The organism is Azospirillum sp. (assembly GCF_035628975.1).
GTDB lineage: Bacteria > Pseudomonadota > Alphaproteobacteria > Azospirillales > Azospirillaceae > Azospirillum.
In genome coordinates, this window is sequence record NZ_DASPIS010000049.1 from 1 (window position 1) to 56996 (window position 56996).

Here is a 56996-nt window from a genome sequence, read left to right on the forward strand (position 1 = left end):
CCTCGCCACACTGCGCAAGATCGCCCTCAACGTCTTAAACCGAGCACGCCCAGACGTCTCCATCCGACGCAAGCGCAAACGCTCAGGATGGTCCGACGATTTCGCCAGATCAATCCTCGGCCAAATGCGATGACCCTGGGGGACTGCCGCCGCTCCATTGCAAAAATGCTCCCGCAAAGCTCCTACCCCCTCTCCCGCGAAGCGGGGGAGGGATGGGGAGGGGGCACGTGTGTTGGATGGGGCCACCCGCGCGAGCACCTTCCCACCCTCCCAAATTGTCGGTAGGCTGAACCGTCCCACCTGACCGGGCGGTTCCGTGCTCCGCATCCTGCCGCTGTTGTGCCTCGTCCTGCTGGTGCTCACCGGGTGCGGCATCGATGCCGACCAGGATATCCTGTGCCGGAAACTGATCCCGGCCTTCGAACCCGGTCCCGTCACCGAACTGTCCACCCGCTCTTACGCCGAGGACCGGCGGGTTCTGCGCATCGATTACCGCAGCGGCGACCAGCGCCACTGGATCGCCTGCCGCTTCGCCGGAACCGGCATGGAGGAGGGGCGGCGGACGCTCGTTTCTGTGGCGACCGACCGCACCGGCTGGCTGACCGACATGCGCTTCGCCATGCTGCAGCAGTGGCTGCGCATCAAGCCGCCGCGCGATGCCGGAGGGGCAGGCGCGGCGGTGGAGCGTGCGCCGCCGACCCGTTGGACGCCCGTCCTGTTCCTGATCCAGCAGATCGTCAACGCCGCCACCGTCGCCTGCGTCTACGGGCTGCTGGCGCTGGGCTACACGCTGGTCTACGCCATTCTCGGCCAGATCAATCTGGCGATGGGGGAACTGACGATGCTCGGCGCCATGCTGACGGCGATGGCGGCGGCCGGGCTGGGCATGGCCGGCTGGGCGACATGGCCGCCGGCTTTGCTGGGCGTGCTGGTGCTGGCGATGGGCTTCACCGCGGTGCAGGGCTGGACGATGGACCGGCTGGTGTTCCGCCGCCTGCGCGGGGTGCGCAGCCACACGCCGCTGATCGTCGCGGTCGGGTTGTCCATCGCCTATCAGGAGGGGGTGCGGCTGCTGCATGGCGCCCGCGACTGGTGGCCGGCGCCGGTACTGACCGGCCGCCACGACCTGCTGAGCGACGGCGCCTTCACCGTCACCGCGCTGACGGCGCAGTTGGCGATCCTGGCGCTGACCGGCGGGCTCTATGCCCTGTTGTGGGGGATCATGCAGCGCACCGCCTTCGGCCGGGCGCATCGCGCCTGCACCGATGACATCGCGGCGGCGGAATTGGTGGGGGTGGACGTCAACCGCACGGTGGCGGCGACCTTCGCCATCGGTGGCGGATTGGCCGCGGCAGCGGGGGCGGTGATCGCGCTGTATTACGGTGGGGTGAACTTCTTCACCGGCTACCTGATCGGCTTCAAGGCGCTGGCCGCGGCGGTGGTCGGCGGCATCGGCTCGGTGCCGGGGGCGATGCTCGGCGGTGCCCTGCTGGGGCTGGTGGAGACCTTCTGGTCAGCGTACTTCGCCATCGCCTACAAGGACATCGTGGCGTTCGGGCTGCTGACGCTGTTCCTGATCTATCGGCCGCAGGGGCTGTTGGGGCAGGCGCGGGGGAGGGGGGATTAGGGGGGTTCGCTGTGGGTGCCCCCTCCCTCCCGCTTCGCGGGTCCCTCCCTCCCCCGCCTTCGGCGGGAGAGGGGGAGTTTGCAGCGCGGCGGCAGTCCCCTCTCCCGCGAGAGCGGGGGAGGGTTAGGGAGGGGGCAAACAGCCCCTTACAGCGCGCGCACGTCCGCCAGATGCCCCGTCACCGCCGCCGCCACGGCCATCGCCGGGCTGACGAGATGGGTGCGGCCGCCGCGGCCCTGACGGCCTTCGAAGTTGCGGTTGGAGGTCGAGGCGCTGCGCTCGCCGGGAGACAGACGATCGGCGTTCATCGCCAGGCACATGGAGCAGCCCGGCTCCCGCCACTCGAAGCCGGCCTCGGTGAAGATCTTGTCCAGGCCCTCTTCCTCGGCCTGCTCCTTGACCAGACCCGAACCGGGGACCACCAGGGCGCGGACGCCCTCGGCGACCTTGCGGCCCTTGGCGACCTCGGCGGCGGCGCGCAGGTCTTCGATGCGGCCGTTGGTGCAGGAGCCGATGAAGACGGTGTCCACCTTCACCTCGGTCAGCGGCTGGCCGGGGGTCAGGCCCATGTAGGCGAGCGAGCGCTCGACGGCGGCACGCTTGCCGGCGTCGGCGATCTCGGCCGGGTTCGGCACGGTCGCGGTGATCGGCAGCACGTCTTCCGGGCTGGTGCCCCAGGTGACCTGCGGAACGATGTCGGCGGCGTTCAGCACGACGGTGGCGTCATAAACCGCGCCCTCGTCCGACGGCAGCGTCTTCCAGTACTGGACGGCCTGCTCCCAGGCGCCGGCTTTCGGGGCCAGGGCGCGGCCCTGGACATAGGCGAAGGTCTTCTCGTCCGGGGCGATCAGGCCGGCGCGGGCGCCGCCTTCGATCGCCATGTTGCAGACGGTCATGCGGCCTTCCATCGACAGGTCGCGGATGGCTTCGCCCGCGAATTCGATGACGTAGCCGGTGCCGCCGGCGGTGCCGATCCGGCCGATGATGGCCAGCACGATGTCCTTGGCGGTGACGCCCGGGTTCACCTTGCCGTCCACGCGGATCAGCATGTTCTTTGCCGGCTTCTGCAGCAGGGTCTGGGTGGCCAGCACATGCTCCACCTCCGACGTGCCGATGCCGAAGGCCAGGGCGCCGAAGGCACCATGCGTGGCGGTGTGGCTGTCGCCGCAGACGATGGTGGCGCCGGGCAGGGTGAAGCCCTGTTCCGGGCCGACGATGTGCACGATGCCCTGGCGGACGTCGTCCATCGGGAAGTAACGAACGCCGAAGTCGCGGGCGTTCTTGTCCAGCGTCTCCACCTGGATCCGGCTTTCCTCCTCCACGATGCCCTTGGAGCGGTCGGTGGTGGGGACGTTGTGGTCGGGGACGGCGAGAGTGGCTTCCGGACGCCGCACCTTGCGGCCGGCGACGCGCAGTCCTTCGAACGCCTGCGGACTGGTCACTTCATGGACCAGATGGCGGTCGATGTAGAGGATGCAGGTGCCGTCGTCCTGGCGATGCACGACGTGGCTGTCCCAAATCTTGTCGAACAGAGTGCGCGGCTTGGACATCGGAAAAACTCTCTCTCGCGGTACGACAGGCGCAGAACAATCGGAGGCCGCACCATAGCCTTGTGTCGCGCCGGGGACAAGCGCGGCCATACGTCTTTCGCCGCAAGCCTGTCCCCCGCAACATTCTATCGCGCTAAGCCCTTACGGCAGCATCTTGCCGGGGTTCAGCAGGCCCTTGGGATCGAGCGTCGCCTTGATGGCGCGCAACATGTCGAACTCCACCGGCCCCTTGATCACCGGCATCTCGTCCTTCTTGAAGCGGCCGACGCCATGTTCGGCGGAGATGGAGCCGTCGAGCTTGAAGATCACCTCGTTCACGACGTGGCAAATCTCGTCCCAGCGGTCGAGATAGGCCTTGGTGTCGGCACCCTCGGGCTGGCTGAGGTTGAAGTGGATGTTTCCATCGCCGACATGGCCGAAGGGGGTCGGGCGAATGCCGGGGCAGGCCTGCGCCACCGCCGCTTCGGCCAGTTCGAGGAACTCGGCGACGCGGGAAACCGGGATCGACACGTCGTTCTTGATCGAGCCGCCTTCGAACTTCTGCGCTTCGACGATGGCTTCGCGGATGAACCACAGCTGCTTGGCCTGGGCGTCCGACTGGGCCAGCGTGGCGTCGGTCGCCAGTTCCGCCTCGAACGCCTCGCCCAGCGCGGTCTCCACCGTCTCCTGGAAGGCGTCGGACTGGGTGCCGGCGGTCAGCTCGGTCAGGACATACCAGGGCGACGGCTCCGACAGCGGGTCGATGGTGCCGGCGACATGGCGAAGGGCGAAGTCCAGGCAGCGGCGCGACATCAGCTCGAAGGCCGACACGGCGTCGCCCGAGGCGGCGCGCAGGCGGGCCAGCAGCTCGATGGCGGCGGCGGGGCTGGGCACGGCGACGAAGGCGGTGATCGACTGGCGCGGGCGCGGGAACAGCTTCAGCACCGCGGCGGTGACGATGCCCAGCGTGCCCTCGGCGCCGACGAACAGGTTCTTCAGGTCGTAGCCGGTGTTGTTCTTGCGCAGCCGGCGCATGCCGTCCCAGACGCGGCCGTCGGCCAGCACCACCTCGAGCCCCAGAACGAGGTCGCGGGTGTTGCCGTAGCGCAGGACGTTGATGCCGCCGGCATTGGTGGAGATCAGGCCGCCGATCTGCGCCGTGCCCTCCGCCCCCAGGCTGAGCGGGAACAGGCGGTCGGCGTCGGCCGCGGCCTCCTGGATGCTGGTCAGCACCACGCCGGCCTCCACCGTCATGGTGTAGTTCAGCGTGTCGATGTCGCGGATGCGGTTCATGCGCGACAGGCTGAGCACGATCTCGCGCCCCTCCTCATAGGGGATCGAGCCACCGACGAGGCTGGTGTTGCCGCCCTGGGGCACGATGGGGATGCCGGCCTCGGCGCAGACCTTGACGACCGCCGCGACTTCCTCGGTGCTGGCCGGGCGGACCACCGCCGGGCTGTTGCCCTTGAAGCGCCCGCGCCATTCCGACAGGTAGGGCGCCATGTCGGCGGCGTCGGTGAGAATGCCGGACGGGCCGACGATGGCGCGGATCTGGTCGAGGGCGGCGGCGATGTTGGTCATGGCGCGGGGTCCGGCAGGTGGAAAGGCCAATGGCCCCCTCCCCAACCCTCCCCCGCTTCGCGGGAGAGGGGGCCTGCTCCCTCCACTGCCGACAGGCGGGGGAGGGTTGGGGAGGGGGCCAAACGCGACACTTCTACAATCTAGCCGCCCCCATTTCCATGCAACTGTTGCGCAGACCAGCCGCCACGCGGCTCGTCAGCTCCGCGGCGCGGCGGCGCGGCGCAGGCGGTCGTTGATCGCCATGCCCAGACCGACCTCCGGGATCGGCATCACGGCGATGCGGCGGGCGCCGCTCTGGTCCAGGCTGCGCAGGTGGGAGAACAGGTTGGCCGCGGCCTCGTTCAGGTCGCCTTCCAGGCTCAGGTTCAGGCGGGTGGTGCCGCCGAAGACGAAACGGTCGGGGCCGAAGGTCAGGAAGGCCTCGTCCTCTTCCGCCGAGGAGGCGTTGAGGCGCACCGCGGCGTTGGGCGCGTAGTGGCTTTCCAGCTGGCCGGGCGACTTGGGCGCCATCGGATCGCCGGCCGACAGGCGGACCGGGCCGATCAGCCGCTCCATCTCGTCGGGCAGCACGGCGCCGGGGCGCAGCAGCACGGCCTCCGGGCCGGTCAGGTCGATGACGGTGGACTCCAGCCCGACCATGCATTTGCCGCCGGTGACGATGGCGTCGACCCGGTCGCCCAAGCTTTCCAGCACATGGTGCGGCGTGGTCGGGCTGACGGCGCCGGAGCGGTTGGCGCTGGGCGCTGCGATCGGCTTGCCGGCGGCGCGCAGGATGGCCTGGGCCACCGGGTGGTTGGGCACGCGGATGGCGATGCTGTCCAGCCCGGCGCTGACCAGCAGCGACAGCGCGGAGTTGGCCGGGCGCGGCACGACCATGGTCAGCGGGCCTGGCCAGAACTGCGTCGCCAGATCGTGGGCGCGGTCGTCGAACAGGCCCCAGGAGTGGGCGGCGGCCAGATCGGGGACATGGACGATCAGCGGATTGAACTGCGGCCGGCCCTTGGCGGCGAAGATGGCGGCCACGGCGCGGTCGTCGGTGGCGTCGGCGCCCAGGCCATAGACCGTCTCGGTCGGGAAGGCGACCAGACGGCCGGCGCGCAGCAGCTCGGCCGCGCGGGCAATGCCGGCGGGGGTGGCCGGGATCAGCGCCGGGCGCTTTTCACCGGTATCGGGTGCGGAATGGTCGGTCACGGCGTCTTTCTAGCCCGTGCGGCAAACCTGTCAATCATGATGGGGGTCAATTCGCGCGGTTGCACCGGTGCCATGCCCAAGGTTATGAGGGGAGTGCGCAATCACCGAACACAACATGATGGGTGCGGGCATGACGGGCAAGGTCTTCACCGTGGCGCAGCAGAAAGGCGGCGCCGGCAAGACCACGCTGGCCGCACACCTCGCCATCGCCTGGGCGCAGCTTGGATACAAGGTCGCCACCGTCGACATCGACCCGCAGGGCAGCCTGACCCGCTGGCACGCCGTCCGGGCCGAGGCCACCGGTGGTCAGCCCGGCTTCACCCATGTACAGATCACCGGCTGGCGCACCCAGGCGGAGGTGGAGAAGCTGGCGAGAAGCCATGACATCGTGGTGGTCGACAGTCCGCCCCATGCACAGACGGAGGCGCGCATCGCCGTCCGCGCCGCCACGCTGGTGATCGCCCCGGTGCAGCCGAGCCCGATGGATCTGTGGGCGGTCCACCCGACCATCGATCTGGCCGGGCAGGAGAAGCGTCGTCTGCTGCTGGTGCTGAACCGGGTTCCGCCGCGCGCCCGCATTGCCGACGAGCTGATCGCCAAGGTGCATGAACTGGTCGCCCCGCCGACGGTCGAACTGGCGATTGCGCAGGTCGGAAACCGCACCGCCTATGCCGGCACGCTGATGACCGGCCTGTCGGTGACGGAGGCCGCGCGCAAGACGCAGGCGGCGGCGGAGATGCAGGCGCTGGCCGAGGAAATTTTGGGGCGGGTTTGAGGGGGAAGGGGCTGTTGCAGTGATTGCCCCCTCCCTAACCCTCCCCCGCTAACGCGGGAGAGGGAACTCCGCCGCTTCGGCAGTTAAGTCACGCTGACAAGCGTCCTGCCCCCTCTCCCGCGAAGCGGGGGAGGGATGGGGAGGGGGTATCGTCAGCCGACAGCCCCCAATCCCACTCAGTCCTTGATCTCGCCCATCGCCGACTGGATGTAGTTGGCCAGACCGATGTCGTCGATCAGGCTCAACTGGGTTTCCAGATAGTCGATGCGCTCCTCCGACGCTTCCAGCAGTTCGGACAGTTCGTCGCGCGACACGTAGTCGGCCTTCTCCTCGCACACGGCGATGGCGTGGGCGATGCGGTCGCGGGCTTCCTGCTCGGCGGCGAGGTCGCTGGACAGGATTTCCTGCACATTCTCGCCGATGTGCAGCTTGCCCAGATCCTGCAGGTTGGGGATCGCCTCGATGAAGAGGATGCGTTCGATGATCTCGTCCGCGCTCTTCATCACCTCGATCGAGGCGTGATACTCCCACTTGCCCAGCGCCTTGACGCCCCAGTTCTTCAGCATGCGGGCGTGCAGGAAATACTGGTTGATCTGGGTCAGCTGGTCCTTCAGGACGATCTGCAGCTGGGCGATGACGTCGCTGTTGCCTTTCATGATCCGTCCTCCGCTCAGCTCGGGAAGCCGCCCATGGCCGACTGCAGATAGTTCTGCAGACCGAGCATGTCGATCAGGCCGAGCTGCTGTTCCAGCCAGTGGGCATGGTCCTCTTCCGTGTCGACCAGCAGTTCCAGTAGGATGCGGCGGGTGTCGTAATCCTTCACCTGCTCGCAATAGGCGATTGCCTCCTTCAGGGCGGCCACCACCTCATATTCCAGGTTCAGGTCGTTCCGCATCATCTCCGGAACGGTCTTGCCGATGTGAATCGGGTCGCGGCTGGCGACGTCGGGCGTGCCTTCCAGGAACAGGATGCGGCGGATCAGCTTATCGGCATGCTCCAGCTCTTCCACCCGCTCGTGCGAGATGCGCTCGCTCAGCGCCTTGAGGCCCATGTCCTCCATCGACCGCGCGTGGGACAGATACTGGTCGGCCGCGCTCAACTCGCCGGTGAGCAGCTTGTTCAAACGGTCCAGGACCCCTTGATCGCCTTGCATGGCAGGATTCTCCGAAATAGACGATTTGTCGCACCTTGGCACAACCGAAGGACTCGCACAATAAAAATATCCCTTTCGGATAAAGATGTAGTTGATAGTCACTATCAATTGGACCGGATTCCGGATGCCCAAAATACAGTCAAGGCCACTTCCCTGTTTTGCGAATCAATGTCAATTGCGATTGGAGAGGATTGCAGTGAATTCCCCGCCCCGGATTGCGGTTTTTGACTTGCGCCGGCGCAGCGATGCTTGAGCGGGAGAACAGGCCCGTCCGCTTGCCGGTTCCCCCCCACGCAATCGGGCCGCCGCATTGAGGCAGGGGCCGTTCCGTGCTAACAGACCGCGGGATTTCTCCGCCCTTCTTTCCAACGACAGCCGGATTGCGGCCATGACGACGACCTCCTCCTCGGCCCCCGCCTCGGAGTTTCTGCGCACCCTGCAGGAGCGCGGATTCATCCATCAGTGCACCGATCTCGCCACGCTGGACGAGCGGGCGCAGAAGGGGCCGATCGTCGCCTATATCGGCTTCGACTGCACCGCCGACAGCCTGCATGTCGGCAGCCTGCTGCCGATCATGATGCTGCGCTGGCTGCAGAAGACCGGCCACAAGCCGATCGTCCTGATGGGCGGCGGCACCACCAAGATCGGCGATCCGTCCGGCAAGGACGAGGCGCGCCAATTGCTGACCGACGAGGTGATCGCCGGCAACATGGCGGGCATCAAGCGCATCTTCGGCCGCTATCTGACCTTCGGGGACGGGCCGACCGATGCGGTGATGGCGAACAATGCCGACTGGCTGGACGAGTTGAAATACATCCCGCTGCTGCGCGACATCGGCCGCCATTTCACCATCAACCGCATGCTGTCCTTCGAATCGGTCAAGCTGCGGCTGGACCGCGAGCAGCCGCTGACCTTCCTGGAATTCAACTACATGATTCTCCAGGCCTACGATTTCGTGGAGCTGAAGCGCCGCTACGGCTGCAGCTTGCAGATGGGCGGGTCGGACCAGTGGGGCAACATCGTCAACGGCGTCGAGCTCGGCCGCCGCACCGACGGGGCGGAGCTGTTCGGCCTGACCACGCCGCTGCTGACCACGTCGTCGGGCGCCAAGATGGGCAAGACCGCCGCCGGTGCGGTGTGGCTGACCGCCGACAAGCTCAGCAGCTACGATTTCTGGCAGTATTGGCGCAACACCGAGGATGCCGACGTCGGCCGCTTCCTGCGCCTCTACACCGAACTGCCGCTGGATGAGGTCGCCCGTCTGGAAAACCTGCAGGGCGCCGAGATCAACGAGGCCAAGAAGATCCTCGCCAACGAGGTGACCAAGCTCGCCCATGGCGAGGAAGCCGCGCTCGAAGCCGCCGAGACCGCCCGCCGCGCCTTCGAGGAAGGGGCCGCGGCCGAAGGCCTGCCCAGCATCGAGGTCGCCCGCGCCGAGCTGGAAGCCGGGATGCCGGTGGTCGATCTGCTGGTGTCCGCCGGTCTGGCGGCGTCGAAGGGCGAGGCGCGCCGGCTGATCAAGGGCGGCGGCGCCAAGCTGAACGACGGGCCGATCGCGGACGAGACGGCGAAGGCGACGACGGCGGATCTGAACGCGGACGGCGTGGTGAAGCTCAGCGCCGGCAAGAAGCGGCATGTGCTGGTGAAAATGGGGTGAGTGCTTGGGGGTAACGTGCCGTTGCCCCCTCCCTAACCCTCCCCCACCTTCGGTGGGAGAGGGGACTGCCGCTGAACTCCCGCAAAGTTCCTACCCCCTCTCCCGCGATCGGACCGGCCTTTGGCCGGCCGAGGGCGGGGGAGGGATGGGGAGGGGGCAAGCCGCGCGACCACTTCCCTCTCACCGCGTATGCGCCTCCGGCGGCGGCCTGTTGTCCGGCGTCGGCGTCCCGTCGCCGCCCAGGAAGAACAGGTTGCGCAGGAAGCCCGGCGCCAGCACCGCCAGCGGGTTGACCGACACGTCGGGGTCGGACAGCGGCCCCTGGACATGCCAGGTGGCGGAGAAGATGCCCTGGCCCTCGCCGCCGCTCAGCACGTCGCCCAGCAGCGGGATTTGGCCGATCAGGCGGTTGAGGCCATAGACCGGAACGATGGTGCCGCGGAGGTTGGCGGTCTCGGTCTCCAGATCGACCTGTCCCTCGAGCGTCAGGCCGAGCGCCGAACCCGAGGTGCGCAGGTCCTTCAGGGTCAGCAGGCGGCCCTCCTTGCGGAACTCCGCCGACATGCGGCCGAAATTGACGCCCTTGCCGCCGCCCAGCAGCTCGGCGAATCCTGATGGCGAGATGGCGTTGAGGATGCGCGCCAGGGCGGGCACGTCGAGCAGCGTGTAATCGAGGATTTCCGCCTTGCCGACGATGGCGGCATCCGCCCGCGGTTCCACCGACCGGCCGGAGAGGGTCAGCCGGCCGCCGCGCATGCGGTCGTTCAGGTCCGTCGCCTGCAGGGCGGAGCCCAGATCGTCGGCGTTGATGGCGAGGTCGTAGGCCCCCTGCGCCCCCGGCCGCCATTTCATCGACACGCCGCCGCCCTCGCTGCGCCCGGTGAGGTCCAGCAGGGTCCAGGCCGCGGTGTCGCGCCGCATGGTTCCGGCGACCTGCCGCAGCCGGCGTCCCTCGCCGAACACCACCGAATCGAACTTGATGGCGACGTCCAGCGGCGTCTTGCGGCCGTCGCCGCTCCGCGCCCGCTGCGGGTCGGGGGTGACCGCGCCCTCGCCGGACGGCGTCTTGCCGGTCAGGCCGCGGGCATCCAGGCTGCTGCCGGTGATGGTGCCGGCATAGCCGCCGGCCGGACCGCCGGGCTTCGCCGGCGGCAGAACGGTCAGGTCGGCGCGCAGGTCGGTCTGGCCCAGCTTGAAGCTGGGGGTCTGCACCCGCGCCACCCGCTTGCCGCCGTCGGCCAGTTCAAGGTTGGTGATGGCCTTCAGCCCGCCGGCATCGACGGTCAGGTTGCTGATCCGGGTCGGGCGGTCCTTGTCGAACTCCAGCGTCAGCTTGCCGGTGCCGGGCTTTCCGGGTGGCTTGGCCCAGGCCAGTTCCTCGATGGACAGCCGGGTCTTCTCCAGGTTCAGGTTCGCCGTCAGCGCCAGCTTGTGGCGGCGGTCCACCGTGAACAGGATGTCGGCGCCGAAGGGGCCCTGCACCCGGTCTTCCAGGTCGATGCCGTGGGCGCGCAGGTCGTCGGCGGTGGCGTCGCCCTTCACCGCGATGCGGGTGCGCGGGCCCTTGGCCGCGCTGTCGAACGACTCGTTCCAGTCCACGGTGACGGGGATGCCGTCCAGTTTGGTGGCGCCCTTGATCTGCATGGCCTTGAGGTCGAGCGCCAGCGACAGTTCGCCCTCGGTGGCGTTCATCCCGGCCGCCACCTTCTCCACCGCCACCTTGTGCAGCTTGCCGGCCACTTCCAGGTCCAACTGCTCCACCTTCAGGTCGACCAGCAGCGGGAAGGCGAAGTGAAGCTGCGCTTCCGCCGTGCCCTGGGTGCGCTTCGGGTCCATCTCCAGCTTGGTTGGATAGCCCAGCGGCGGCATGTCGATCAGGGTCAGGATCGAGCGCACCGGCCCCTGGACCGGAATGCGGATGTCCATCGTCTCCTTGCCGACGTCCAGCCCGCCGATCACCACCTTGCCGTCGCCGATCTCGATGTCACCCGATTTCGGATCGGCGATTCGCCCGCCCTTGGTCTGGATGGTGAAGGTCTTGCCGTCGGTGGTCGCCTCCATCCCGGCGCCGGTCACCGGCGTCAGGTCGTGGAAATAGCGGACGCTGATGTCCTCCCCGGCCATGGTCGCCAGGAAGCGCGTCATCTCCGGCTCGGCCGGCCGGTCGAGCGGCAGCGACAGCGCCACCTCGGCGCGCGCCTCCGTCACCGTGCCGCGCGACAGGTTGGTGGTCACCCACTCCCGCGCGTTGGGGCCGGCAACCTTCGGCCAGTAGCGGCGCAACTCGTCCAGCGCCATGCCGCGCGCGCTCGCCTGCGCCTCCACCGCCATGCGGTCGCCCTGGCGCAGGGCGGTGCCGCTGGCTTCGACACGCGGCTGCGGCCCGCCGGCCTCGCCCAGAACCGCCGTCAGGCCGTCCAGCGCGATGCGGTCGCGGTCGCCATGCAGGCGCAGCCGGGCCGACTCGACAGGCACGGGCCCTTCGAACAGGTCCGGACGGTGCAGATGGCCTTGGCCGGCGGTGAGGTCGGCCTTGCCGGAGGTCGGCTGCAGGGACGGATCGAAAGCGATTTCCACGGTGCCGGACAGCGGCAGGGCGGCGGCCTTCAGCGGCTCCAGCATCGGGGCGATGCCGGCGAGCGCCGCGGGGGTGACGCCGGTCAGGCGCGCCGCCGCCCGCCCGTCCTTGCCGGGTCCCTGCTGCCCCGACAGCTCCAGCCCGGCGGTCCGGCCGCCGGCAGTCAGCGACAGCGACGCCTGGAGATCGCGCCCCCGGCCGGTCTCCGTCAGCTCGCCCCGGCCGCTCAGCGCCAGCGGCTCGCCGCCGTCCGCAGACGCCGCCATCAGCGACAGATCGTCCACGCGCAGCCGCCGTCCCGGAACGTCCAGGTTGCCGCGCAAGGCCACGCTCTGCACGGCGAGCGGTTCCGGCCGCAGGGCGGGCAGCGTGACGGTGCCGGCACCGCCGCGCAGGTTCAGGTCGAGCGTCGACGGCTCGAACCGCGGATCGAGCTTGGCCGTGACCGTGCCCGACAGCGGCAGCTTCACCGCGGCCAGCGGCGCCAGCGCCGGCCCGACCTCCGCCAGCGCCGCCGGCTCCAGGCCTTCGACGGACAGGGTCAGGTCGGTGGTGGAGTCGGCAAGGTTGAAATGGCCGGAAGCGGCGACGGTCACCGGGCGGCGGTTCGCTTCCCCCTGGTTCTGCGTGCCGAGGTCGAGGGTCAGGCGGGCACGGCCCTGGGCACCGTGGTCGTCGCGGGTCAGGATCATGTCGGCGCGGGTCGCATGCCAGGAGAGATCCAGCATGCGGTTCTCGATCCGCAGATCGGCTCCCACCACCGACAGCCGGCGCAGCAGCCCCAGCGGCCGGTCGATGTCGGGCGGCCGGCGCAGGCTGTCCAGCGCCTCGTCCAGCAGGTCGGGGCCGTCGCTTTCGCGCTTCTGCACCGACTCCGTGTCGGACCGCACATCGAAGGCGAGGCTGCCGTCGGCCCGCCGCAGCACGCTGAGGCGCGGCCTGACCAGATCGAGGCGCGTCGGCGACAGCGTGCCGCGCAGCAGCGCCGCAACGGAGAAGCCGATGCCCATCTCCGGCACCGCGGCCAGTTCCGCCCCGTCGGCGTTCAGCGCCTGCACCCGCCGGGCGCGCAGGTCGAGACGCCGCGCGCCGCCGCCGCTTTCCAGCGTGTCCTCATCCTCCAGCGACAGCACCAGCTCGCCGACATCGATGCGGAACCGGCCGTCGCGGTCGCCCAGCGCCTCTTCGACATAGGGGATCAGCGGGTCGAGCGCGATCGGCCCCTGCGACAGCCGCCAGGCGAACAGCCCGCCCGCCGCCAGCGCCACGGCTCCGATGCCGGTCAGCGTCAGGCCGAGAATCTTGGCGGTGCGCCGGATCACGGGGCACCATGAAGGGAGGAGAGGGCGCGCGAATCGGCCCGATTGACGTTCTCTCCCGACGCGTGCAGCTTTCTGCACATGTTTTGAGCAGGAAAGACCGTCCCCATGTCCAGCCCCGTTCCGTTCGCAGCCCCCTTGCCGAAACCCTTCGACGCCGCGCAGGCGGTGCTGGGGATGGAGCGCTGGCGCCAGCAGGCCGCCGCGGCGGAACCGGAAACGCGGGCCTGGGCGGACGCCTTCGCCGATTCGGAACCCGGCCGTACACTGGTCGATGCGGTGTGCGGCAACAGCCCGTATCTCGGCCATATCCTGACGCGGGAACTGTCCTTCGTCCGGCGGGTGATGGAGGACGGGTTCGACGCCAGCTTCGCCGGGCTGATCGCCGCGCTCCATGCCGAGCATGGCGATGAGAAGTCTATGGACCGGCTGATGGCCGGGTTGCGGGTGGCGAAGCGGCGCGCCGCCCTGCTGATCGCGCTGGCCGACATCGCCGGCGTGTGGCCGCTGTTCCGCGTCACCGGCGCCCTGTCGGAGCTGGCGGAGACGGGGGTCCAATTGGCCGCGAATTTCCTGCTGCGCCGTGCCGCGGAGGCGGGGACGCTGACGCTGCCGGATCCGCAGCGACCGTGGATCGGCTCAGGTCTGATCGTGTTGGGCATGGGCAAACTTGGCGGGCGCGAACTCAACTATTCCAGCGACATCGACCTGATCGTCCTGTACGACGACGCTGTTGTGCAGACGCCCCAGCCGGACAACCTCGCGCGAACCTTCATCAGGCTCGCACGCGATCTTGTCCGCATTATGGATGAACGCACCAAGGACGGCTACGTCTTCCGCACCGACCTTCGGCTTAGGCCGGACCCCGGTGCCACGCCGCTGGCGGTTTCCGTTTCGGCGGCCGAAATTTATTACGGCAGCGTCGGCCAGAACTGGGAACGCGCGGCGATGATCAAGGCCCGCCCGATCGCTGGCGACCCGGAGGCGGGGGCCTCCTTCATCCGCTTCCTGGAGCCCTTCGTCTGGCGCCGCAACCTGGATTTCGCCGCCATCCAGGACATCCATTCGATCAAGCGCCAGATCAACGCCCACAAGGGCCACCGCGAGGTGACGGTCAACGGTCACGACATCAAGGTCGGCCGTGGCGGCATCCGCGAGATCGAATTCTTCGCCCAGACCCAGCAGCTGATCTTCGGCGGCCGCGACCCGCGCGTGCGCATCGCCCCGACGCTGATGGCGAACGAGGCTCTGCGCGACGTCGGGCGCGTGCCGCCCCAGACGGTGGAGGATCTTGCGGGGGCCTATCATTTCCTGCGCCGTGTCGAACATCGCATCCAGATGATCGACGACCAGCAGACCCACCGTATTCCCGCCGACGATGCCGGGGTGGCGCATCTGGCGACATTTCTCGGCTATGACGACCCGGATGCCTTCCGGGCGGAGCTGCTGGCGACGCTGGGGCAGGTCGAGGACCGCTATGCCGAACTGTTCGAGGAAGCGCCGTCGCTCTCCGGTCCCGGCAACCTCGTCTTCACCGGCACCGATCCCGATCCCGGCACGGTGGAGACGCTGAGCGGCATGGGCTTTGCCGACGCCGCGCGCGTCATCAACGTGGTGTCGGCCTGGCACCGCGGCCGCTACCGCGCCACCCGGTCGGGCCGGGCGCGGGAGCTGCTGACGGAACTGACGCCGGCCCTGCTGAGCGCGCTGGCTAAGACGCCGGCCCCCGATGCGGCGCTGATGAACTTCGACGATTTCCTCGGCAAGCTGCCTGCGGGCGTCGGGCTGTTCTCCCTCTTCGTCGCCAATCCGTGGCTGCTGGAACTGGTGGCGGAGATCATGGGCATCGCGCCGCAGATGGCGCAGACCCTGTCGCGCAACCCGTCGCTGCTCGACGCCGTGCTGTCGCCGGACTTCTTCGACCCGCTTCCGGGCAAGGAGGACGGGTTGGCCGACGATCATGCCCGCGTCATGGCACCGGCCCGCGATTTCGAGGATGCGCTGACGCTGTCGCGGCGCTGGACCAACGATCAGCGCTTCCGCGCCGGGGTCCACATCCTGCGCGGCATCACCGACGGCGACCGCTGCGGCGCCTTCCTGGCCGATCTGGCCGACATCGTCGTTCCCGACCTCGCCCGCCGGGTGGAGGAGGAGTTCGCCCAGCGCCATGGCCGCATTCCCGGCGGCGCCTGGGTGGTGGTGGCGATGGGCAAGCTGGGCAGCCGGCAGCTGACCGTCACGTCTGACATCGACCTGATCGTGATCTACGACGTGGCGCAGGGCCAAGCAGGCGGCGGGGGGTCTCGCCTGTCCGGCCCTCTCCTGTCGGATGGCGCCAAGCCGCTGTCGCCCAACGAGTATTACATCAAGCTGACCCAGCGGCTGACCAACGCCATCACCGCCCCGATGGGCGATGGGCGGCTCTACGAGGTGGACATGCGGCTGCGCCCGTCTGGCAATGCCGGGCCGCTTGCCACCTCGCTGGACGCCTTTCTGAAATACCAGACGACCGACGCCTGGACCTGGGAGCATATGGCCCTGACCCGCGCCCGGGTGATCGGCGGCGATCCCGCTCTGGCCGACCGGGTTTGCTCCGCCATCCGCTCGGTGCTGACGGCGCCGCGCGATGCCGACCGGCTGCTGTGGGACGTCGCCGACATGCGGCGGCGAATCGAGAAGGAGTTCGGGACGACCAATGTCTGGAACGTCAAATACGCCCGCGGCGGCCTGATCGACATCGAGTTCATCGCCCAGTACCTTCAGCTGCGTTTCGGTCATGAGCGGCCGGACATCCTGCACATCGGCACCGCCAAGGCGCTGCAATGCGCCGCCCGGACCGGTGCCCTGGATGTGGAGGTGGCGGCGGATCTGGAGGCGACGCTGCGCGTCTGGCGGCGGGTGCAGGGATTCCTGCGACTGACCACCGCCGGGGTGCTGGATCCCAACCAGGTGTCGCCCAGCCTGCTGGCCGGGCTGGTCCGCGCAGCCTTTCCGGATGAGCTTGAGCCTGGCGCTGTTGACTTCCCCGAACTGGACCACAGAATCCGTGCCGTCGCCGCCCGCGCCCATGGTCATTTCAAGGCCCTGGTCGAGGAACCGGCGGGCCGTCTGGCCCCACCCAACACGACCACGCCTCCGGCCTGAGGGCCGGTTTCACCCGCTGGTTCTCCGCCGGCAAGAAGAAGGATATTCGAGCAGCCATGACCGTAGACGTCGGATCGCCCGCCCCGGATTTCACCATGCCGACCGACGGCGGGGGCAGCGTCACCCTGTCGGCCCTGCGCGGCAAGCCGGTGGTTCTGTATTTCTACCCCAAGGACGATACCTCGGGCTGCACGTCGGAGGCCTGCGGCTTTCGCGACCAACTGCCCGACTTCTCCGCCGTCGATGCGGTGGTGATCGGCGTGTCGAAGGACAGCGTCGCCAGCCATGACAAGTTCAAGGCCAAGCATGAGCTGACCTTCACGCTCGCCTCCGACACCGACGGCGCCGTCTGCGAGGCCTACGGCACCTGGGTCGAGAAGAGCATGTACGGCCGCAAATACATGGGCATCGACCGCGCCACCTTCCTGATCGACAAGGACGGCGTGGTCCGCAACGTCTGGCGCAAGGTGAAGGTGACCGGCCATGTCGCGGCGGTGCTGAAGGCCGTGCAGGCGCTGTAACCTGTCGCGTGAAGGCGGGGTGCCATTTTCTCCCGGTATGAACCCTACGGGATGGCCGCCCCGCCGCCCCGGCTATTCGTCCGGCGCGTGGGCTTACGCCACAAGGGTATTTTTAGAATCGCCCCAAACCTGCATACAATCCGTGCATTCCCGCACCAGTGGCCGCGCAACCCACCGCGGTTTTGGTCCTTCGGCTGCCCCAGGGATGCACCATCAATGAACGTTGCGAACATCGCCCGGCGCCTCGTCGCCGGAGAGCTTCATTATGCGCTTGGCCGCTTCGAATCGGTCAGGCGCGGTTACAGCGCCTTGCGCCGTCTGTCCCCCCGCTCGCGGCAGCGTGCCCCGGCCGGGCCGCCCGTAGCCCTGCCCACCCTTCCGGTCAGCCTGTTCGCCGGCCAGACCGTGGACCGGGCGCTGGCCGAGCTGCGTCGCGACTCGATCGCCACGGGCTTCGACCTGCCCTGGGCGATGGTGGAGGAGATGGTGGAGTTCGCCACCCATTCTCCCCTGCAGCGGCGGCTGCGCGACGAGCGGATGTTCTACCGTCACGACGTGTGCAAGGGCCGGCTTGCCGACGGCTCGCCCGCGGTGATGGGCATCGTCCCCGATCCGCTGGACTGCCCGGCGGTGCGACGGGTCTGCCGCGATCCGCTGTTGATGGAATGCGCCGGGGCCTTCCTGGGATTCCCCGCGACCAAGATCATCCCGCGCCTGTTCTGGAGCTTCGTCACCGACGCGACCGACGAGGAGCGCCGGCAGCTGGGCCAGACCATCGACTGGCATTACGACGTTCACGACTTCCATTTCTGCTCGGCCCAGTTCTACCTGACCGACGTCAGCCCCGGTGCGGGGGAGCATGAGCTGGTGCGCGGCAGCCATCACGGCAAGTCGCTGCGCATGCTGCTGGGCTCGGCCAATGCCCGCGACGAGGAGCTGTTCACCCGATTCGCCCGCGACCGCATCCTGCTGGTGGAGGGGCCGGCCGGCACCGGCTTCCTGGAGGACACCTCCTGCTACCACCGTGCCGTGCCGCCGGCAAACCGCGATCGGCTGATGCTGCAGCTTTGGCTCAGCTAGCTCCAAAGGCCTGAAGTCTGTCGGATGCTTTGATTAGCATTCGACAGACTCTAGACTGCGCCCCGTCACCAAGGCGGGCGCGGAGCGGACGATGAAGAACCGGGAGGGAAATGTCGGGGAGGGGCTGCGGACCGTCGTCGGCCTGATGAGCGGCACATCGATGGACGGCATCGACGCCGCCCTGCTGCGCACCGACGGGCGCGACCGGGTGGAGGCGCTCTCCTTCCTGACCATTCCCTATGACGATAACTTCCGCGCGCGGCTGCGCGGTTGCCTGGGCAGGATCGACAGCGGTGGGCCGGTGGCGGCGGTGGAGCGCGAGCTGACCGACGCCCATGCCGACGCGGTGCGCCGCCTGCTGGACCAGGCGGGCGTCGCGGCGGCCGAGGTCGAACTGATCGGCTTTCACGGACACACCATCCATCACGATCCCGACCGGCGCCTGACCCGCCAGATCGGCGACGGCGCCCGGCTGGCTGCGGCGACCGGCATCGCCGTGGTCAATGATTTCCGCAGCGCCGATGTGGCCGCGGGCGGGCAGGGGGCGCCGCTGGTCCCGCTGTTCCACCGCGCGCTGGCGCATGGCCTGCCACGCCCGCTCGCCATCCTCAATATCGGCGGCGTCGCCAATGTCAGCTGGATCGGCCCCGAGACTTCGGACGGTTCGGCGGAGGCAGAGGCGGAGGTCGTCGCCTGCGACACCGGGCCGGGCAACGCCCTGATCGACGATTGGGTGCTGCGCCATGGCCTCGGCCGCTTCGATGCCGGCGGGGCGTTGGCGGCGACCGGCCAAGTGGACAATCCGGCGCTGGCCGCACTGATGGCCCATCCCTGGTTCGACCGCCCGGCGCCCAAGTCGCTGGACCGCGACGCCTTCGACCCGGCGCCGGTGGCCGCCCTGCCTGCAGCCGACGGCGCCGCGACCCTGACCGCCTTCACCGCCGACTCGGTGGCCCGCGTCGTGGATCACCTGCCGGCCCCGCCGGTGCGCTGGCTGGTCTGCGGCGGCGGTCGCCACAATGCCACGCTGATGGCGATGCTGGCCGACCGGCTGGGGGTGCCCGTCGACTCGGCCGATCTGGTCGGCTGGGACGGCGACGCGTTGGAAGCCCAAGCCTTTGGCTATCTCGCGGTGCGCAGCCGGCTCGGGCTGCCGCTCAGCCTGCCGGCGACCACCGGCGTGCCGGCCCCCCAATGCGGGGGCGTGTTCCACCCGGCCGCTTAACCGGCTGCCGATTCCAGCAGATCCGCCAGCGCCGCCTGCTGGTCCACCACGTGGAAGTCCGTCTTGCGCTCCATCGCGGCGGCAAGGCGGCGGCGGTATTCGGTGCGGGGAATCTCGACGGCGCCGAAGCGGCAGAGATGCTCGGTCACGAACTGGGTGTCGAGCAGGGCGAATCCGGCGGCGCGCAGGCGGGCGACCAGATGGACCAGCGCAACCTTGCTGGCCCCGGTCTCGCGGCTGAACATGCTTTCGCCGAAATAGGCGCCGCCGATCGACACCCCGTAGAGCCCGCCGACCAGCCGGCCGTCGCGCCAGCATTCCACGCTGTGGGCGAATCCGGCGTCGAACAGTTCGCCGTAGAGGCGGACGATGTCGTCGTTGATCCAGGTCTTCGGCCGATCCTCCGTCGATTCGGCACAGCCTTCGATCACCGCGCGGAAGGCGCTGTCGAACCGCAGCTCGAACGGGCCGCGGCGCAGGGTCTTGCGCAGGCTGCGCGGCACGTGGAAGGCGTCCAGCGGCAGGATGCCGCGGCGCTCAGGATCGAACCAGTGCAGTTCCTGCGACTCCGCGCTTTCGGCCATCGGGAAGATACCGGCGGCATAGGCGCGCAGGAGCATCGGTGCGGACAACGTGAACATGCCGATGACTATACCCGATGAATGGGGGCAGGCGATGGCGGCAAAACACCGATGCCGAAGGCGAGGGCCAGCGATCCGGCCGAGTGATACTGGTGTCGAGACCCCGCGACAGCAACCTCCTTCCATGGTATGCAACGCTGGGAAGCACAGCCGTGGGAAGATTCGTCATGCGCAGCGCCGTTGCCGCCGCCTCGTCCGTTCTGGTTGCCGGACTGTTCGCCGCAAGCCCCGCCTGGGCGCAGAGAAAGGCGGAGCCGGGCGCCTTCGATTACTACATCCTCTCGCTGTCCTGGTCGCCGACCTACTGCGCCCGCGACAGGAACGGTCCCGATCCCGACCAATGCGGTGAGCGGAAACACGGCTTCGTCGTCCATGGCCTGTGGCCGCAATACACCGACGGCAGCTATCCCGCAACCTGCACCCGCGATCGCAACGTTCCCAAGGCCGTGGTGGACCAGACCATGCCGGTGATGCCCAGCGTCGGGCTGATGATGCACCAGTGGCGCAAGCACGGGACCTGCTCCGGCCTGAACGCCACCGACTATTTCGCCAAGCTGCGCGCCGCCGCCGCCAAGGTCGCGATACCCGATCCGCTGAAGGCGCCCGGCCCGACCGTGCCGGCGATCCAGGTGGAGCGCCTGTTCCTGGAGGCCAATCCCGGCCTGACGGCGGAGGGGGTGGCGGTCGTCTGCTCCCGCCGCGACGTGTCCGAGGTCAGGGTCTGCCTGAACAAGGATCTGGGCTTCATGAGCTGCGGCCAGAAGGTGGTCGACCGCTGCCGCGACCGCGACGCCGCCCTGTCTGCCGAGGTTGCGCCGGCCCAGCCCCGGACGTTCAACGCCGCTCCCGCCACCCCGGCCCTGCCGCCGGCTCCGGCCGCGGCGCCCGCTCCGGCCAGCGCTCCGGCGCGCTGAGGCGGTCAATCGCTTTCCGCCCCCTCGGCCAGGGCCGCCATCGCCGCCGGGATTTCCGCCAGCAGTTCGCGGGCGAGGAAGCCGAGAGGGCCGATCCGGCGGCTCAGCCGGTTGCCGGCCTCGCCATGCAGGTAGACGCCCCAGATGGCCGCCTGCTCCGGGCCGGCGCCGCGGGCCAGCAGGCCGGCGACGATCCCGGCCAGCGTATCGCCGGAACCGGAGGTGGCGAGTCCCACCGTGCCGCCGCGATAGGCCCAGGCACGGCCCTCGGGCGTGACGATGCGGGTGCAACTCCCCTTCAGCGCCACCACTGCCTTCAGGTGGGCCGCCACCTGCCGGGCGGTGGCGAGCGGGTCGGCCTCCACCTGTTCGCGGGAGCAGCCCAGCAATCCGGCCATCTCGCCGGCATGGGGGGTGATCACCACATGGCCGGCATGCCGCTGCACCGGTGCCGGGTCACGGCCAAGCCCGACCAGCGCCCCCGCATCCAGCACGAAGCGCGGCCCGCCGCCGGCCGGGTTTCCAGCCGGTTCCAGGCGCGTCAGCAGATCGGCGGTCAGTTCCGCCACCGCCGCCTCGTCCATCATGCCGGGGCCGATCAGTACGGTGTCGCAACGTGATGCCCGCTCGGCCAGCGCCTTGCCCGAGTCGGAGGCGATGCCGCCCTCCGCCGTTTCCGGCAGGCCGGCGACGAGCGCCTCGGGCAGGGCGAGGCCCAGATGCGGGGCGATGCTGGCGGCGGTGGCGATCTGCAGCTTGCCGGCCCCCGCCCGCAAGGCGCCGATCCCGGCCAGCAGGGCGCCGCCCGGCACCGTCACGCTACCGGCGACCACCAGCACCCGGCCGCGGGTTTCCTTGTCGCCGTCGCCGTCCGGCTGGGGCAGGGGCATGCCGCGCAGCAACTCCGCGGTGACGGGAATTTCCTCGATACGATCCACGGGCATGTTCCCTATCGGGCTGCGACGGGGGCATCCGGCTCGGCGGTGACCGGGGCGCCGGCCTCCTCCAGCGGAGCGACGAAGTTGTAGCGGTGCAGGCACAGCCCGCCGCGCGGCCCGGCATTGGCGTCGAACCGGTATTCGGTGACGGAGCAGTTGGCGACGTCGCCGGCCCTGTCGATGGCCAGGATCTCGTCCTCCGTCATGTTCTCCAGCAGGTAGCGCATGCACAGCACCACCACCTGATGCCCGACGATCAGCACCCGCCGTCCGCCGTGATGCAGGCTGATGGTGTCGAGCGCGCTGCGCAGCCGCAGGATCACGTCGCACCAGCTCTCGCCCCCCGGCGGTCGGTGGTAGAACTTGCCCAGAAGGCGGCGGAATTCGGCTTGCTCCGGGAACTCCTGCCGGATGCCGGCGGTGGTCAGCCGGTCGAGGACGCCGAACTCCTTCTCCCGCAGCCGCTCGTCGATGACGAAGTCGGTCGGATCGACCGGCAGGCCGCCGGCCTGGTGCAGCCGCTCCGCCGTGGTCAGGGCCCGGCGGTAGGGCGAGGTCAGGACCACGTCGGGCCGCTCTGCCGCCGGCATGGCGGCGAACCAGCGGCCGAGCGCGTCGGACTGTCGCTCTCCCAACTGGCTGAGAGGAACGTCGACGTCGCGTTCGTCGATGTCGATCCGGACGAGGCCGGCCGCGTGCGCCGCATCGCGCGCGACGTTTCCGGCGCTCTCGCCATGGCGGACGATCCAGAGTCGGTCGGGCCAGCGCTGCTGCATCGGCGATCCCATTTGCTGGAGGTCTTGGGCTGGTGGACTTGGGCTGGTGGACTGGGGCTGGTGGACTGGGGCTGTCGGGAATAACCGCCGGGCGGGGCGAAAGGTCCCGCGGCCCGGCGGCAGGCGGTATGGCAGCCATGCTGTCCGGTCGCCCGCTGCGGCCAATCGGCACCTTGCCGGTGGCGGAGACCGGGCCACACTCTTCTGTCCAGTTTCACCATCTGAATGGATCGGACATGACGGACAGCCAGGACGCGGCCCCCCTGTTCCAGCCGGTGACGATCGGGCGCTACAACCTGCCCAACCGCATCGCCATGGCGCCGCTGACCCGCAGCCGCACCGACAACGCCACCGGCGTGCCGACCGCGATGAACGCCGAATATTACGCCCAGCGCGCCAGCGCCGGCCTGATTATCGCCGAGGCGACGCAGATCTCGCCCCAGGGAAAGGGCTATGCCTACACCCCCGGCATCCACAGCGCCGAACAGGTGGCGGGCTGGAAGCTGGTCACCGACGCCGTCCATGCCAGGGGCGGGCACATCTGCCTGCAGCTGTGGCATGTCGGGCGCATCTCCCACCCCGACCTGCAGCCGGGTGGCGCGCTGCCGGTGGCGCCGTCGGCGGTGAAGCCGGAGATGAAGGCTTTCACCACGGACGGCTTCAAGGACATCCCGACTCCGCGTGCGCTGGACATTTCCGAACTGCCGGGCATCGTCGAGGATTACCGCAAGGCGACCCGAAACGCGCTGGTGGCCGGATTCGACATGGTCGAGGTGCATGCCGCCAACGGGTACCTGATCGACCAGTTCCTGCGCGACGGCACCAACAAGCGCACCGACGCCTATGGCGGCTCGGTCGAGAATCGCGCCCGCTTCCTGTTCGAGGTGCTGGACGCCGTGGTGGCGGAGGCCGGAGCCGACCGCGTCGGCATCCGCCTGTCGCCGCTGAGTCCGGCCAACGATGCGCAGGAAAGCGACCCGATCGGCACCTTCAGCCCGGTGATCCGCCGGCTGAACGACTACGGCCTCGCCTATCTGCATATGATCGAAGGCGTAACCCGCGGGCCGCATCCGGGATTCGGCGGGGACCTCGCCGAGCTGTGCGGGCTCTACACGGGGCGCTACATGGCCAACAACGTCTATGACCGCGCCATGGCGATCCAGGCGACGGCCAGCGGCCACGCCGACATGATCGCCTTCGGCCGCCCCTTCATCGCCAATCCCGACCTGGTGGAGCGGCTGCGCATCGACGCTCCCTTGGCCGAGCCGGACCAGAAGACCTTCTACGGCGGCGACCAACACGGCTACACCGACTATCCTCCCTTGAAGCAGTCGGCAGCCTGAGCGTTCGCCGCACGGGCGGCGTGCAGATCGTCCCCGAGTCGCCGCGCATATGGCGAGGCGAAGGGGCCGAAGGACGAGTGCGGAGCGGCACTTCGGTGCCGTCCGCCCCGTTCCGGAGCGCCGGCGCGGCGGCAAGCGTGAGCCTGGGGTGGGGCATTTAACGGCGATTCGGTCATCTTTCCTTTGGAAGGCTTGACCTGGGACCGGATCCCTGTGACAAAAGACATTCGGCACACTCTATGAGCTTGAAGACACATGTTCGACCGCCCGCCCCGCCAGGGCTTCCGCGCTCCCGAGATCACCAAGTCCAACGTCACCGCCACCGTGAAGTGGTTCAACCCCACCAAGGGGTTCGGCTTCGTGTCGCCTGAGGACGGTTCGCCCGATGCCTTCCTGCACGTCTCTGCGGTTCAGGCCGCAGGCTATGACGCGCTGGACGAAGGCACCACCATCACCTGTGACCTGGCCCGTGGGCCGAAGGGTCCGCAGGTGGCCTCCATCCACACGGTCGATACGTCGACCGCTCAGCGTTCGGCCCGTCCGCGGACCGGCGGCTTCGACCGTGGCGGCTATGACCGCGGCGGCTACGATGCCGGCGGCGGCAGCGGCGGCGAAGAAGTCGACGGCACCGTGAAGTGGTTCAATGCCGACAAGGGCTTTGGCTTCATCACGCCGAGCACCGGTGGCAAGGACGTCTTCGTCCATGTCAACGTGCTGCGCCGTTCGGGCATGCAGACCCTCCAGGAAGGCGATCAGGTGCGCGTCACCGTTCGCCAGGGCCAGAAGGGTCCGGAAGCGGGCAAGGTCGAGTACCTGTAAGGTTCGGGGTATCCCGGACCTCGACCGGACGGCGCACGTTTTCGGACGCGCGCCGGCTCGGTCGGCTCCGCTCATCTGACAAGCGTATCGAAGGCTCGAGCGGTCATCGTTCCAGCCTTCCCGGTGAAACTCCGGACTCTTTTCGCACGGTGCCTCCCTTCGGGGGCGCGCCGTGCGTTCTTGTCTTTTGCATCTCGGTTTTTTGCGGTCCTGGCTCGTGAGTGATCCGGCCGTGGCTTGGTTCGGCCCGGCGGTGCGTTGCGTGTGTCTTCCGCTCTTCTCATTCGGTACTTTGCTCTCCGCGCCTTTCCTTGCGCCGCCCTTCGGGGCGGCCGGCGCCGTTTCCCATCCCTTGTCCCGCCTCCCGTTTCGTTGCTGGGGGGATTTCCTGCATGATCGAGATGCTGACCATCCGGCTCCCCGCGCTCTTCGGCGGGGGAGGGGAGACGGACATCTGGTGGTCCGTTGCGCAGTTGGTCGGCTTGTGCGGCATGCTCGGCGGCATGCTCTGGCCCTTTTTCCGCAGCCGGCGGGCCATGCTTCTGGTGCAGCTGGTGCCCTGCCTGGGCTTCGCCCTGCATTTCTCCCTGGTGGGCGCCCCGACCGCGGCGGCGCTGAACGGGCTTGCGGCGCTGCAGGTGTTGGCGGCGCTGGCGCTCGGCACATGGCCGGCTTTCCGAGTCGTCTATCTGCTGATCCTGCCGGTGATTGCCGCGGTGATGGCCGTGACCTGGACCGGCCTGCCCACCGTCTTTGCCGCGGCCGGCATGGCGCTGATCAGCCTGGCGCGCTACCAGACCCGGGTTGCGGCGTTCCGCGGCGCCATGCTGGTGGCATTGCCCTGTTGGTTCGTGCACAACTGTCTGGTGGGGTCGATCCCGGGCATGATCTCCGATCTGACCGGAATTGCCGTCAATGTCTGGAGGCTTCTGAGCGACCGGACGGCGCCGCGCCCACCAACATCAATGCCGCCAACGGCCGGGGAGGCGAAGCTGTCATGACCACCCACCACAGCAACCTGTCGGCGGAAGATGCCGCCGCACTGCGCGCCATACCGCTCTTCGCCAAGCTGACCGACCGTGCCGTGTCCCTGCTGGGCGGCGTCGCCATCGTGCGCCCGGTGCCGCGCGGCACCACCCTGTTCCTGCAGGACGAGCCCGCCGACCGCTTCTTCGTGCTGCTCGACGGCTGGGTGAAGCTGTACCGCCTGACCCGCGACGGGACGGAGGCGGTGGTCCATGTCATCGGTCCGGCCGAGAGCTTCGCCGAGGCCGCCATGTTCGCGGACGGCAAGTTCCCGGTCTGTGCGGAGGCGGTGACCGACGCCCGTGTCATGACCCTGACCGCCGACGGATTTGCCCGCTGCCTGCGTGAGGATGACCGCATCGCCTTCGGCATGCTGGGCTCGCTGTCGGTGCGCCTGCGTCATCTGGTGACGCAGATCGAGCAATTGCAGGTCCAGCCGGCGCCGCAGCGGGTCGCCGCCTTCCTGATGCGCGTCTGCCCGCCCGGCGACGGACCGGCGCAGTTCCAGCTTCCCTTCGACAAGGCGCTGATCGCCCGGCGCCTGGGCATGCAGCCGGAAACCCTGTCGCGGGCGCTCGCCAAGCTGCGTGCCTCCGGCGTGGAAACCCAGGGACTGACCGTCAGCGTGGCCGAGCGCGCCACCCTGCGCGCCGTCGCCGAGGCGGGCGAGGAGGAGTGACCGACGGCTGCCCGCCGCCGCTTGTGACAGCGTCGGCGGAGCGGCTAGACTGGATTGACGGCGGTTGCCGCCGCGTGCGAGTTTGCACCCCTCCCAGTACCGGGTTTGTTCAGGATTTCGAGGCAGCGATGGGCGACAGCAACACGGTGGCGACGGCATCGGATCCGGCGCGGGATCTGGTGGCCTTCGCCGGTGACCGGCGCTTCGCCACCGTGATGGCGGACCCGCCCTGGCGCTTCGTCAACCGCACCGGCAAGATGGCGCCGGAACATCGCCGCCTGTCGCGCTACGGCACCATGACGGTGGAGGACATCTGCGCCCTGCCGGTCGCCGACATCGCCGCCCCCACGGCGCATCTCTATCTCTGGGTTCCCAACGCGCTGCTGCCGGAAGGCCTGCAGGTCATGCGCAGCTGGGGGTTCGAGTACAAGACCAACCTTATCTGGCACAAGGTGCGCAAGGACGGCGGGTCGGACGGGCGCGGGGTGGGGTTCTATTTCCGCAACGTGACCGAACTGATCCTGTTCGGTGTCCGCGGCAAGAAGGCCCGCACGCTGCCCCCCGGCCGGACCCAGGTCAACCTGATCGAAAGCCGCAAGCGCGAACACAGCCGCAAGCCCGACGAACAGTATGAACTGATCGAGGCCTGCAGCCCCGGCCCCTTCCTGGAAATGTTCGCCCGCGGCGCCCGGCCCAACTGGTCGGTCTGGGGCAATCAGGCCGACGACAGCTATGAGCCGACCTGGAAGACCTACGCCTTCAACTCCGCGACCGACCGCGAGGCGGCGGCGGAGTAGGGGGGAGTTCTATCGTCGCGGCCCCCTCCCTAGCCCTCCCCCGCTGCGCGGGAGAGGGGACTGCCGCCGCGGTGCGAATCACCTCACGTCGACAAGCGTTCTACCCCCTCTCCCGCGAAGCGGGGGAGGGATGGGGAGGGGGCCAATCAAGCTCTACAAAACCCCCAGCGCCACCAAATCCCGCCGCAGCGCCTCCGCACCCAGGAACAGGTGCGCCGACATGCCCACCGATTTGGCCGCCTCGACATTGTCGGGGTTGTCGTCGATGAAATAGCAGTGCTTCGGTTCGAGGCCGTAACGATCCATCAGCAGCCGATAGATCGCCGGGTCCGGCTTCACCAGCCGTTCCTGACCCGAAACGATGATGCCGTCGAAGCCGTTCAGGAAGTCGAAGCGCTTGCGCGTCAGTTCGAACTTGTCGGTGGAGAAGTTGGTGATGGCGTAGACCGGGACGCCGCGGGCCTTCAACTCTGCCAGGATCTCCGGCGTGCCGGGAATCGGGCCGGGAACCATGCGTTCCCACATGTCGTCATAGGCGCGGATCAGTTCGGCGCAGTCCGGATGCTCCTCGGTCAGCTGGGCGATCGCCTCGCTCCAGGGACGGCCGCGGTCCTGCTCCAGGTTCCAGGCGGGGCTGCAGACCCGGTCGAGGAAATCCTCCATCAGGTCTTCATAGCCGTCGAACAACTCGCGGTAGAGGTGCCGCGGGTCCCATTCGATCAGCACCTGCCCGACGTCGAAGACGACGACGGTCGGCTTCAGCGGCTCAGTCGTTGCGGTCATGAAACGGTTCGCCTCAACCCTTGGCCCGGGCAGCGTCGGTCAGCCGCTTCATGTCGTCCAGCTTGATGGCGCCGGGCACCAGCTCGTCGCCGAAGACGAAGGCCGGGGTGCCGCGGATGTTCAGCTTCTCGGCCAGCGCCTGATTGGCGGCGATCACCTTCAGCACGTCCGGCGACTCCATGTCCTTCTTCAGCCGGTCGGTGTCGAGACCGACCGACTTGGCCAGCCGCATGACCACCGCCTCGTCCAGCTGGCCGCGATGAGCCATCAGGGCATTGTGGAATTCCATGTACTTGCCCTGGGCGCGGGAGGCGAGTGCGGCTTTGGAGGCGAGCAGCGACGCCGGTCCCAGGATCGGAAATTCCTTCAAAACGAAGCGAAGCTTCGGATCGCCCTTGATCAGCGCCTGGGTGTCGGCCTGCACGGCCTTGCAGTAGCCGCACTGGTAATCGAAGAACTCCACCACCGTCACGTCGCCCTGCGGGTTGCCGGCGACCGGATCGGCGGGGTTGCGGGTCAGCTCCTGCCTGTTCTCGACCAGGGCCTTGCGGGCCTGTTCGGCCTCCGCCGCCTTCTGGCGCTCCTGCATGGCGTCGACCGCCTGCAGGATGACCTCGGGATGCTCCATCAGGTAATCGCGGACGATCTTCTCGATGGCGGCCTTCTGGTTGCCGTCGAAGCTCGCCGATTGCGCATGGGCCGGAGCGGCGGCGGACAGCGCCAGCGCCGCGACAGGCAGGGCCAAAAGGGCGGAACGCAGGTACGGCAGGACGGGGCGCATGGTGGGCGGTCTCCGAAAACGCTGGGGACATTGGGCCGAAGGCCGCCCACACTGGACCGACAATCGGGTCCGGACAAGTGCAAAGCGCTCGCCCGGACCACACCCCCGGTTTCACTATCGCGTGATCAACGGGCGCGCAGAAGTTCGCCCACCGACAGCAGCGCCATCTCGTCGCCGTCGGCCTTGCCTATGGTCCGGCCGGTGGAGTAGGGCAGGTTGTTGTCGTTGACGACCACGATATGGTCGGCATCGACGATGTTCACCCCCTCCGGCCCCAGATGGGGCATGACGAAGCGGCCTTCCGGCGCCTGTCCGGCACGGGCCTTGCGGTCAGGATCGGCGATGTCGGTCAGGTCGATGTAGCCGACCTTGCGCACGAAACCGTCGGCGTCGGCCCCGGCGATGTCGATCTTGTAGACCCGCTTGAAGGCGGCCGGAGCGTTGAAGCAGTCGGGCTTCGCCTCGCCCTGGCAGACCTGGGTCTTCGCGCCCTCGCTGCTGTCGTCGCGCTCGATCACCAGGGCGGTGCCGGCGTCGATCATCGCCAGATCGGCGACGACGTTGGCGTTGTCCTCCAGCTTGTACTTCCAGGACTTGCCGGTGTACGTGCGGCTGGCGACGTCGAATTCCAGGATGCGGGTGTACGCGCGGCCGTCCTTGTTCTCGAAGGCGTTCGCCGTGGCATTCCACAGCGGACCTTCCAGCGACGGGTACAGGGTCTTGCCGTCCGGCGACACGCCCATCGGCTCGAGCCCGCGCGACCGGCGGACCTCGAAGGCGACGGCGCCCGGCACCGGCGGCAGGATGCCGTTGCGGTAATGGTCGGGCGAGCGGGCCGGCTTGCCGTCGACCATCGTCTCATGCATTGCGACGACCACGCCGTCGCGGCTCAGTTCCAGGATGTAGGGGCCGAACTCCTCGCCGATGAACAGGCGATCGGCCTGCACCACCAGCGATTCGGGATCGAAGTCGGCGCCGGTCAGGTAGCGCGCGGTGCTGTTCTCGTTGACGATGGCGAAGGGAACCTTGCGGTCGGGATCGCGCAGGAAAATCGTCTCCAGCCGCTGCAGGGCGCCGCTCTGCCAGTCCGGCTTGACGCGGTGGACCATCAGCAGCGCGTCGACCGAGTTCACCTTGCTGCCGAAACCGTTGTCGGTCAGCGCCATGTACTCGCCGTTGCCCTGCGGAACGATGGCGGAGAAGCCCTGCACCGCTTGTCCTGCCACCGGCAGCATGATCTCGGTCTGGCGCGGGACCTTGGGGTCGGAGGCGAAGGAGGTGGCGCGGATGCTGCCAACCGTGTCCACGCGCTTGCGGTCGGCGTTGGTGAACTTGCCGGCGGTGGCGAACAGCGGCCCGGCATCGGCCGGCGCCTGCACCAGCGTGTCGGCGGGCAGCAGGGCATGGCCGGCCAGCGTGGCGGGATAACGCTTGGCCTGCTGTTCCTGGGCCTGAGCCGGGGTCGCGGCGGCCAGGGCGGTGGACAGCAGGGCTGCGGTGGCGAACAGGGCGCCGCGCCAGGACGGCAGGCGGACGGACAGCATGGGCATGCACTCCCGTGGACGGTACAGCGCGTCCGGGCCAAGTGGCGGGGCCAAGTGGCGGGGGGACGCGCTCGATGTCCGCGGAATAGCAAGCGGCGATGACGTGGCCGGGACGGTTCGGTGACCGTTGCGTTACCGGAAGGACGCTTTCGTCATATGACCGATTCGCCTTGGTCCAATCAGCGCGTCCTGTCGCCGCCGGTCTGGCCGCGGATGTCCTGGGCCCGCAGCCAGCCCGGCGACCCGGCGGGCAGCAGCTTTTCCGCCCGTTCGGCCTGCGCCTTGGCCATCGGCAGGTCGCCCCTCGCCAGCGCCTCCTCGGCGGTGGCATAGGCGACCATGCCGTCGTTCTTCTTCATGCTCCAGGCCTGGGCGGTCAGCCGCCACAGAAAGGCGGACTGGGCCTTGCCCTTCGACGCGATCTGCAGGTTCTTCAACGCCTCGTCGGCGAGCCGGGGATCGCGCTGTTCCAGCAGGGCGTGGGCGAGCGAGACGCGGATCGTTCCGGCTTCGGAACCGGCCAGCTCGATGGCCTTGCGGTAGGGGGCGACCGCATCCGGCGCGCGGCCGGTCTGCAGCATCAGGTCGCCCTTCATCTCGTGCAGGTAGGGATTCCTCGGCTCGTCCGCGATCAGGCCGTCGACCAGCGGGGTGGCCTGCTTGACGTCGCCCTGGCGGAAATAGGCATAGGCGCGGCCATAGCGGGCGGCGGGCGACGGGTCGTTCGCCTTGTAGCGTTGCAGCGCGCCGCGCGGGTCGAGATAACCGTACAGCTTGGCCTGGATCCGCCGCAGGTCGGCCTCCGTCGCCGCCGGCAGCCGGGCGTCGGCATAGCGGGACCGGGCGACGAAGGCTCTCACCGCTTCGATGCGCTCGCGCGTCAGCGGGTGGGTCAGGCGATAGCCGGCGTCGCGGTCGTTCATCAGCGGCTCGCCGACGCCCAGCTTTTCCAAGAAGGTTTCCATCCCCTTGGCGGAGATGCCCGACTGTTCCAGGAAGGACAGGCCGGCCTGATCGGCCGATGCCTCCTGCGTGCGGGAAAAGGACAGGAAATTCCGCTCCGCCAGATGCTGGCCCAGCATGACGCCCGCGGCGCCGGCCCCGGCGTTGCCCGAGGCGAGGCCGCCGATGACGCCCAGGCCCATGCCGAGCAGCGAGGACAGGAAGGCATTGTCCATCGCCTCCGTCCCGCGCACCAGATGTCCGCCGGAGATGTGGCCGGTCTCGTGCGCGATGACGCCCAGCAGCTGGTCGGCATCGTCCACCGTCAGCAGCAGCCCGGTGTGCAGGAAGATGTTCTGTCCGCCGGCGACGAAGGCGTTCACCGACGGATCGTTGACCAGGAGGATCTGCACCGAGTCGGGGTCGATGCCGGCCGCCTGGAAGATTGGCCGGGCCATCTTGCGGATGATATGGTCCGTCTCGGCGTCGCCCAGGATCTGCATGTCCGAGCGGCGCTGCGCGCTCGCCGGTGGCGCTTCCCACACCAGCGACATCAGACACATGGACATGATGGCGACGACCGAAACCAGCCTGCTGGGCTTGCGCACCGTGACGACCTCCGGCTTTGAACAGCGGACCCCCGCGCGGAACCGGCGGAACTCCGGGCCGCGACACACTCGCTTGCGAATCTGGCGACGGTTGGGCGCGGTTGCCATAGCTGCATCACTGCTGACCGGCTGCGTCAACACGAAGTTCAAGACCGACGCGACGGTCCAGAGCTTCGTCGTCGCCGACGAACCCTATGCCGCCGGCATCGGCCGGGACATCATCGCCCAGGGCGGCAAGGCCGGCGACGCGGTGGCTGCCATGGCGCTGGCGATGACCGCCAGCCTGCCGTCGCGCGTCGGGCTGACCGGTGGCGGCGTCTGCGTGCTGTTCGACGCCGCGTCCAAGAAGGCCCGCACCATCGACTTCCTGCCGCGCCCGGTCGGTGCCGGCGGTGCAGGCAGTGTGGGCATGCCCGCGATGGCGCGCGGCCTGTATGCCGTCCAGGCCTCGGCCGGCGTGATGCGGTGGGAGCAGGTGGTCGCCCCGGCGGAACAGCTGGCCCAGTTCTCCCCCGGCCTCAGCCGCGCGCTGGTGCAGGATCTGAGCGCGTTCGGCGGGCGTCTGGCTCCCGATTCCGATGCACGTCGCCGCCTGATGGGCGCCGGCACGCCGGCGGTCGGCACGGTCGCCGGCCAGCCGGAACTGGCCGCGACCCTGTCGGTGCTGCGCCGCCAGGGCGTGGGCGCCTTCTATGCCGGGCCGCTCGCCGCGACGGTCGCCCAGGGCATTGGGCTGGATGCGGCGCAGCTGCGCGCCTATCAGCCGCGCGTCGGCGCCACACTGACCGTGCCCTTCGACATCAGCGACCTGCATGTTCCCGACACGACCGAGCCGGAGTCGGGGGCTGCCCTGATCCAGGCCTGGAAAGCGGTGGCCGCCCTGCCGCCGGCCGAGCGTGCGACCCGTGCCGCCCAGCTGCTGGGCGCCACCGGTGCCGGCGCTACTGCCACTGCGGCCGGCGCCGGGGTGATGGTGATCGATCCGGACGAGAACGGCGCTGCCTGCGCCTTTACCCAAGGCGCTCCCTTCGGCACCGGGCGCGGCATTCCCGGCACCGGCATGCTGGTGGCCCAGGGGGTGGACCGCGGCGGCTTCGGCGCGCCGGCCCTGATCGCCAACTCGATCATCGGCCGCACCCTGTTCGCCGGGGTCGGCACCGCCGGGGGCAGCGACGGCCCCGCCGCCGGCCCCGCCGCCCTGCTGTCGGTGGCATTGCCGTCGGGCCTGGAGGACAAGTCGACCGCGCCGCAGATCCAGGCCGCGCGTCCGCAATCCATCCCTGGGCGGGTCAGCTTCATCGGCTGCCGGGTTTCAACGGAGGACGGGATCCGCTATTGCCAGACGGCAACCGACCCGCGCGCCGGCAGCCTGGCGCTGACGGTCGAAAGCGAACGCAAGCGGGACTGAACCGCGAAAAAGCGGCCCGCCCAAAAGAGAGTTAGAGACGGACGATCATGAGCAAGCAGCCCAAGGTTTCCAAGCGGGGCGCCATTCCGCCCTTCTTCGTGATGGAAGTGATGCGCGCCGCGGCGGAGCGCGAGGCCGCCGGGCTTGAGGTCCTGCATATGGAGGTGGGGCAGCCCTCCTCCGGCGCGCCGAAGGGCGTGGTGCAGGCGGCTGCCACCGCCGTCGTGGGAAGCGACCCGCTGGGTTACACCGGGGCGCTGGGCATCCCGCCGCTGCGCGCGGCCATCGCCAAATGGTACAAGGACCGGTACGGCGTGGATGTGCCGGAGCGGCGGGTGGTCGTCACCACCGGGTCGTCGGGCGCCTTCCAGCTGGGCTTCCTCGCCGCCTTCGATCCGGGCGACCGGGTGGCGATGGCGTCGCCCAGCTATCCGGCCTACCGCCACACCCTGACGGCCGCCGGTGTCATCCCGGTGGAACTGCCGACCGGGCCGGAGCATCGCTTCCAGCCGACCATCGAACTGCTGGAGGCGCTGGAGGAGCCGGTGCAGGGGCTGATCGTCGCCAGCCCGGCCAACCCGACCGGCACGATGCTGAGCCGGGAGGAACTGACCGCGCTGTCCGACTGGTGCCGCGCCAACGGCGTGCGCATGGTGTCGGACGAGATCTACCACGGACTGACCTATGGCACCGATGCGGTCACCGCGGCCGAGGTGAACGATCAGGCGCTGGTGGTCAACAGCTTCTCCAAATATTTCTCGATGACCGGCTGGCGTCTGGGCTGGATGATCGTGCCGGACGATCTGCTGCGGTCGGTCGAATGTCTGGCGCAGAACCTGTTCATTTCGGCGCCCACGCTGAGCCAAGTGTCGGCGGTCGCGGCCTTCGACTGCACGGCGGAGTTGGACGGCCACGTCGCCCGCTACGCCCGCAACCGCGCGGTTCTGCTGCAGGAACTGCCGAAGGCGGGCTTCACCAAGATGGCTCCGGCCGATGGCGCCTTCTACATCTATGCCGACGTGTCGGACATGACCGACGACAGCGAAGCGCTGGCGAAGCAGCTCCTGGAGGAGACGGGCATCGCCTGCACTCCGGGCATCGATTTCGACACTGCCCGCGGCCGGCGCTTCCTGCGCTTCAGCTTCGCCGGGTCTGAGGAGACCATCGCCGAGGCGGCGCGGCGGCTGATCGCCTGGCGGGCGGGGAAGTAGCGTTCGGTTGGGAGGGTGTCGGCTGACGATGCCCCCTCCCTAACCCTCCCCCTCTTCGAGGGAGAGGGGACTGCCGCCGCTTTGGCAGTTAGGTCAGGCTGACAAGCGTCCTGCCCCCTCTCCCTCGAAGAGGGGGAGGGATGGGGGAGGGGGCAACCGTCCGAAGCACCCCTCAGAACAGATGCTGCCCGCCGGTGATGAAGGTCTCCGTCCCGGTCACATAGGCCGAATCCGGGCCGCAGAGGTAGAAGATCACCGCTGCGACGTCTTCCGGCGTTCCCATGCGCTTCAGCGGGATGCGTGGGATCAGCACGTCGTATTCCGGGCCGGTCATCGCCGTTTCGATCTCGCCGGGGGCGACGGCGTTGACGCGGACGCCGATCTCCGCGAACTCCACCGCCATCTCCCGGGTCAGTCCCGACAGCGCCGCCTTGGAGGTGGAATAGGCGGAGCCGGCGAAGGGGTGCACCGAATGGCCGGCGATGGAGGTGACGTTGACGATCGCCCCCTTGCCCTTCGACAGCGGCGCGGCGAAGCCGCGGGCCAGAACAAGCGCTGCGAAGAAGTTCAGCTCGAACACCCGGTGCCAGCCCTCGATGGAGCCGTTCAGGCAGCCCAGCCGCTCCTTGATCGGGGTCTTGGGCGAGATGCCGGCGTTGTTGATCAGGGCATGCAGGGGGGCGCCGTCCAGCGCCTTGTTCGCCTCCTCCACGAACGCGGCGCGGCTGGCGGGGTCGGACAGGTCGGCCGGGATGTGGTGGGTCCAGTTGGGATCGCGCCGGCAATGCTCCGGCACATCCTCGCGCGAGCAGGAGATCACGCGCCAGCCTTCGTTGCTGAACCGGGTGACGGTGGCGTGTCCGATACCCCGGCTGGCGCCGGTGAGAATGACGGTCTTGCGGTGCGGCATGGCGGCGGTGCGCTTCACGAATGATTGCGGTCGGGCGGGGAGAGCGGACGCCCTGGGTCTGGCCTCGGGAGTATACGGATGCCGGCGCGGAAGGCCGCCATCCGCCGTATGTTCACCGCCGGTGCCGATCCTACCCGCCGATGCACCGGCTGTCATCCGCCGCGGATCTTCAGCGCGGCCGAACGACGCAATCGGTGGCGTTCGCCATTGACCTTGTGTCCGGCAGTTCCAACCTTGGCGCAATGCCTGAGCCGACGGAGCCGACCCTTGCGCCAGATCTTCCGTCCCATCCCCCCTCCCTTGGCCCGTCCCTTTCGCCTTGCCGCGCTGGTCTTCGCGGCGCTGTCCTTCGTCGCCGCATCCGGCGTCCGGGCGGAGGATGCCGCGCGCATCGGCTGCGTGCCGCCGGGTGTGTGGGCCGACGGCACCGGAACGGCGGTGGAGCCGGCACCGCTGCTGCGCCGGCTCGCCGAAGCGCCGGTCGTCCTGCTGGGGGAGCAGCATGACAAGGCCGACCACCACCGCTGGCAGCTCCACACCCTGGCCGGCCTGCATGCGCTGACCCCCGACCTTGCCGTCGGGATGGAGATGCTGCCGCGCCGGCTGCAGCCGGTGCTCGACCGCTGGGTGGCGGGGGAACTGACGGAAAGCGAGTTCCTGAAGGAGACGGACTGGCGCACGGTCTGGGGGTTCGATCCGGCCTTCTACCTGCCGATCCTGCAATTCGCCCGTCTGCACCGGCTGCCGGTGGTGGCGCTGAATGTGGAACGTTCGCTGATCAGCCGCACCGCCCGCAACGGCTGGGCCGCCATTCCGGTGGCGGAGCGCGAGGGCGTCGGCACCCCCGCCGCCCCGACGGAAACCTACCGCAACCGCCTGACCGAAACGCTGGCGGCACACGACCGCTCGGAGTCGCAGGCGACCGCTCCCACCGATGCGGCCAAGCGCTTCATCGACGCGCAAGGTGTCTGGGACCGCGCCATGGCGGAGAAGATTGCGGAAACCCGCCGGACCACCGGGCGCGCCGTCGTCGGCATCCTGGGGCAGGGCCATACCCTCTACCGCGACGGCGTCCCGCACCAGCTGGCCGACCTCGGCATCGCCGATGCCGCCGTGCTGCTGCCGTGGGATGCCGACCGCGACTGCGACGAGCTGGACGGGCGCATCGCCGATGCGGTCTTCGGGCTGGGGCCGGCGCGCGAGGATGCCGAACCGCAGCGGCCGCGGCTGGGCGTGCAGCTCGACCCCGGTCCGGAAGGCATCACGGTGGGATCGGTCAGCGACGGCAGCGTTGCCGCGGCGGCCGGCCTGCGCACCGGCGACCGCATCCTGATCGCCGCCGGAAGCCCGGTTCGGGCGCCGGCCGATCTGGTCGCCGTCATCCGCCGCCAGGCGCCCGGCACATGGCTGCCGCTGACCATCCGGCGCGACGGCGCGGAGCAGGAGCTGGTGGCGAAATTCCCGGTGGAACGGCGCTAGGCGGCGCTCCTCACAGCATCCGGTCCCAGCGGGCGAGCGCGTCCGGGGTGGGGTTGACCGCGGGGGCGCAATCGTTGCGGCCGAGCCGGTCGCGGTGCTCGCGCAGGGCCCAGACCACCGTGGGGAAGGCAAGCTCGCCCCAGGGGATCTCGTCCCAGGCGAACAGCCCGACCTCCAGGCTCTCCGGGCCGGGCTCCACGTCCGGGGACAGCAGACGGGCGCGGAAGATCATCTGCACCTGGCTGATGCGCGGGATGTCGTAGATCGCCAGCAGATGGTCGATGTCGATGCGGGCGCGCGCCTCTTCCCAGGCTTCGCGGGCCGCTCCCTCGCGGGTGCTCTCGCGCTCTTCCATGAAGCCGGCGGGCAGGGTCCAGAAGCCCTTGCGCGGTTCGATGGCGCGGCGGCACAGCAGGATGCGGCCATCCTCCCAGGTCGCCACCGCACCGACGACGATCAGCGGGTTCTGGTAGGCGATGTAGCCGCAATCCGGGCACATCAGCCGCTCGCGATCCTCGCCGGGGGGTATGGCGCGGACGCGGGGGCCGCCGCAGCCGGGGCCGCAATCGGAGGCGCCATTGGGGGCGCCGTTGGGGGATTTGCTGTCGGGAGTGTTGTCGTCTGGCATGGCCTCCGATATGGCGCCGCGGACTTGGTTGGGCAAGCGGGGAAAGCGGCGGCTGGGCAATGCTGCGTCACCCTGTCTGTTCGCGCCCTGTTCCAATTCGCGTTTCGTTCCGATAGGCTGTGCCCGTTTCGGGTGTGGGGCAGGGGTGAGGGAACGGGTGTGACGCAGTTCGTGGTGAACGGGATGGTGGTGGACGGGATGTCCCTGGCGATCGGGCTGGCAGCCGGCCTGCTGCTGGGCACCGCCATCGCCTGGGCGGTGCTGCGCGCCGCCGCCGGCCGGGCGGAGGCCGCGGCTGCTGCCCTGCATGCGGAGTTCGCCACCCGTCTCGACCTCGCCGAGCGGACTGAGGACGACCTGCGCGAGGAGATCGAGGCGCGGGACCATCAGATCGCCCGGCTGCATGGCGAGGTCGCCGATGCCCGCGAACGCCACGCCCAGCTGTCGACCCGGCTGGACGCCGAACGGACCGCGGCGGCGGAGAAGATGGCCCTGCTGGAGCGGGCGCAGGCGGCGCTGGCCGACAGCTTCAAGGCATTGTCGGCGGAGGCGCTGCACCAGAACAACCGCAGCTTCCTCGATCTGGCGCGGGAGACGCTGGCCGGGTTTCAGGAGCAGGCGAAGGGCGACCTGGACAAGCGCCAGACCGCCATCGCCGCCATCGTCGATCCGGTGCGCCAGTCGCTGGAGGCGATGGACCGCCAGATCCGCGACCTGGAAAGCACGCGCGCAGGCGCCTACGAGGGGCTGAAGCAGCAGGTGCTGTCGCTGGTGGAAACCCAGAGCCAGCTGCGGGCGGAGACCGGGAACCTCGTCCGTGCGCTGCGCACCCCGGCGGCGCGCGGGCGCTGGGGCGAAATCCAGCTGCGCCGGGTCTGCGAGATGGCGGGGATGCTCGACCATTGCGACTTCGTGGAGCAGGTGTCGGTCGACAGCGGCCGGCTGCGCCCCGACCTGATCGTCACCCTGCCCGGCGGCAAGACCATCGTGGTCGATGCCAAGACGCCGCTGGAAGGCTATCTGGACGGTGTCCAGGCGGCGGACGATCTGGCGCGGCGCGACGGCATGGTCCGCCATGCCCGCCATGTGCGCGAGCATATGAAACAGCTCGGCACCAAGGGCTATTGGGACCAGTTCGACGACAGCCCGGAATTCGTCGTGCTGTTCCTGCCCGGCGAGAATTTCTTCTCCGCGGCGCTGGAGCAGGACCCGGCGCTGATCGAAGCCGGCATCGACCATCGCGTCATCCTGGCCACCCCGACCACGCTGATCGCGCTGTTGCGTGCCGTCGCCTATGGCTGGCGGCAGGAGCGGCTGGCCGACAATGCCCGCGAGATCAGCGCGCTGGGGGCGGAGCTGTACAAGCGCCTGTCCGATCTGGGCGGCCATATGGAAAAGCTGGGCGGGCAGCTGGACAAGGCCGTCGGCTGCTACAACAGTGCGGTCGGTACGCTGGAATCGCGGGTGCTGGTCAGCGCGCGCCGCTTCCGCGACCTGCATGCAGCACCGGAGGGATCGGAGATGCCGCTGCTGGAACCTCTGGACCACAGCCCGCGCCGCCTGCAGGCGACGGAACTGCGTGTGCCGCCGGTGGAATCCTCCGCCGCGGACTGACGGCGGCGCGGCCCGTTGCTGCGACATTCCGTCCTGTCCGTAACCGTGCCCACAGGCACGTGTTCACCGCTGCGGTGCAGCGTCGGGCGTGCTATCCATGCGGCCTCACAGGCTTCGACACCATGGAACCCGCCGATGACGGACCAGACCGGAACCGAACAGACCGTCCGCTGCGACCGCTGCAACCATCCCTATCCCGCCGTGACGGAGGGGGGCTGTCCGCGCTGCCGTTCGATTCGACGCAGCAACGCGGTGATCGTCACCCTGCTGGTGATGCTGGTGATCCTCGCTCTGGTCGGTTGGATCGGTACTTTGGTCCTCACTTGATTCCATTGCCGGTACTTTGGTCGGTCATTGCGCAGACACTGCACATTCCGTATGCAAAGCGCACAATGAAACATCATTTCTATTTGACCCGATAATCGAGCAAGTTTTTTGCTTGTCATGAATAGTTCAATCTGAGAAGCAACCCTCTGCCGTCGTTTTTGCGCAGGGGTCGCATCATGCTGAAGAACCTCAGGATTGCCGCGCTCACCAACCTGTTCGGCGTGGTGGTCACGCTCGGCTTCCTGGCGGTCGTCCTGACGGGTGCGCTGGCGATCCGCGAACTGAAGGTGGGCGGTCCGATCTACCAGCGCATCGTGCTGGGCAAGGATCTGATCGCCGACATCCTGCCGCCGCCGGAATATGTGATCGAGGCCTATCTGGAAACCACGCTGGCGATGAGCGACCCGGCGTCGGTGGAGCAGCGGCGGGCGCGTCTGGTGCAGCTGCGCAAGGATTATGACGACCGGCACGAATACTGGTTGAAGGAAGGGTTCGAGACGTCGCTCGTCGACCAGTTGACCAAGGCATCGCATGCGCCGGTGATGCGCTTCTGGACCGAAGTCGAGACGAAGTTCCTGCCGGCTCTCGCCCGCAAGGACGAGGCGGCGGCCCGCGCCTCCTACGCGGTCATCGCCGAGGCCTATGCGGCCCATCGCGCCGTCGTCGACCGGATCGTCGCGGACACCACCCGCTACAACAGCGAGACGGAGGTCTATGCCGCCGGACGCGAAAGCCTGTTCATGAGCGCGGTTTGGGGCGTCTCGGCCCTGGTGCTGGCGGTGGTGGTGCTGGGCGTGCTGGGCATCCGGCGCCGGGTGGTGCGACCGGTGGGCGAACTGACCGCCGCGATGCGCCGTCTGGCCCAGGGCGACCTCGGCGTCGCCATTCCCGGTTCCGACCGCGGCGACGAGATCGGTGCGATGGCCGGTGCCCTGCGCGTCTTCAAGGAGAATGCCGAGGAGGCGGAGCGTCTGCGCCGCCTGCGCGAGGAAGAGCGGGAACGGTCCGAACGGGAGAAGCAGGCCGCCTTGCTGCGCATGGCCGAGACGGTGGAGACGGAAGCGTCCAATGCCGTCGATGTGGTCGCCAGCCAGACCAGCCAGATGGCCGGCAACGCGACCCGCATGGCCGAATCGGCCCGCGCGGTCAGCGACAACAGCCAGAATGTGGCCGCCGCCGCGACCCAGGCGCTGTCGAACGCCCAGACCGTGGCTGCCGCATCGGAGCAGCTCAGCGCCTCCATCCGCGAGATCGCCACCCAGGTCGGCGCCGCCACCGCCATGACCGGCGAGGCGGTCGGCGCTTCGGTCCGGGCGGAGGAAACCATCCAGCGCCTTGCCGAGGCCGTGACCCGCATCGGCGAGGTGACCGACCTGATCAACGACGTCGCCGGCCAGACCAACCTGCTGGCTCTGAACGCCACCATCGAAGCGGCGCGGGCAGGGGAGGCCGGCAAGGGCTTCGCGGTGGTCGCCAGCGAGGTGAAGCAGCTGGCCGGCCAGACCGCACGGGCGACCGACGAGATCGAAAGCCAGATCGCCGCCATCCAGGCCACCACCGCGGAGGCGGTCAGCGCGGTGCGCGCCATCGCCGACCGGGTGCGCGGGGTGGAGTCGGTATCGGCCACCGTCGCCGCCGCCATCGAGGAGCAGGAGGCGGCAACCGGCGAGATCGCCCGCAATGTCCTCCAGACCTCCAACGCGGCGCAGGAGGTGGCGACCCGCATCGCCGCCGTCTCGCAGGAGGCGACGGCCACCGGCGAACGCGCCAGCGAGGTCAACGCCCTGTCCACCCGCGTGGCCTCCAGCATCGACCAGCTGCGCCGCGTCCTGATCGAGGCGATCCGCACCGCCACGCCGGAGGTGAACCGCCGGGCCGCCCCGCGCTATCCGCTGAACCGGCCGGGCCGGCTGACCATCGGCGGGCGCGAGGTGCCGGTGACCGTCGACAACGCTTCGGAAGGCGGCGCGCAGATCAGTGGCTTGCCGCAGGAGTGCTGGGCCGCTCTGGGGCAGGGGACGGCGCTGAGCGTCGCGTTGCCGGGGCTGGAACCGGTGCCAGCCACGGTGCGCGCGATTGACGGCAGTGTTAGCGGCGGTGTTGGCGGCGTTGTTGGCGGCCGTCTGCATGTCACCTTCACCCTGGCCGCTGCCGACCGCGAGCGCTTTGCCGGTCAGTTCCGCCGCATCGTCGCCGGGCTGGTGCCGATGGACAGGGCGGCGTGAGCGTCCCTCCGGCCACAGGCGGGACGAAGACGGCAAGATGACAGTGAATTCATGACGTTCGGGTGTTGCACCGGTCCAGAATGGCGGCAGCTCCACGGCCGCCGGCCCGTTCCGAAAGCCCGTTCGCCATGGTCAACACCACCGCCTGTCCCTATTGCGGCTCCGACTACGGGCATGGTCCCGACGAGTGTCCGCTCTGCCGCTCCGCCCGGCGCACCGATCTGATCGTGCGCTGTGTCATCGGTCTGCTGTTCCTGGCGCCGATCCTGACGCTGGCCGCGACGGTCCTGCTGGACAACCGCGCGGTGGCGACGATTCTCTCGATGGACTGATTGCGCCCGCCGGGGCGGTGCCCGCAGCCTACAAATGCCCCGTCCGCGCCGACTGCTCCAGCGCCTTGATGTGGGAGAGGCCGGGCAGGATCTCCGATTTCACGAACTCCATGCGCCGGTTCGGACCGCCGCCGCCGCGGGCGAAGCGGTGCTTCCACAGGTTCATCTTCACCGCGAGACCGCACAGCACCCCGCCGATGGTGACGTGGTGGGACGAGATCAACTCGCGGATGGCGCGGAAGGTGTCGGCGTTGATGTCGCTCCAGAAATCCTTGGACCGGTTGTCGAAGCTCTCGAACCGGCCGGTGATGGAGGTGGAGATGTCGGTCAGGTCGCGGGCAATCTCATCCAGCATCCGCATCTGCCGCGAATCGCGCTTCACCTCGGCGGAATTGCGGATCTCGCCCATCCAGGTGACGAAGCGCTGCACCTCCGGCACGATCTCGTCCAGGCATTTGCGGAAATAGGCCAGCGACAGGAAGATGTCGCCGTACTCTTCCAGGAACTGCGGGATCTCGTTCAGGCCGATGTCCAGCCGGTCGGCCATCATGCGCAGGTTGCGCAGCGCCTCCTCCCGGTTGGGGTTGGCGAACAGCTGGATGATGTCGGTCACGTCCGCGACCTGAAGCTCTTCCGTGCCGTAGACATATTCCATCAGCGGCCGGGTGAAGACGCGCATGTAGTTGGTCAGTTCCGCCTTCTTGCGGTCTGACAGCGTCAACGATTCGACGTTGTTGACGTCGATGTTCAGCCGCCGCAACTCGATGCGCGAGGAGTAGACGTCGAAGCTGGAGGCGGCGCCGATCTTCTCCAGCTTCACCAGATCGCGCTCGATCTCGTCCTTGTAGGATTCGAAATAGGCGGGCAGATGGCGGGCGGTCACTTGGCCGCTGCCCGCCTGGGCGTCGTGGAACATCTCCACCACCGTCTGCAGCCGGACATTCTTGATCAGCCGGGCATGCTGCAGGCCGGGGGTGTCCAGCGGGATCGACGACAGCGGAAGAATATGCAGGGAATCGCGGGCCTCGTCGTCCCACGCCTTCCGTTTCTCCGTTTCGGCGGCGGTCTTCGTGTCCACCACCGTATCGCTCGCCCCGCCGTCCAACCGACCGTCCCCCGATGCCTTTTTCGCGTATAGCGCCCGTGATTATGGCAGAGCGCACCTTACAACAGGAGTTAGGGCTGACAAGGATCGAGATGCCGGCCGGTGGTCAGTGGACGCTGACCGGCTCCATGTCGTTCTGCACGATGGCGGCGAAGGCCAGCTCGCGGTCGGCGACGACGCTCAGCGGCGTGCCGTCGGCGGCGTGGATCGCGAAGGCGGCGGTGCCCTCGAGTTCCACCGGCCGGACATAGGCGACGTCGCCCAGGCCGAAGCTGGCGAAATCCTGGGTCGACAGCTGGCGCAGCTGGCTGTGGGTATCGTTCATCATGATCGTGGTCTCCCGGCGGCTCCCCGTCATGGGCGGCCGCGCGTGCAGAGTGTCGGGAAGGCAGGTGGGAGGAAAACAGGGGCCGGGTCAGTCGTCCTTGCCGTCGGCGGACACGTCGATGGTGCGCGGCATGGCACCGCCGGCGGATTTCTTCGGCTGCTCGATCTTGATCGTGCGGACCTTCGGTTCCGGCATCGGACGGGTCAGGTCGATGTTGAGCAGCCCGTTGTCGAGCGAGCAGCCCACGACCTCTATCCCTTCGGCCAGGACGAAACTGCGCTGGAACTGCCGGGCGGCGATGCCGCGATGCAGGTAGACGCGCGACTTGTCGTCGGTCTGGCGACCACGGATGACGAGCTGGTTGTCCTCGATCTGGACCGACAGGTCTTCGGAGGTGAAGCCGGCCACGGCAAGCGTGATCCGCAGGCCGTCGTCGCCGATCTGCTCGATGTTGTAGGGAGGATAGCCTTCGGCCGAATTCTTGGCGATGCGGTCGAGCGTCCGCTCGAACTGATCGAAGCCGAGAAGCAGCGGGCTGTTGAAGAGCGAAAGGCGAGTCGTCACGACGCATCCTCCTCACGACGGGAGCGAGTTGCGGAAGATGGGCCCGTTTCCGGCGCCCGGCGGATCGGCGGCCCAGCACATGCCGGCGCCGCCACGCCTATAGATTGGGAGAGCCGGGGTCGCGGTCAAGAACCCTGTGAGCCCCAAGCGCCGCCGATGATCTCGGGAGCCTCGTCCAGCTCCACCGCCACCGCGTCGGCGATGGCGAGGCAGGAGGTCAGGCCCGGCGATTCGATGCCGAACAGGTTGACCAGCCCCTCCACCCCATGGGTGCCCGGCCCCTGGATCAGGAAATCAGCCTGCGGCTGTCCCGGTCCGCTCAGCTTGGGCCGCACGCCCGAATAGGCCGGCACCAGCGCGTGGTCGGGCAGCCCCGGCCAATAGGCGCGCACCGCGCCATAGAAGGAGTCGGCCCGGACCGGATCGACGGCGTAGTCGATGGGCCCCTCTCTATGGCCGGCGACGTCGCCCAGCCATTCCACGTCGGGGCCGAAGCGGGCCTGTCCGGCGAGGTCCAGCGTCAGGTGGACGCCCAGCCCACCCTCCACCGGCACCGGATAGACCAGCCGGGAGAAGGGGGAGCGGCCGGCGGCCAGCGCATAGTAGTTGCCCTTTGCCAGCACCCGCGGCGGCACATGCGCGGCATCCAGCCCCTCCAGCCCGCGCGCCACCGTCCAGGCGCCCAGCCCGGCGGCGTTGACCAGCGTGGAGCAGGCGAGGAGCATCGGCTCCGCCCCGCCGACCTCCAGCTCGAAACCGTCGGCGATGCGGTGGGAGCGCAGCAGGGGACTTTGCAGCGCCAGCATCGCGCCGGCCTCCTCGGCATCGCCCAGCAGGGCCAACATCAGCCCGTGGCTGTCGATGATGCCGGTGGAGGGCGACAGCAGGGCGCCGACGGTGCGCAGGTTCGGTTCCCATCGCATCGCAGTGGCGGCGTCGATCTCCGTCAGGTCGGCGACGCCGTTGGCGGCGGCCTGGGCGCGGATCGCCGCCAGCTTCGGCAGTTGGCTTTCCTCCGTCGCGACGATCAGCTTGCCGATGCGGCGATGCTCCACGCCATGGGCGGCGCAGTAGTCGTAGAGAGCGTCGCGGCCGGGCACGCACAGCCGGGCGCGCAGGCTGCCGGTAGGATAATAGATGCCGGCATGGATGACTTCGGAGTTGCGGGAACTGGTGCCGGTCCCGATGGCGTCCGCCGCCTCCAGCACGATCACCTCGCGCCCGGCCCGCGCCAGCCGGCGCGCCACCGCCAGACCGACCACCCCCGCCCCGACGACCACGCACTCCACCCGTTCCATCGCGTCATTCCTGCCTGCCGCTTGCGGTGTGGGGAAGGGGAGCGCAAAACGGCAGGGCGGGCAAGGGGTTCCAGATACGCCGTCAGGCTTGACTCCGGCACGCCAATGGGTATTGTGCGCGCCTTCACCTCCTGGGAAAGCGGGCGCGCGCAATCTTTGGCGCCCCGTCCGCCGCCTGAAAGGGCGGTCGGAACTACCGGGACAACATCAACTCGTGTACAACGAGGCGTGAGAGTTATGAGCAAGCGTCAAGAGTCCAAGTACAAGATCGACCGCCGCCTTGGCGTCAACCTGTGGGGCCGTGCCAAGAGCCCGCTGAACAAGCGCGAGTATGGCCCGGGCCAGCATGGCCAGCGCCGCAAGAAGCCGTCGGACTACGGTCTGCAGCTGATGGCCAAGCAGAAGCTGAAGGGCTACTACGGCAACATCGGCGAGAAGCAGTTCCGCCGCATCTATGCCGAGGCCGTCCGCCGCAAGGGCGACACCGGCGAGAACCTGATCGGCCTGCTGGAGCGTCGCCTGGACGCCGTGGTCTACCGCATGAAGTTCGCGCCGACCCCGTTCGCCGCGCGCCAGCTGATCAACCACGGCCACATCCTGGTCAACGGCCGCCGCCTGAACATCGCTTCGGCCCGCATCAAGGACAACGACACCGTCGAGGTGCGCGCCAAGTCCAAGCAGATGGCGCTGGTCCTGGAAGCCGCCGCTTCCGGCGAGCGTGACATCCCCGATTACCTGGAAGTTGACGGCAGCGCGCTGAAGGGCCGCTTCGTCCGCGCCCCGCTGCTGGCCGACGTTCCGTACCCGGTCCAGATGGAACCGAACCTGGTCATCGAGTTCTACTCGCGCTGATCGGTCGGCTCCTGCCGAACGCGAAAGGCCGCTCCCTCGGGGGCGGCCTTTTTGCTTTTGGCGGAGGCTTTTGGATGCGGCCTTGGCCATCAAGCCCGGCGCTCACCTCCGCCGGGACACCAGCAGCGCCGTCAGGTCGTCGTCGATGGGACCGGTGGCGTGGAGATCGCCCAGCAGGCCGTCGAGCAGGCGGGCGCCGTCGGGCTCGTGCAGGCGGCGGGCGAGCAGGGCGGCGAGGCCCGGTTCGTCCAGCACATCATGGCCCTCCGAGCCGAGCGGAATCTCGATCGCCGCGTCGGAGTAGAGGAACAGCCGCGCACCCGGCGGCATCGGCAGCTGCCGGCTGTCGTAGGTGGCGGACGGCAGCAGGCCGAGCGGCAGGCCGCTGCCGTCGCCCAGCCGTGGCGCCTCGTCGCCGGGCAGCCACATCATCGGCGTCGTCGATCCGGCAGAGGCGTAATCGAACACCCCCGCCACCGGATCGATCAGGCCGGTCAGCATCGTGGCGAACTGGCCGCAGGGAAGCAGGCCGCACAGCCGGCGGTTCATCGCGGCCAGGAACTCGGCAGGGGTCAGCCCCGTGCTGCCGATCTGGCGGCAGATGGCGTCCAACCGGAAGGTGTTCAGCGCCGCCCCCACGCCATGGCCGGAAAAATCGACCATGTAAACGGCGACCCGGCCGCCCGGCAGCCGGTCGATGCCCCAGAAATCGCCGCCAAGCTCGGATGAGGGGGCGAAATGGGCGTCGATGGCGATGCCGGTCGCCGCCTGCAGGTCCGCCAGCCGGTCGGGACCGGGCAGCAGCCGGCTTTGCATCGCGCGGGCGAGCGCCAGTTCGCTCTCGGTCCGGCTGTGATACTGCTCCAGGTCGCGCAGCATGGCGCGTTTACGAAGCTGGATTCGCACGCGGGCCAGCAGCTCCACCGCGTTGATCGGTTTGGTGACGTAATCGGTCGCCCCGGCGCGGAAGGCGCGGGCACGGTCCTCGACGCGGTTCAGGCTGGACTGCACCAGCACCGGCAGCGATTTCCATCGCGGGTCGGCGCGCAGGAGCCGGCACATCTCGAACCCGTCCATCCGCGGCATCATCAGGTCGAGCAGCACGAGGTCGGGCTTGAAGCGCTCCATCCGGGCCAGCGCCTCCTGCCCATCCTCCGCCTGTTCGACCAGGGTGATGCCGCCGCGCTCCAGCAGGGCCAGCAGGAGATGGCGGTTGATCCGGTTGTCGTCGACGACCAGCACGCGGGCGCCGGCCAATCCGTCCGCGGAGTCGCTTCCTCCGGCAAGCGGGCCGGCTGCCATCATGTCCCCGGTATTCATGTTCCCGGTATTCATCTGGCCCCCCGCTCGATCCACAGCAGCGTGTGGTCGTCGCCGCTGACCTGTCCCAGTGCAAAGCTGAGCGAGCGCACGACGGCCTCGAAGCCGTCGCCTTCCGCCACCGCGCGGGCGATCATCCAGCCGAGCCCGATCCCGGTGCCGCCGGCATCCAGCGCCTCCAGCACCGCGACGGAGTAAAGCGCCAGCACGGCACCCGGCGGCAGTTCCATGACCTCGGCGCGATAGCGGGTGCCGGGAGCGATGCCGATCGCCAATCCGGTGGCGACGCCGAAATCCGATCCGCCGTCTCCGCGCAGGATCATCGGCGGCGCTCCCTCGGCGGAGGCATGGGTGAAGCGCCCGAGTTCGCCGTCGACCACGCCGTAGGTCATGGTCGCCGTCTCCCCCGGTGCCAGCAGACCGGCGGCGCGGTCGTTCAGGGCGCTCAGCAGGGCGGCGGCATCCTCGCCGTGGATGGGCCCCAGCTCCTGCAGAAGGGTGTGCAGGCGGAAGGCGTTCAGCGCCGCCGACACGCCCTGGCCGGCGACGTTCAGCAGATAGACGCCGAAGCGCCGGCCGGAGAGCGGCAGCAGCCCCCAGAGATCGCCGCCGAGATGGGGCGAGATCACGCTGTGGGCGCGCAGCGTGCAGCCGGCCGCCCCGGCGACGGCGGTGCATTGCGCCGGCGTCGGCAGCAGGTGCTCCTGCATCGAGCGGGCGATGGACAGTTCCGCCTCCACCCGCGCGCGGTAGCTTTGCAGCCGGCGGATCAGCACGCGGTCTTCCAGATGGATGCGCACGCGGGCCAGCAGCTCCGTCCGCTCCAGCGGTTTCGCCACAAGGTCGGTGGTGCCGGCGGCGAAGGCTCTGTTGCGGTCCTCGCCCGACGACAGGGCGGTCTGCACCAGGATCGGCAGGTCCGCCGTCTCCGGCATGGCGCGCAGGCGGCGGCAGACCTCGTAGCCGTCGATCCCCGGCATCATGATGTCGAGGATCAGCAGGTCGGGAACGCCGGCCTCGATCATCGCCAGTGCTTCCATCCCGTTGGTGGCGAAGGAGACCTTGCGGAATCCCGCCTCGGCCAGGAAGGTGCCGATCACGGTGCGGTTGAAGGCGGTGTCGTCCACCACCAGGATCGGGCAATCCAGGATCTGCGAATCGGGTATCTGAGAGTCGGCGACCTGGAATTCCGGATCCCGGCCTTCGAGGCTTTGCGGACGGCCGGTGCCGGAGATGTCCTGCCCGGTCATGGTCACAGCCGGAACCTCAGGCGGATGCGCCGGCCGCCATCCTCGATCTCCAGCCCGTCGGCGATGCTGCCGATCAGGTCGAGTCCGCGGCCCGACGCCCCGGCCCGCTCCGGCCTGCGCGGGACGAAGCCGGCGCCCTGGTCGGTGATCTCGACCGTCGCCAATGCCCGGCCATTCTCCGGCGCGTCTTCCGGCCGGCTCCCGGCTGGTCCAGGCCCATGCCCGGCCGGGGCGGTTTGCGGCGGGTCGATGCGTACGGCGATGGCGATCCGCCGCGCGGCGAGCACCGGGTCGGCGAGCCCGTCGCCCAAATCGCGGGAGAAGCGTTCCAGTTCCTGGGCGCTCAACTCCTTCATGCCGCTGACGCCGAGATTGCCGTGCACCAGCGCGTTGCTGACCGCTTCATGCAGAGCCAGTTCGATATCGTCGCGGCGGTGCCCGGAAAGCGGGTGGCGGGCGCCGATGGCGGCCAGCAGGCGACCGCCCAGTTGCAGGTCGTGTGCGGTCGCGGTGGTCAGGTTGACATAGAGGTCGGTGCCGGACGCCTCGGCCAGCAATGCCGCCACGCCGCGGCCATCCTCATCGCTGGCCGCCGGTTCGACCCAGGCGGCGACCGGGGGCAGCCAGAGAGAGTCCGCCTCCGCCGCGCCACCATCCGTCAGGAGCAGCGCCAGCGCTCCGGAACCGGCTGGCCCCTCTGCCGGCCCCTCTGCCGGCCTCTCTGCCGGACGCAGGCCCAGCGCCCGCGCCAGCCGATTGCTGCGGTCGTGCGGCAACCCCGGCGCGACGAACCCGGCGAAGCGCGTGCGGAGCCCGGTGGCGGCGCCACTGGGAAGGGTGTCCCCGTCGGTCAAGCGGGTCAGTCCTCGATCGGGACGATCTTGGCGATCTGCGCCACGGTCAGCACCCGCTTCACCTGGCCGGCGGCGGCACGCAGCACGAACTGCTTGTCGGCGCGGTCCATCTCTTCCCGCGCGATCAACAGCATGCCGATGCCGGCGGAGTCGACGAATTCCAGCGAGGACAGGTCGAGCACCTGGCGCCGGGGCTTGTTCTGCCCCATTTCGCCGATCAGGGCGCGCAACTTTGCATGGTCGTTGAAGGTCAGGCGGCCGCGCAAGCGGACCACCGCCTCCTGGTCTCGCACTTCGATGCCGTAATCCATGATGTCGTCTTTCAGAGTAGGTATCTCACTGTACAAGCGCCGGCTGTTCCGCGCTAGAAAAGTTCAATATCGCCACCGGAACCATTGTCCCCTCCGACATCCAGGTCGAGCACGCCGTTCTCGTCCAGTGCGGTGCCCTCCAGCAGCAGTTTGCGCACGAAACGTTCGCGCATCTCGCTCAGCGTGAAGCGGCCCATCAGCTGGTTCAGCCATTCCTGCGGCTCCCGCGCGCCGATGCCGGGCGGCACCTGGGCGCGGATGCGGGTCTCCAGTTCGCCCAGCCCGGCGCTCATGATGGCGAGGCTGTCGTTGATCGCCTCGATCCGCTGCTTGGTCAGATCCTGGAACTGCATGCCGGTGATGACATGGGCGATGGTGGAGGACATGTCGGTCGACACCGATGCCGCCGTTTCCAGCACCGCCTGGAAATGGGTGGTCTGGGCCACCAGGCTGTCCATCGTCTTGTCGACGCGTTCCTTCGCCAGCATCTGCGGCGACATGTCGGTGTTGGCGATCTGGCGCAGGATGTCGTGGCCGTTGCGCACGCCCTTGACCACCGCGCCGACCTTGCTGCGCATGCGGTCCGCCAGTTCGCCGGTAGTGCGGGAGAGGTGCCGCACCTCCTGCGCGACCACGGCGAAGGTGCGCCCGGCCTCCCCGGCGCGGCTGGCCTCGATGGTGGCGTTCAGCGCCAGGAAGTTGGTCTGGCGGTTGATGCCGTCGATGTCGCCGATCGACTTCTCCAGCTCGGCCACATCCTTCTGAACGTCGTCCAGCAGATAGACCATGCTCATGGCATGGCGCGACAGGGTGACGATGTTGGTCACCATGTCGGTGATCATGTCCTGCATGGCGACGACCAGCGTGTCGATCGGCACCCGTTCGCCGTCGATGTCGACCGATCCCGCCATGGCGACGATCTGTGCCACGCGCTCCGACTGTTCCAGGGCCTTTTGGGCCAGTTCGCGGAAGCGCTCCGACAGGTCGAGGGTGGAGGTCTCCACATGGTCCGACGTGCGCGTCAGCTCGCTCTGGACGATGTCCAGCGTGCGGCGCTGCACGTCGGCGAAGCCGAGCCAGGTCGACAGAAGCTCTGCCGTGACGGCGACCTTGGCCTCGCCGTCCGCAGGGGGTGGCGCCGGGCGGTCCGCCGGGGCCAGAGCGGTGTCTCGGGCGGCATCTCGGACGGCGAACTGGGCGGCATCTCTGGCGGCGGCGTGGATAGACATACTGGTGCTCCTTGGGAACTCGGCCCGGATGCCCGCCCGGGTCAGGCGGTGCGGGGGCGCTCGCCGACGGCGTCGAAGGCGCGCAGCATTTCGGCGGGGATTTGGGTGAGCGGAAGTTCGACCGCGACCGCGCCGGCCTCCTTGGCGGCGCGCGGCATTCCGTAGACGACGCAGCTCGATTCCTGTTCGCCGATGGTGAAGGCGCCTGCCTCATGCATGGCCTTCATGCCGATGGCGCCGTCGCGGCCCATGCCGGACAGGATCACGCCGACCGCCTTGCCGCCCGCCGCCTTGGCGACGGAGGCGAACAGCACGTCGACGGACGGGCGATGGCCGCTGACCGGCGGCGTGTCCTGGATGTGGCAGACGAAACCGGCGGTGTCGCGGACGACGGCGAGGTGGCGGTCGCCGGGCGCGATCAGCACCAGCCCCTGGGCCGGCCGGTCGCCGTGAACGGCCACCCGCACCGTCGGCGCTGACAGCCGGTCGAGCCGGGCGGCGAAGCTGGGCACGTAGCTGGGCCCCATATGCTGGGTGATGAGGATGGGCGGGCAGTCGGCCGGCATGGCGGCCAGAAGGTCGCGGATGCGCTCCACCCCGCCGGTCGAGGCGCCGACGGCGATCAGCCGCTTGCCCGATCCGGCGCGGCGCGGCGTCGGCAGGACACCATGGACGGCAGGCGGCCTGCGCATGGCCAGCCGGGCGGTGGCGGCGACCCGGATCTTCGAGACCAGCTCCATCGCCGTCGCCTCGAACCCCAGCCCGTCGGAGCCGCCGGGCTTGGCGACGCAGTCGACTGCTCCGAGCTCCAGCGCGCGGATGGCGGCGTCGGAGCCCTCGCGCGTGAGGGAGGAGACCATGATCACCGGCGTCGGCCGCAGCGTCATGATCTTTTCCAGGAAGGAGAGGCCGTCCATCTTCGGCATCTCGACGTCCAGGGTGATGACGTCGGGATTGGTGGCCTTGATCACGTCGCGGGCCTCGAAGGCGTCGCGGGCAACGCCGGCGACCTCCATCCCCGGCTCGCGGGTCAGGATGTCCTTCAGCATCTCGCGCATCAGGGCGCTGTCGTCGACGATGACGACGCGGATCGGTCTGGGCATGGGTCAGTCCCCTCCCGCATCGGTCGGTCCGAACAGCTCCACCTCGCCCTCCACGGGGGTGCGGGCGAGATGGGTGATGAAGGACCGTTCGCGGGTGACGGTGTCGGCCGCCGCCTCCGGCCGCAGCAGGCGGCGCAGGGCGCGGCCGCTATGGGGGAAGTAATGCAGGCGCCGCGCGGAGCCGCCGCCCAGATCCAGCCCGGCCAGCGTCAGCCCCTCCGCCCGCACATAGTCCAGCGCGAAGCGGCTGTTCAGCCCGCCGATGTTGTAGCTCGAATCGATGACGCTGGCGCCGCCGAACAGCTTGACCTTCAGGCGCCTGCGGTCGGCCCCAGCGGCGAGCAGGGCGTTGATCAGCCGCTCCATCGCGACCGATCCGTAGCGCGCGGCGGCGCCGGCCCCCTCCAGTTCGCTGGCCGGCAGGTCGGGCAGCATGAAGTGGTTCATGCCGCCGATCCCCCGCACCGGATCGTGGATGCAGGCCGCCACGCAGGAGCCCAGCGTGGTCGCGATCATCAGGTCGCCCCGGTCGCTGACCGCCTGCTGGCCCAGCGCGATCTTGACCGTCTCGGTCTTGAACTCGTGGTTGAAATAGCGGCCGCTGCCCAGCCGCGGCGCCGGTGCCGCCGGACTGGGTGCCGCATGGGGGAGGGTGGAGGCGTTCATCGCTCACTCCCTCCGGTAAATCGTTGGGCCGGCCTGTCGGAACAGGTTCGACACGCCATACAGGCTCTCCGAGTGGCCGAGGAACAGATACCCGCCGGGGCGGAGCATCCGGCCGAAGTTTTCTATCACCTGCGTGCGGCCGCGGCGGTCGAAATAAATCAGGACGTTGCGGCAAAAGATCGCGTCGAACGGACCTGACATGGGCCAATGTTCAAGCAAATTCAGAGGCTTGACGGTTACGAGACGCTTGAGATCCTCGCCCATCTCCACCGCCGGCTCGCCGTTCAGCCGGGTGTCGTGGGTGAAGCGCTGGCGGATGGCGGGCGGAATGCCGGTGGCGCCCGACAGCGGATAGATGCCCCGCCTTGCCGTGCCGACCATGTGGGTGTCGATGTCGGTGGCAAGGATGCGGGCGTCCCAGCGGCGCAGGTCCGCGCCCATGGTCGAGACCAGCACCATCGCCATGGTGTAGGGCTCCGGACCCGAGGAGCAGCCGGCCGACCACAGCCGCAGCCGCGGGCGGGAGGCTCCGGCATTGCGCATCCGCGCCTCCGGCAGGACGGTGGAGGCGAGGAAGTCGAAATGATGCGATTCGCGGTAGAAGCTGGTCAGGTTGGTGGTCAGCGCATTGACGAGGAAGCCGATTTCATCCGCCCCGCCATCACCCTGCAGCAGGGCGCAATAAGCGTCGAAATCGGGCAGCCGAAGTTCGCGCAGCCGGCGCGCCAGCCGGGCATAGACCATCTCCGCCTTGTGCGGGGCCAGTGCGATGCCGGCCAGCTGATAGAGCAGTCCGGCGATCAGGTCGAAGTGATGCCGTTCGAAATGGAACTCGCGCGCGCCGCCGAACACCGCGGCCGGCACCCGGCGCGACGCCGGAGATTCGATCGACAGGGCGGAGGAACGGTCGGTCATCGCGGCACCGGAGGCATCGTCAGACGGGCACCGGCTGCCGCCGGATTTCCCCGGCGGAGGCGGTGATGGCGGCACCCCGCGACTGGCGGTCCAGGGTGAAGAAGGTCATCTGCCGGCGCAGCTGGTCGGCCTGATCCTCCAGCGAGCGGGCGGCGGCGGTGCTTTCCTCCACCAGGGCGGCGTTCTTCTGCGTCATCTCGTCCATCTGGGCGATGGCGATGTTGACCTCGTCCAGGCCGGAAGCCTGCTCGGCCGTGGCCCGCGCGATTTCCGACACCAGATCGGCGACGCGGCCGATGCCCGACACGATCTCCGTCAGGGCGCCGCCAGCGGACCGGACCAATCCGACGCCCTCGCGCACCTGCCCGCCGCTGTCGAGGATCAGCGACTTGATCTCCTTCGACGCCTGGGCGGAACGCTGGGCGAGCTGCCGCACCTCCTGGGCCACCACGGCGAAGCCGCGCCCGGCATCGCCGGCACGGGCAGCCTCGACCGCCGCGTTCAGCGCCAGCAGGTTGGTCTGGAAGGCGATCTCGTCGATCACCCCGATGATGTCGGCGATCTTCTGAGACGACTGCTCGATCCGGCGCATCGCCTCCACGGCGCTGGTCGCCACCTCGCCGCCGCGGGACGCGGCGGTGCGCGCCTCGGTGGCATAGCCGTTGACCTGCTGGGCGTTGTCGGCGTTGGAGCGCACGGTGGCGGCGAGCTGTTCCATGCTCGCCGCGGTCTCCTCCAGCGAGGAGGCCTGCTGCTCGGTCCGTTCCGACAGGTCCAGGCTGCCTTCGGCCACTTCGCGGCTGGCGACGGCGATGGACCCGGCGGCATGGTCGATGCGCCGGACGATCTCCGACAGATGCGACACGGTGCCGTTGAAGTCGTCCTTCAGCCTCTGGAACACGCCCTCATACTGCTGGTCGATCCGGCGGGTGAGGTCGCCCTGCGACAGCGCCTTCAGCACCGATGCCAGTTCCTCGGTGACGGCGGCGACATTCTCCGACAGGCGGTTGATGCCCTCGCTGACCAGGCGGAAGAAGCCGGTCTTGCCGTCCAGCGCGATGCGGTGGCTGAAGTCGCCGCGGACGGCGTTCTCGACCATCGCGCTGATCTCCGCCTCGATCGCCAGTTCCTCCGTCAGGTCACGCCATTCGATGACGGTGCCCAGCTTCTCGCCTTGGCGGCTGACCACCGGGTTGGCGATGACCTGGAAGGTCCGGCCGCCGGTCCTGGCCCAGCCGCGGTGGGTCTGCTTCAGGTCGGCCAGCAGGCGGCGCTGGTGCGAGGGATCGCGGTGGAAGACGTCGAAGTTGCGGCCGACCAACCTGTTCGCGTCGAAGCCCGGCAGAGAACTGCGCAGGTCGGCCTCGGCATTGCGGAACATGGCCATGATGGAGTCGTTGGCGTAGAGGATGCGGCCGTCGGTGTCCGCCATCATGATGTTGGCCGACACCCGTTCCAGCGCGATGCGGGAGCGCAGGGCCTCCACCGCCTCGTCCTTGAAGGCCGCGACGGCGCGGGCCATGTCGCCCAGCTCGTCCTGCTGACCGGTGTGGGGGACGCTGACCGACAGCTTGCCGTCGGTCAGGTCGGCCATCACCCGGCGGATGCCGGTGACCGGCGTGACGATGGAGGCGGCGATCCGGTTGGCGGCGACGACGCCGATCACCAGCGACAGCAGCCCCAGCCCCAGCGTCAGGCGGATGGTGAAGGCCGCCACGGTCCCGGCCTCCTCCTCCGTCGCCCTGGCATCGGCGGCGATCCGGCCGACGATGCCGTCGATGGCGTCGTTGACCGCCGTGGCGGCGGCGGCGAGCCGGTCGGCGCGGCGCTTCGCCTCGTCATTGGCGGCGATGACGTCGCGGAAGGCTGCGCGATAGTCGGCTGCGCGGGCATCGACCTCGCGCAGGGCCATCGACAGGCCGCTGTTGGTACGGCCCCCGGCACCAAGGATGGCGGACAGCCGGGCGAGGGCGTCGGCCATCGCCTTGCCTTCGGTTTCCACCTGCAGGGCCGCTGCGGCGTCGCGCAGGCCGATGGCGCGGTTGGCGCTGAAGCGGGTCATCAGCCAGCGCTTCTCCACCTCCTGCGCGGCGAAGGCGGCATCCTTGTCGCCGGAGGCGTCGGCCCTGTCGCCAAAGGCGTCGGCCATCGACACCACCTCCTCCAGCCGCGTCGTCACCTGGGCACCCAGCGGGTCCATCCGTTCGCGCAGGCTGCGGTCGGCCTGCTCCCGCATGGCGCGAACCGCCTCGAACCGCTCATGGTAGGTGGTGTGCAGGCCGTTCAGCTCGGCGAAGGCGGCGGCCTGGGGCGAGGCCGCCAGCGTCGCCTGCCGCTGCGTCATCGCCGAATCGAACTCTCCGCGCAGCACGCGCAGCCGGTCCAGCGCCTCGGGCGTGCCCAGATTGATGTATTCGCGGGTCTGCAGCCGCTCGGCGGCCAGACGGCTTTCCAGATCCTTGGCGAAGACGGCGAGGTCGCCGGAGGCGATGACCCCGTCGATGCGGCGGTTCAGTCCGTCCAGCCCAAGGATGCCCACGCCGGACTGGGCGGCGATCAGAACCAGCAGAAGGCCGAAGACCAGCCACAGCCGTTTGGCGATGCGCATGTTGCTGAGGAAGCTGCCGGCTTTGGCGATCGTACCGTCGGTGGCCATCGGTGACGTTCCCTCTTTTTATTGCTTCTCGTTGCAGAGGCGCCGAAGGTTTGCCTCGCTCTTTCCGGTCAGGTGACTTCGAGCACCGGCGCGCGCGGGGCGGCGTCCTGGTCGACATGCTCGCCCGCGAACAGCTTCTCGACGTTCAGCAGGGTCACCATCCGGTCGTCGGCGGTGTAAAGGCCGCTGAGATATTCGGCGTCGATCAGGCCGCTGTCGACGTCGGGCGGCGGCTTGATCGCGTCATGGCCGATCGCCAGGATGTCGGAAATGGCGTCGACCAGGATGCCGCGCGTGCGCTCGCCCACCTGCATCACCACCACGACATGGCGCTTCGTCACCTGGGTCGGACCGCCGCCGAAGCGGGCGCGCAGGTCGAAGATCGGGATGATGATGCCGCGCAGGTTGATCACGCCGCGGACATAGTCGGGCAGATTCGG

At 69.0% G+C, this 56996-nt stretch carries 50 protein-coding genes and 1 pseudogene (1 of these 51 running past the window's edge); 22 read left to right on the forward strand and 29 right to left on the reverse strand.

Annotation, left to right across the window (positions count from 1 at the left end; all coding sequences use genetic code 11):
* A pseudogene (locus VD964_RS10600) lies at positions 1 to 133 on the forward strand (ISAs1 family transposase); the annotation flags it as partial.
* Positions 134 to 316: 183 nt separating this feature from the next.
* Entirely contained in the window at positions 317 to 1627 is a 1311-nt protein-coding gene (locus VD964_RS10605; protein WP_324868353.1) for a branched-chain amino acid ABC transporter permease, read from the forward strand.
* Between the two features lie 146 nt (positions 1628 to 1773).
* On the opposite strand, the gene leuC is transcribed toward VD964_RS10605, so the two are convergent.
* From leuC to VD964_RS10620, 3 genes are all read right to left on the reverse strand, one after another.
* Positions 1774 to 3177, reverse strand: coding sequence for a 3-isopropylmalate dehydratase large subunit (gene leuC, locus VD964_RS10610; protein WP_324868355.1), 1404 nt, complete (start codon positions 3175 to 3177; stop codon positions 1774 to 1776).
* Positions 3178 to 3318: 141 nt separating this feature from the next.
* A complete protein-coding gene (locus tag VD964_RS10615) occupies positions 3319 to 4737 on the reverse strand; it encodes an FAD-binding oxidoreductase (RefSeq protein ID WP_324868357.1) in 1419 nt (472 codons plus the stop codon).
* Between the two features lie 195 nt (positions 4738 to 4932).
* Positions 4933 to 5928, reverse strand: coding sequence for an L-threonylcarbamoyladenylate synthase (locus VD964_RS10620; RefSeq protein WP_324868359.1), 996 nt, complete (start codon positions 5926 to 5928; stop codon positions 4933 to 4935).
* Positions 5929 to 6058: 130 nt separating this feature from the next.
* On the opposite strand from VD964_RS10620, the gene parA reads away from it, so the two are divergent.
* On the forward strand, positions 6059 to 6703 hold the full coding sequence (gene parA / locus VD964_RS10625; RefSeq protein ID WP_324868361.1) for a ParA family partition ATPase: 645 nt from the start codon (positions 6059 to 6061) through the stop codon (positions 6701 to 6703).
* 176 nt (positions 6704 to 6879) lie between these two features.
* Here parA and bfr (VD964_RS10630) read toward each other — a convergent pair whose 3' ends face one another.
* Positions 6880 to 7359 carry a bacterioferritin gene (bfr, locus tag VD964_RS10630; protein WP_324868363.1) on the reverse strand — a complete coding sequence of 160 codons (480 nt, stop codon included), beginning with the start codon at positions 7357 to 7359 and terminating at the stop codon, positions 6880 to 6882.
* A 14-nt stretch (positions 7360 to 7373) separates the two neighbouring features.
* Positions 7374 to 7856, reverse strand: a complete 483-nt coding sequence (gene bfr / locus VD964_RS10635) for a bacterioferritin (protein WP_324868365.1) — start codon at positions 7854 to 7856, stop codon at positions 7374 to 7376.
* 388 nt (positions 7857 to 8244) lie between these two features.
* On the opposite strand from bfr (VD964_RS10635), the gene tyrS reads away from it, so the two are divergent.
* Entirely contained in the window at positions 8245 to 9513 is a 1269-nt protein-coding gene (gene tyrS, locus VD964_RS10640; RefSeq protein WP_324868368.1) for a tyrosine--tRNA ligase, read from the forward strand.
* A gap of 180 nt (positions 9514 to 9693) precedes the next feature.
* Here the strand turns inward: tyrS and VD964_RS10645 are convergent, their stop codons facing one another.
* On the reverse strand, positions 9694 to 13413 hold the full coding sequence (locus VD964_RS10645; RefSeq protein ID WP_324868370.1) for an AsmA-like C-terminal domain-containing protein: 3720 nt from the start codon (positions 13411 to 13413) through the stop codon (positions 9694 to 9696).
* 105 nt (positions 13414 to 13518) lie between these two features.
* On the opposite strand from VD964_RS10645, the gene VD964_RS10650 reads away from it, so the two are divergent.
* The 4 genes from VD964_RS10650 (at position 13519) to VD964_RS10665 (ending at position 19380) form a co-directional block, all read left to right on the forward strand.
* The gene (locus VD964_RS10650; RefSeq protein WP_324868372.1) at positions 13519 to 16554 is read left to right on the forward strand and encodes a bifunctional [glutamine synthetase] adenylyltransferase/[glutamine synthetase]-adenylyl-L-tyrosine phosphorylase; all 3036 of its coding nucleotides are present in this window, start codon (positions 13519 to 13521) and stop codon (positions 16552 to 16554) included.
* A 56-nt stretch (positions 16555 to 16610) separates the two neighbouring features.
* Positions 16611 to 17075: a thioredoxin-dependent thiol peroxidase gene (gene bcp / locus VD964_RS10655; protein ID WP_109150874.1), complete on the forward strand. Its 465-nt coding sequence runs from the start codon at positions 16611 to 16613 to the stop codon at positions 17073 to 17075.
* Between the two features lie 216 nt (positions 17076 to 17291).
* The gene (locus VD964_RS10660) at positions 17292 to 18155 is read left to right on the forward strand and encodes a hypothetical protein (RefSeq protein ID WP_324868375.1); all 864 of its coding nucleotides are present in this window, start codon (positions 17292 to 17294) and stop codon (positions 18153 to 18155) included.
* Positions 18156 to 18246: 91 nt separating this feature from the next.
* Entirely contained in the window at positions 18247 to 19380 is a 1134-nt protein-coding gene (locus VD964_RS10665; protein WP_324868377.1) for an anhydro-N-acetylmuramic acid kinase, read from the forward strand.
* Here the strand turns inward: VD964_RS10665 and aat are convergent.
* On the reverse strand, positions 19377 to 20021 hold the full coding sequence (aat, locus tag VD964_RS10670) for a leucyl/phenylalanyl-tRNA--protein transferase (protein WP_324868379.1): 645 nt from the start codon (positions 20019 to 20021) through the stop codon (positions 19377 to 19379). The genes VD964_RS10665 and aat overlap by 4 nt on opposite strands.
* A gap of 167 nt (positions 20022 to 20188) precedes the next feature.
* Between aat and VD964_RS10675 the strand changes: the two genes are divergently transcribed.
* Positions 20189 to 20935, forward strand: coding sequence for a ribonuclease T2 (locus VD964_RS10675; protein WP_324868381.1), 747 nt, complete (start codon positions 20189 to 20191; stop codon positions 20933 to 20935).
* A 5-nt stretch (positions 20936 to 20940) separates the two neighbouring features.
* Here the strand turns inward: VD964_RS10675 and VD964_RS10680 are convergent, their stop codons facing one another.
* The gene (locus tag VD964_RS10680; RefSeq protein WP_324868383.1) at positions 20941 to 21879 is read right to left on the reverse strand and encodes an NAD(P)H-hydrate dehydratase; all 939 of its coding nucleotides are present in this window, start codon (positions 21877 to 21879) and stop codon (positions 20941 to 20943) included.
* Positions 21880 to 21884: 5 nt separating this feature from the next.
* Positions 21885 to 22661 (reverse strand): histidine phosphatase family protein, encoded by a 777-nt coding sequence (locus VD964_RS10685; protein WP_324868385.1) that lies wholly within the window; start codon positions 22659 to 22661, stop codon positions 21885 to 21887.
* A 224-nt stretch (positions 22662 to 22885) separates the two neighbouring features.
* Here VD964_RS10685 and VD964_RS10690 point away from each other — a divergent pair, with 224 nt between their 5' ends.
* The 5 genes from VD964_RS10690 to VD964_RS10710 all read left to right on the forward strand — a co-directional run bounded on the left by VD964_RS10690 (position 22886) and on the right by VD964_RS10710 (position 27313).
* On the forward strand, positions 22886 to 23992 hold the full coding sequence (locus VD964_RS10690) for an alkene reductase (RefSeq protein ID WP_324868387.1): 1107 nt from the start codon (positions 22886 to 22888) through the stop codon (positions 23990 to 23992).
* A 255-nt stretch (positions 23993 to 24247) separates the two neighbouring features.
* Positions 24248 to 24811, forward strand: coding sequence for a cold-shock protein (locus VD964_RS10695; protein WP_149222286.1), 564 nt, complete (start codon positions 24248 to 24250; stop codon positions 24809 to 24811).
* Positions 24812 to 25203: 392 nt separating this feature from the next.
* Positions 25204 to 25812, forward strand: a complete 609-nt coding sequence (locus VD964_RS10700; protein ID WP_324868390.1) for a YgjV family protein — start codon at positions 25204 to 25206, stop codon at positions 25810 to 25812.
* Entirely contained in the window at positions 25809 to 26516 is a 708-nt protein-coding gene (locus VD964_RS10705) for a Crp/Fnr family transcriptional regulator (RefSeq protein ID WP_310112125.1), read from the forward strand. Before VD964_RS10700 ends, VD964_RS10705 begins: the two co-directional genes overlap by 4 nt.
* Positions 26517 to 26644: 128 nt before the next feature.
* Complete coding sequence (locus tag VD964_RS10710) at positions 26645 to 27313, forward strand: MT-A70 family methyltransferase (protein WP_324868395.1); 669 nt, start codon at positions 26645 to 26647, stop codon at positions 27311 to 27313.
* 153 nt (positions 27314 to 27466) lie between these two features.
* On the opposite strand, the gene VD964_RS10715 is transcribed toward VD964_RS10710, so the two are convergent.
* The 4 genes from VD964_RS10715 to VD964_RS10730 form a co-directional block, all read right to left on the reverse strand.
* Positions 27467 to 28096: an HAD family phosphatase gene (locus VD964_RS10715; RefSeq protein WP_324868397.1), complete on the reverse strand. Its 630-nt coding sequence runs from the start codon at positions 28094 to 28096 to the stop codon at positions 27467 to 27469.
* A gap of 13 nt (positions 28097 to 28109) precedes the next feature.
* Positions 28110 to 28877: a DsbA family protein gene (locus tag VD964_RS10720; RefSeq protein WP_324868399.1), complete on the reverse strand. Its 768-nt coding sequence runs from the start codon at positions 28875 to 28877 to the stop codon at positions 28110 to 28112.
* Between the two features lie 125 nt (positions 28878 to 29002).
* Positions 29003 to 30427 carry an esterase-like activity of phytase family protein gene (locus VD964_RS10725; RefSeq protein ID WP_324868402.1) on the reverse strand — a complete coding sequence of 475 codons (1425 nt, stop codon included), beginning with the start codon at positions 30425 to 30427 and terminating at the stop codon, positions 29003 to 29005.
* 173 nt (positions 30428 to 30600) lie between these two features.
* Positions 30601 to 31971 (reverse strand): M48 family metalloprotease, encoded by a 1371-nt coding sequence (locus tag VD964_RS10730; protein WP_324868404.1) that lies wholly within the window; start codon positions 31969 to 31971, stop codon positions 30601 to 30603.
* Between the two features lie 91 nt (positions 31972 to 32062).
* Here VD964_RS10730 and VD964_RS10735 point away from each other — a divergent pair, with 91 nt between their 5' ends.
* On the forward strand, positions 32063 to 33379 hold the full coding sequence (locus VD964_RS10735) for a gamma-glutamyltransferase (RefSeq protein ID WP_149222465.1): 1317 nt from the start codon (positions 32063 to 32065) through the stop codon (positions 33377 to 33379).
* A 47-nt stretch (positions 33380 to 33426) separates the two neighbouring features.
* Complete coding sequence (locus VD964_RS10740) at positions 33427 to 34590, forward strand: pyridoxal phosphate-dependent aminotransferase (protein ID WP_324868407.1); 1164 nt, start codon at positions 33427 to 33429, stop codon at positions 34588 to 34590.
* A gap of 172 nt (positions 34591 to 34762) precedes the next feature.
* Here VD964_RS10740 and VD964_RS10745 read toward each other — a convergent pair whose 3' ends face one another.
* Positions 34763 to 35500: an SDR family NAD(P)-dependent oxidoreductase gene (locus VD964_RS10745; protein WP_149222464.1), complete on the reverse strand. Its 738-nt coding sequence runs from the start codon at positions 35498 to 35500 to the stop codon at positions 34763 to 34765.
* 267 nt (positions 35501 to 35767) lie between these two features.
* Here VD964_RS10745 and VD964_RS10750 point away from each other — a divergent pair, with 267 nt between their 5' ends.
* Complete coding sequence (locus tag VD964_RS10750; protein WP_324868409.1) at positions 35768 to 36979, forward strand: ChaN family lipoprotein; 1212 nt, start codon at positions 35768 to 35770, stop codon at positions 36977 to 36979.
* A gap of 10 nt (positions 36980 to 36989) precedes the next feature.
* On the opposite strand, the gene VD964_RS10755 is transcribed toward VD964_RS10750, so the two are convergent.
* The gene (locus VD964_RS10755; RefSeq protein ID WP_324868411.1) at positions 36990 to 37607 is read right to left on the reverse strand and encodes an NUDIX hydrolase; all 618 of its coding nucleotides are present in this window, start codon (positions 37605 to 37607) and stop codon (positions 36990 to 36992) included.
* A 159-nt stretch (positions 37608 to 37766) separates the two neighbouring features.
* Between VD964_RS10755 and rmuC the strand changes: the two genes are divergently transcribed.
* From rmuC to VD964_RS10775, 4 genes are all read left to right on the forward strand, one after another.
* Positions 37767 to 39221: a DNA recombination protein RmuC gene (rmuC, locus tag VD964_RS10760; RefSeq protein WP_324868413.1), complete on the forward strand. Its 1455-nt coding sequence runs from the start codon at positions 37767 to 37769 to the stop codon at positions 39219 to 39221.
* Positions 39222 to 39356: 135 nt separating this feature from the next.
* Entirely contained in the window at positions 39357 to 39548 is a 192-nt protein-coding gene (locus tag VD964_RS10765) for a hypothetical protein (RefSeq protein ID WP_324868415.1), read from the forward strand.
* Between the two features lie 176 nt (positions 39549 to 39724).
* Positions 39725 to 41773, forward strand: a complete 2049-nt coding sequence (locus VD964_RS10770; protein WP_324868417.1) for a methyl-accepting chemotaxis protein — start codon at positions 39725 to 39727, stop codon at positions 41771 to 41773.
* 128 nt (positions 41774 to 41901) lie between these two features.
* Positions 41902 to 42105 (forward strand): hypothetical protein, encoded by a 204-nt coding sequence (locus VD964_RS10775; RefSeq protein WP_324868419.1) that lies wholly within the window; start codon positions 41902 to 41904, stop codon positions 42103 to 42105.
* A gap of 28 nt (positions 42106 to 42133) precedes the next feature.
* Here VD964_RS10775 and VD964_RS10780 read toward each other — a convergent pair whose 3' ends face one another.
* The 4 genes from VD964_RS10780 to VD964_RS10795 all read right to left on the reverse strand — a co-directional run bounded on the left by VD964_RS10780 (position 42134) and on the right by VD964_RS10795 (position 45400).
* Positions 42134 to 43183 (reverse strand): hypothetical protein, encoded by a 1050-nt coding sequence (locus VD964_RS10780; protein ID WP_414637124.1) that lies wholly within the window; start codon positions 43181 to 43183, stop codon positions 42134 to 42136.
* 133 nt (positions 43184 to 43316) lie between these two features.
* Positions 43317 to 43538, reverse strand: a complete 222-nt coding sequence (locus VD964_RS10785; protein ID WP_149222274.1) for a DUF1150 family protein — start codon at positions 43536 to 43538, stop codon at positions 43317 to 43319.
* Positions 43539 to 43625: 87 nt separating this feature from the next.
* Positions 43626 to 44102 carry an Hsp20 family protein gene (locus VD964_RS10790; RefSeq protein ID WP_149222273.1) on the reverse strand — a complete coding sequence of 159 codons (477 nt, stop codon included), beginning with the start codon at positions 44100 to 44102 and terminating at the stop codon, positions 43626 to 43628.
* Between the two features lie 125 nt (positions 44103 to 44227).
* Positions 44228 to 45400, reverse strand: coding sequence for an NAD(P)/FAD-dependent oxidoreductase (locus VD964_RS10795; RefSeq protein WP_324868424.1), 1173 nt, complete (start codon positions 45398 to 45400; stop codon positions 44228 to 44230).
* A gap of 237 nt (positions 45401 to 45637) precedes the next feature.
* On the opposite strand from VD964_RS10795, the gene rpsD reads away from it, so the two are divergent.
* Positions 45638 to 46252 (forward strand): 30S ribosomal protein S4, encoded by a 615-nt coding sequence (gene rpsD / locus VD964_RS10800; protein ID WP_324868425.1) that lies wholly within the window; start codon positions 45638 to 45640, stop codon positions 46250 to 46252.
* A gap of 102 nt (positions 46253 to 46354) precedes the next feature.
* Here the strand turns inward: rpsD and VD964_RS10805 are convergent, their stop codons facing one another.
* The 10 genes from VD964_RS10805 to VD964_RS10850 form a co-directional block, all read right to left on the reverse strand.
* Positions 46355 to 47557, reverse strand: coding sequence for a fused response regulator/phosphatase (locus VD964_RS10805; protein WP_324868427.1), 1203 nt, complete (start codon positions 47555 to 47557; stop codon positions 46355 to 46357).
* Between the two features lie 26 nt (positions 47558 to 47583).
* Positions 47584 to 48822 (reverse strand): response regulator, encoded by a 1239-nt coding sequence (locus VD964_RS10810; RefSeq protein WP_324868429.1) that lies wholly within the window; start codon positions 48820 to 48822, stop codon positions 47584 to 47586.
* A gap of 2 nt (positions 48823 to 48824) precedes the next feature.
* The gene (locus VD964_RS10815) at positions 48825 to 49676 is read right to left on the reverse strand and encodes an ATP-binding protein (protein WP_324868431.1); all 852 of its coding nucleotides are present in this window, start codon (positions 49674 to 49676) and stop codon (positions 48825 to 48827) included.
* Positions 49677 to 49681: 5 nt separating this feature from the next.
* The gene (locus VD964_RS10820; protein WP_324868433.1) at positions 49682 to 49987 is read right to left on the reverse strand and encodes an STAS domain-containing protein; all 306 of its coding nucleotides are present in this window, start codon (positions 49985 to 49987) and stop codon (positions 49682 to 49684) included.
* A 53-nt stretch (positions 49988 to 50040) separates the two neighbouring features.
* Complete coding sequence (locus VD964_RS10825; RefSeq protein WP_324868435.1) at positions 50041 to 51216, reverse strand: methyl-accepting chemotaxis protein; 1176 nt, start codon at positions 51214 to 51216, stop codon at positions 50041 to 50043.
* 41 nt (positions 51217 to 51257) lie between these two features.
* Complete coding sequence (locus tag VD964_RS10830; RefSeq protein WP_310112189.1) at positions 51258 to 52319, reverse strand: chemotaxis response regulator protein-glutamate methylesterase; 1062 nt, start codon at positions 52317 to 52319, stop codon at positions 51258 to 51260.
* A gap of 3 nt (positions 52320 to 52322) precedes the next feature.
* Positions 52323 to 52985, reverse strand: coding sequence for a chemotaxis protein (locus VD964_RS10835; protein ID WP_324868439.1), 663 nt, complete (start codon positions 52983 to 52985; stop codon positions 52323 to 52325).
* Positions 52986 to 52988: 3 nt separating this feature from the next.
* Positions 52989 to 53900 (reverse strand): CheR family methyltransferase, encoded by a 912-nt coding sequence (locus tag VD964_RS10840; protein WP_324868441.1) that lies wholly within the window; start codon positions 53898 to 53900, stop codon positions 52989 to 52991.
* Between the two features lie 19 nt (positions 53901 to 53919).
* Positions 53920 to 56556 carry a methyl-accepting chemotaxis protein gene (locus tag VD964_RS10845; RefSeq protein ID WP_324868443.1) on the reverse strand — a complete coding sequence of 879 codons (2637 nt, stop codon included), beginning with the start codon at positions 56554 to 56556 and terminating at the stop codon, positions 53920 to 53922.
* A 68-nt stretch (positions 56557 to 56624) separates the two neighbouring features.
* Positions 56625 to 56996, reverse strand: partial view of a chemotaxis protein CheW gene (locus VD964_RS10850; protein WP_324868445.1) — the 3' portion only. Its footprint extends 177 nt past the window's final position; only the last 372 of its 549 coding nucleotides appear in the window; the start codon falls outside the window, past its right edge — the gene reads right to left on this strand; it ends in the stop codon at positions 56625 to 56627.

Coding starts and splice junctions, on each gene's coding strand:
- leuC (WP_324868355.1), bottom strand. CDS start 3,177: ATGTCCAAGCCGCGCACTCTGTTCGACAAGATTTGGGACAGCCACGTC.
- VD964_RS10615 (WP_324868357.1), bottom strand. CDS start 4,737: ATGACCAACATCGCCGCCGCCCTCGACCAGATCCGCGCCATCGTCGGC.
- parA (WP_324868361.1), top strand. CDS start 6,059: ATGACGGGCAAGGTCTTCACCGTGGCGCAGCAGAAAGGCGGCGCCGGC.
- bfr (WP_324868363.1), bottom strand. CDS start 7,359: ATGAAAGGCAACAGCGACGTCATCGCCCAGCTGCAGATCGTCCTGAAG.
- bfr (WP_324868365.1), bottom strand. CDS start 7,856: ATGCAAGGCGATCAAGGGGTCCTGGACCGTTTGAACAAGCTGCTCACC.
- tyrS (WP_324868368.1), top strand. CDS start 8,245: ATGACGACGACCTCCTCCTCGGCCCCCGCCTCGGAGTTTCTGCGCACC.
- VD964_RS10650 (WP_324868372.1), top strand. CDS start 13,519: ATGTCCAGCCCCGTTCCGTTCGCAGCCCCCTTGCCGAAACCCTTCGAC.
- bcp (WP_109150874.1), top strand. CDS start 16,611: ATGACCGTAGACGTCGGATCGCCCGCCCCGGATTTCACCATGCCGACC.
- VD964_RS10660 (WP_324868375.1), top strand. CDS start 17,292: ATGAACGTTGCGAACATCGCCCGGCGCCTCGTCGCCGGAGAGCTTCAT.
- VD964_RS10665 (WP_324868377.1), top strand. CDS start 18,247: ATGAAGAACCGGGAGGGAAATGTCGGGGAGGGGCTGCGGACCGTCGTC.
- aat (WP_324868379.1), bottom strand. CDS start 20,021: ATGTTCACGTTGTCCGCACCGATGCTCCTGCGCGCCTATGCCGCCGGT.
- VD964_RS10675 (WP_324868381.1), top strand. CDS start 20,189: ATGCGCAGCGCCGTTGCCGCCGCCTCGTCCGTTCTGGTTGCCGGACTG.
- VD964_RS10680 (WP_324868383.1), bottom strand. CDS start 21,879: ATGCCCGTGGATCGTATCGAGGAAATTCCCGTCACCGCGGAGTTGCTG.
- VD964_RS10685 (WP_324868385.1), bottom strand. CDS start 22,661: ATGGGATCGCCGATGCAGCAGCGCTGGCCCGACCGACTCTGGATCGTC.
- VD964_RS10690 (WP_324868387.1), top strand. CDS start 22,886: ATGACGGACAGCCAGGACGCGGCCCCCCTGTTCCAGCCGGTGACGATC.
- VD964_RS10695 (WP_149222286.1), top strand. CDS start 24,248: ATGTTCGACCGCCCGCCCCGCCAGGGCTTCCGCGCTCCCGAGATCACC.
- VD964_RS10700 (WP_324868390.1), top strand. CDS start 25,204: ATGATCGAGATGCTGACCATCCGGCTCCCCGCGCTCTTCGGCGGGGGA.
- VD964_RS10705 (WP_310112125.1), top strand. CDS start 25,809: ATGACCACCCACCACAGCAACCTGTCGGCGGAAGATGCCGCCGCACTG.
- VD964_RS10710 (WP_324868395.1), top strand. CDS start 26,645: ATGGGCGACAGCAACACGGTGGCGACGGCATCGGATCCGGCGCGGGAT.
- VD964_RS10715 (WP_324868397.1), bottom strand. CDS start 28,096: ATGACCGCAACGACTGAGCCGCTGAAGCCGACCGTCGTCGTCTTCGAC.
- VD964_RS10720 (WP_324868399.1), bottom strand. CDS start 28,877: ATGCGCCCCGTCCTGCCGTACCTGCGTTCCGCCCTTTTGGCCCTGCCT.
- VD964_RS10725 (WP_324868402.1), bottom strand. CDS start 30,427: ATGCCCATGCTGTCCGTCCGCCTGCCGTCCTGGCGCGGCGCCCTGTTC.
- VD964_RS10740 (WP_324868407.1), top strand. CDS start 33,427: ATGAGCAAGCAGCCCAAGGTTTCCAAGCGGGGCGCCATTCCGCCCTTC.
- VD964_RS10745 (WP_149222464.1), bottom strand. CDS start 35,500: ATGCCGCACCGCAAGACCGTCATTCTCACCGGCGCCAGCCGGGGTATC.
- VD964_RS10755 (WP_324868411.1), bottom strand. CDS start 37,607: ATGCCAGACGACAACACTCCCGACAGCAAATCCCCCAACGGCGCCCCC.
- VD964_RS10765 (WP_324868415.1), top strand. CDS start 39,357: ATGACGGACCAGACCGGAACCGAACAGACCGTCCGCTGCGACCGCTGC.
- VD964_RS10770 (WP_324868417.1), top strand. CDS start 39,725: ATGCTGAAGAACCTCAGGATTGCCGCGCTCACCAACCTGTTCGGCGTG.
- VD964_RS10775 (WP_324868419.1), top strand. CDS start 41,902: ATGGTCAACACCACCGCCTGTCCCTATTGCGGCTCCGACTACGGGCAT.
- VD964_RS10785 (WP_149222274.1), bottom strand. CDS start 43,538: ATGATGAACGATACCCACAGCCAGCTGCGCCAGCTGTCGACCCAGGAT.
- VD964_RS10795 (WP_324868424.1), bottom strand. CDS start 45,400: ATGGAACGGGTGGAGTGCGTGGTCGTCGGGGCGGGGGTGGTCGGTCTG.
- rpsD (WP_324868425.1), top strand. CDS start 45,638: ATGAGCAAGCGTCAAGAGTCCAAGTACAAGATCGACCGCCGCCTTGGC.
- VD964_RS10805 (WP_324868427.1), bottom strand. CDS start 47,557: ATGATGGCAGCCGGCCCGCTTGCCGGAGGAAGCGACTCCGCGGACGGA.
- VD964_RS10810 (WP_324868429.1), bottom strand. CDS start 48,822: ATGACCGGGCAGGACATCTCCGGCACCGGCCGTCCGCAAAGCCTCGAA.
- VD964_RS10820 (WP_324868433.1), bottom strand. CDS start 49,987: ATGGATTACGGCATCGAAGTGCGAGACCAGGAGGCGGTGGTCCGCTTG.
- VD964_RS10825 (WP_324868435.1), bottom strand. CDS start 51,216: ATGTCTATCCACGCCGCCGCCAGAGATGCCGCCCAGTTCGCCGTCCGA.
- VD964_RS10830 (WP_310112189.1), bottom strand. CDS start 52,319: ATGCCCAGACCGATCCGCGTCGTCATCGTCGACGACAGCGCCCTGATG.
- VD964_RS10835 (WP_324868439.1), bottom strand. CDS start 52,985: ATGAACGCCTCCACCCTCCCCCATGCGGCACCCAGTCCGGCGGCACCG.
- VD964_RS10840 (WP_324868441.1), bottom strand. CDS start 53,900: ATGACCGACCGTTCCTCCGCCCTGTCGATCGAATCTCCGGCGTCGCGC.
- VD964_RS10845 (WP_324868443.1), bottom strand. CDS start 56,556: ATGGCCACCGACGGTACGATCGCCAAAGCCGGCAGCTTCCTCAGCAAC.